This window comes from Bradyrhizobium sp. WSM3983, assembly GCF_000473045.1.
In the GTDB taxonomy this organism is placed as follows: Bacteria; Pseudomonadota; Alphaproteobacteria; order Rhizobiales; family Xanthobacteraceae; genus Bradyrhizobium.
This window is the reverse complement of sequence record NZ_AXAY01000045.1, coordinates 1-54,026: the sequence shown is the minus strand read 5'-3', so window position 1 is coordinate 54,026 and position 54,026 is coordinate 1. Positions and strand designations below refer to the sequence as shown.

The following is a 54,026-nucleotide window of genomic DNA, read 5'->3' as shown; positions in this document are numbered from 1 at the left end:
CCTATGGCTTTCTGATCGCCGAGCAGGCGACGATTCCCCCCTCAGGACCACGTTCCGCCCCGTCAGTCCCGGTACCTCGCTTACCCGACGATTATCGACCGAGAGGCTCCGCCCACGCGGCCTGAACGCCACGTCCCGAACTCGATCGCAACCATGCGCGCCCGATTGATCCGCATGCTCATTAAAACCTTGCCGCGATGTCCATGCTGTGGCATCGGCGCAGCATCCAATGGACGACGACGCCCATGACGCAGTAAGACTATCCTGAACAACAGCCCGTGGTTGAAACCCCGCCCAACGCCCGGAGATGAATCTTGGGATACAACACGTCCTGGATTTTGGTCGACGAGATCACCGAACAAGCTCTGTACGATTGTCTTGATCTCGCTCCAACCGGAGAAACGCCCGATCGATATGATCTAGGAACCAGCTATGTGCCGCTGGCAGGAGCTATCCTCAAGTCGGGATGGTGCGGTGTGTTCGCTAAGTATGCGCTGGTTATGGACGCGACCGTTGGCAAAAGTCCGATACGGCTCACCAGGCTTCCGGCGAAATCCCGATGTATCACCTGCGTCGTTCTCGAGCATGCGATGGTCTCATACGCAAGCCTTTGGCAAGATGGCCACCCAGCCTGGGAAATTCGGCACGACAGCAGCCACGGACGTTCACATCTAGAGGCGCGCGGAGATCTGCCTGCCGTGTTCAAGGAGTTGTGCGACACCGCGATGAAGAAGCAACGCGCAGAGGATGCGCACGACAAACCCAGTGATTGGGGCGTAGACTATGTTTTCGATGTCCCGATTAACACAGCCGCTTCGATCGCCGGGTACCGCCACGATCGCGTAGTCGAGGAGAACTTCTTCAAAGCTCTGCGCACTCTCGCACCGGCTAACGGGAATGTCCTCACAAAGCTCAACGAGCCGCCTGGATGGTGGCAGACCGTAGGTTCCATAAATTACGAATAGCGAGACGCAAATCGGCTCCCGAATCGGAGCTTACGGCTCCAGCCTCGAGCGATCTCCCGTCAGCAGCCGCTTGGCTATTTCCCCCGCTCCTTGCGCAGCTTGGCCCAGTAATCCAGCCGCTTCCTGATCTCGCGCTCGAAACCGCGCTCGGGCGGGTCGTAGAAGGTTTGGCGGCCCAGGGCTTCCGGAAAGTAGTCTTGCCCCGAGAAGGCGTCGGGGGTGTCGTGGTCGTATTCGTAAGCTGCGCCGTAGCCCTCCGACTTCATCAGCTTGGTCGGCGAATTCAGGATGTGCTTTGGCGGCAGCAGCGAGCCGGCCTGTTTTGCGACCTGCATCGCCGTGCCGAACGCCGTATAGACCGCGTTCGATTTCGGCGCGGTGGCGAGATAGACCACGGCCTGCGCGATCGCGAGCTCGCCCTCGGGATGACCGAGGAAGTCGAAGGCATCCTTCGCCGCATTGGCAATGACGAGCGCCTGCGGATCGGCAAGGCCGATGTCCTCGACCGCCATACGCACGACGCGACGCGCCAGGAACAGCGGATCCTCGCCGGCATCGAGCATGCGTGCGAGATAATACAGCGCGGCATCGGGGTCGGAGCCACGCACCGATTTATGCAGCGCCGAGATCAGATTGTAGTGGCCGTCGGCCGACTTGTCGTAGATCGGCGCGCGGCGTTGCAGGATGTCTTGCAACTGCGCGGCATTGAAAATCTCGTCCGCCCGCGCCGAACGCCAGACCTCTTCGGCAAGCGTTAACGCCGCGCGGCCATCACCATCGGCCATCCGTACCAGCACGGCGCGCGCCTCTTCATCGAGCGGCAGCTTGCGGCCCTCGACCTCCTCGGCATGCGCGAACAGTTTTTCGATCGCGGCGGCATCAAGCGAGCGAAACACCAGGACGCGCGCGCGGGACAGAAGCGCCGCGTTGAGCTCGAAAGACGGATTTTCGGTCGTGGCGCCGACCATGACGACGGTGCCGTCCTCCATCACCGGGAGAAACGAATCCTGCTGGGCGCGGTTGAAGCGATGCACCTCGTCGACAAACAGCAGCGTGCCCTTGCCCATCTCGCGGCGGGCCCGCGCGGCATCAAATGCCTTCTTCAGATCGGCAACGCCGGAGAACACCGCCGAGATCTGCTCGAAATGCAGATCGGTCGCATCCGCCAGCAGCCGCGCCACCGTGGTCTTGCCGGTGCCCGGCGGCCCCCAAAACACCAGCGAACCGAGCGTGCGCGTCTCCAGCATGCGGGTCAGCGCGCCGTCCGGGCCGAGGATGTGATCCTGGCCGACGACCTCCGACAGCGCACGCGGCCGCAACCGGTCCGGCAGCGGATGCGGGGCCTCGTGATCGAGCCCCGCCGCGGCAAAGAGAGTTGGCGTCTCCTGTGGTCGCTTCGGACTCATCCGCCCAGCGTAACGTTGATCTGCTGACCGCCGCGCACCAGCGTGATGCGCCAGAGCCGCGGGCGCTCGCCCGCCGCCTTCTCGAGGTCGGCGGTCTTGCCGATCTTCTGGTTGTTGACCGCCAGAATGATGTCGCCCTTCTGGAAGCCGACGCTCGCCGCCGCGCTGTCGCTGCCGAGATCGGTGATCACGACGCCTTCGGTGTCGGCGTCGAGATGCAGTTCGTCGGCAAGCGCCGGCGTGATGGTCGAGACCTTCGCGCCCTGGAACGGCGAGCGCGCGTTGAGGACGAGCTCATTGCGGCCGGTATCCGGCGCAGTCTCGAGCGCGATCGCCAGCTTGAGTGGCTTGCCGCCGCGCTGCACGTCGATCTGCGCACTGCCGCCGAGCGGACGGGTGGCGAAGCGGTAGTCGAACGCGTTGGGATCGTCCACGGCCTGGCCGTCGATGCCGGTGATGAGATCGGATGATTTCAACCCGGCCTTTGCCGCAGGACTGTTGGGAACGACGCTCGCGACCAACGCGCCGGTCGGCGAGCGCAAGCCGAGGCTCTCGGCGATCTCCGGCGTCACCGCCTGCAGCTTGGCACCGAGCCATGGCCGCTTCACCGCCGTGCCGCCGCTCTTGGCGGAGGCAACGACGACGCGCACCATATTGGCGGGGATCGCAAAGCCGATGCCTTGCGAGCCGCCGGAGCGCGAGTAGATCGCGGTGTTGATGCCGGCGAGCCGGCCGTTCATGTCGACCAGCGCACCGCCGGAATTGCCGGGATTGATCGCAGCGTCAGTCTGGATGAAGAACTGGTAGTCGGTGATGCCGACTTGCGTGCGCGCGAGCGCCGAGATGATGCCGTGGGTCACGGTCTGGCCGACGCCGAAGGGGTTGCCGATCGCCATGACGACGTCGCCAACCATCAGTTCATCCGAATTGGTGAAGTCGAGCGCCGGAAACTTCTCCCTGGTGTCCTTCAGGCGAAGCACAGCGAGATCGGTGCGGGAGTCCTTCAGCACGATCTCGGCCTCGAACTCGCGCTTGTCCGACAGCGACACCCTCACCTGGTCGGCGCCTTCGATGACGTGGACGTTGGTGACGACGAGCCCGGAGGAATCGACGATCACGCCCGAGCCCAGCGACCGTTGCACCTGCTCCTGCTGCTGGCCCGGCACGCCGAAGAAGCGGCGGAAGATCGGGTCGTCCAGCAGCGGATTGCGGTTCTGCACCACCTTGGCGGCGTAGACGTTGACGACCGCCGGCTGCACCCGCTGCACGATTGGCGCATATGAGAGCCGCAATTCCGCCGGCGACGACGGGACGCGACGGTCCTGCGCGGCAGTCGGATTGAAGTCGGCCGAAAAGGCTATGCACGATGCCGTGACGGCGGCAGTCAAGATCGATCGAAACATTCCTACCTCTTGGAAAAGACGACGGAATATAGGCGCCTTCGCCCCTCAATAGAAGGGCACCAGCGGCAATATTCGGTCCCTCCCCTGGTGTGGCCGGCGCGCAAGCGCTGCGTGCAAAACGACAATTTGAGAGGCGCCGCTCATTGGCATGACGCACGTCATCCTGCATGCTGGGCGGTGACGGATTCGGCTGCGGCGAAATTACATCAGTAGGAACCATCGCAGCCGTGGCGCGCTGTCGCGGGACGGTCATGGATCATTCTTAGGCTCTCTCGTGGCGACTTGGGGAAGTTGGTCAGCAACGGAGTGGACGACGTGACCAGGAAAACATTCATGGCTGCAACGCTGGGTATCGCCGGCGCGTTTGCGGCATCAGGGGTGCACGCACAATCGGCAAGCAACAGCGACCAGGAGATCGCTCTCCTCAAGCAGCAGCTGAAGATGCTGGAACAGAAGCTCGACAAGCTCCAGAATCAGACTGCCGCGAACACCGTCGCCACGGCGAAAGCCAAGGCCGAAGCGAAAGCCGAAGCCCGCTCCGAGGCGAAAGCGGTCGTCGCCAACGCCAACGCAGCGTATCCAGTCAAAGGCGCGCCGCCGATATCCGGCGTTATCGTGACGATGCCGAACAACCGGCCGACGATCTGCACCGCGGATCAGGCCAACTGCGTCGCCATCACCAGCCGCGTGCATTGGGATGTCGGCGGCTACGACTATCGCCCCAACTCGGCCTCTACCGTCCCGCAGAAGCTCGACAGCGGCGAAAACGTCCGGCGCGCGCGCATCGGCGTCGTCGGCAAATTCTTCAACGACTGGAATTTCGCGCTGGTCTACGATTTCGGCGGCTCCTCCGATGGGTTCGGTGGCGCGGCGGCTGGATCGGATCCGGGCGGCGGCGTCTCCGGGATCGAGAACGCCTATCTGAGCTACACCGGCCTGAAGCCATTCGGCGGCAAGATGGCGATCGAAGCCGGCATCATGGACCTGCCCTACACCCTCGACGAGGCCACGAGCTCCAACGACATCATGTTCATGGAGCGCGCCTCGTCGGGCGTCATCGCGACCAACATCGCAGCCGGCGACTTCCGCTCCGCGGTCGGCGCGCGCTGGTACAACGACGTGTTCTGGGCCGGCGCCTATGCCACCGGTCCGACCACGGGCGCGATCCACTCGGCAAACGCCGCCGTGGTGCCGGCCGCCACCGAGCAATACGGCGCCGTCGCCCGCGTCGCGGGCCAGATCGTCAGCGGCCAGGACTACTCGGTTCATCTCGGCGCCGATGCGCAATGGCTGATCCAGCCGTCGCGTAACCTCGTGACGAATGCGCAGACGGTCACGCTCAGCGACCGGCCCGAGCTGCGGATCGACCCGACCGTGCTGGCGACGACCAGCGCGATCGCCAACGCCGCCGGTGTTCAGGTCTACAGCGCCGAAGCGGCGGCGACCTACGGACCGCTGATCCTCCAGGGCGAATATTTCTGGTACAATGTCGATCGCAGTGCGAACACCGGCCTGCCGCCGATCGGGGCGCCGAGCGTGCAATTCCAAGGCGGCTACGCCCAAGCCGGCTACGTGCTGACGGGTGAAACCCACACCTACAATGCAGCCAACGCCGCCTATAACGGCGTCAAGCCGGCGCATCCGTTCTCGCTGGACGGCGGCGGTTGGGGTGCCTGGGAGATCGCGGGCCGGTTCTCCACGGTCGATCTCAACGACAAGCTTACGAGTGCCACTGGCATCGCTGGCGGACGGCAGACGGTCTACACGCTGGCGCTCAACTGGTACGTCAACGGCAACGTGCGCTTCATGCTCGACTACCTGCATGGCACGGTCTCCAAACAGACGCTGCCGCCGACGGCATTCGCGAATACGGGCTCGAACTTCGACGCCGTCGCGATGCGCACGCAGTTCGCGTTCTGAGGCGATCTCATCCGGGAGCGGCACGAGCTGCTCCCGGATACTCACGCCGCGCGCTTCGGCTTCCTGACCGACTCGGCTTCAGGCGCCGGCGCGCAGGATAGCCGCTGCTGATGGCCCTCGCCCCAGGCTTTCAGAATGTCGATCACCGGACGCAAGCTCTCGCCGAGTTCGGAGAGCGTGTATTCCACCCGCGGCGGCACTTCGGCATAGACCTTGCGGATGACAAGCTTGTCCTCCTCGAGCGCGCGGAGCTGCTTGGTCAGCATGCGCTGGGTGATGCCGGGCATCCGACGCCGCAACTCACCGAAGCGCTGGGTACCAGCCTGCAAATGGAACAGGATCACGCCCTTCCATTTGCCGTCGATCAGGTCCAGTGTCGCCTCGACCGAGCAGCCGGGACGACGGGCAAAATTGCGCCGTTTCATGCGTGTTTTCCCAATAGTATCCAAACAGGGACTATATCCCCGAATTTACAGTACTTGCCAAATGGGAGCCAGGGCGACAGTTAGAGCGGCAGGCGAGCACGCCATCTGATGGAGACAAGCCATGAAGGCCGTCGGCTACAGGAAGTCGCTTCCGATCGAGGATCAGGACGCGCTGATCGATTTCGAGACCGCCAAGCCAGATCCCAAAGGACGCGACATCCGCGTCGCTGTGAAGGCGATCTCGGCCAACCCGGTCGACTACAAGGTGCGCAAGCGCGCCGCCCCGCCCGACGGCGAGACGAAAATTCTGGGCTATGACGCGGCGGGCGTGGTCGATGCAGTCGGCACCGAGGTCACGCTGTTCAAGCCGGGCGACGAGGTGTTTTACGCGGGCTCGATCCTGCGCCAGGGCACCAATTCCGAATTCCATCTGGTCGACGAGCGCATCGTCGGCAACAAGCCGAAGAGCCTGTCGTTCGCGCAAGGAGCCGCCCTGCCCCTCACCTCCATCACCGCCTGGGAATTGCTGTTCGACCGTCTCGGCGCAGTCCCCGGCAAGAGCGTCGATCCGCGTACGCTTCTCATCACCGGCGGCGCCGGCGGTGTCGGCTCGATCCTGATCCAGCTCGCGCGCCGCCTCACCGGCCTCACCGTGGTTGCGACCGCGACGCGGCCGGAATCGCAAAAATGGTGCCTCGATCTCGGTGCGCATGCGGTGATCGATCACGGCAAGCCGATGAAGGAGCAGATCGAGAAGCTGAAGCTGCCGCCGGTCGCGCTGGTGGCGAGCCTCACCTTCACCGATCAGCACTACAAATCGATCGCCGAGTTCATGGCGCCGCAGGGCCGGTTCGGCCTGATCGACGATCCCCCGGAATTCACCATGAGCACGTTCAAGGGCAAGGCGATCTCGGTGCATTGGGAATCGATGTTCACGCGCTCCTCGTTCCAGACGCACGACATGATCGCGCAGCATCATCTGCTCAACGACGTCGCCGACCTCATCGACAAGGGCGTGCTGCGCACCACGCTCGACCAGACCTTCGGTACGATCAACGCAGCCAACCTCAAGCGCGCGCATGCGCTGCTCGAGAGCGGCAAGTCGCGCGGCAAGATCGTGCTGGAGGGGTGGTAGGCAAGGACTTCGTAGGGTGGGCAAAGGTGCACTTGCACCGTGCCCACCTCTCTCGAGCTTCCGCGGTCGCTATCTCTATCTCACTATCCCGGACAAGGCCGACAACAGCCGGTCGATCTGGTCATCCGTCCCGACGGTGATCCGCAGATAATCCGAGATACGAGCCGCGAAAAAGTGGCGGACGATCACCGCCTGCTCCCGCAGCGCCGCCGCAAGCGCGGCCCCCTCGTGCGCGGGATGGCGCGCGAAGACGAAGTTGGCCAGCGACGGCAGCACCTCGAAGCCAGCTTTCTTCAGTCCGCGGGTCAGCAGTTCCCTGCCCTCGATCACGCGAAGGCGGCTCTGCTGGAAATAGGCGTCGTCCTGCAGGGAGGCGATCGCACCGGCCTGGGCGGGCCGGCCGAGCGGATATGAGTTGAAGCTGTCCTTGACGCGCGTCAGCGCATCGATCAGATCGGCATCGCCGATCGCATATCCGACCCGAAGCCCGGCCAGCGCGCGCGACTTGGACATGGTCTGCACGACCAGGAGATTCCGATGGGACGCAACCAGCGGAATCGCGGTCTCGGCGCCGAAATCGACATAGGCCTCGTCGACGACCACGGGCACATCCGGATGCTCTTCCAGCAGCATCATGATCTCGGCGCGAGACAACGCGATCCCCGTCGGCGCGTTCGGATTTGGGACGATGATCGCGCCGGCCGGCCGGCGATAATCGGCGACGCGGATTTGCATGGCCTGATCGAGCGGCACGGTCTCGTAGGCGATACCGAACAGACGGCAATAGACCGGATAGAAGCTGTAGGTGATATCGGGAAACAGCAGCGGTGCATCATGCTTCAGCAGGGCGACGAAGGCATGCGCCAGCACCTCGTCCGAGCCATTGCCGACGAACACCTGCTCGGGTCTGACGCCGTGATGGGTGGCCAGCGCGGCCCGTAGCGCGGTCGCCTGCGGGTCCGGGTAAAGACGCAGCGCATCGGCTGCCGCGTCGCGGATCGCTTCCAGCGCACGCGGCGACGGGCCGAGTGGGTTCTCGTTGGTGTTCAGCTTGACCAGGTCCGCCATGCGGGGCTGCTCCCCCGGCACGTAGGGCTTCAAATCATGCGTCAAGTTGCTCCAGAAACGGCTCATTTCCCTGCCCGGATTTCCGCAATCTAAGTCGTCGCCGCTGCGCCCTCAACGAACAGCAGCCGCCGCTCCAGCGCGCCGGCGCGGATCCTCAATGCCTCGGCATATTCCGGCGAAGCGTACCATTCTTTCAGCCTCGCCATCGACGGAAATTCGACGATGACGATGGCCTTCGGCGGAAGATTGCCTTCTGCGAGCTCAGCCTTGCCGCCGCGGACGAGATAGCGGCCGCCATACTGCGCGATCGTCTTTGCGGCGAGCGCGCGATAGGCTTCAAAGCCTTCGGGATCGCGCATCTCGACTTCGGAGATCACATAAGCCGCCATGCGTTGCTCCTATGCAATGGTATTGATGATGCCGCCTTCCGCGCGCAGCGCCGCACCATTGGTTGCGGACGCCTCCTTTGAGGCGACGTAGACCACCATGTTGGCGATCTCGTCGACACTGGCAACGCGCTGGATCAGCGAGCTCGGGCGATGCTGCTTGACGAAATTGGCGGCGGCTTCATCGACCGACTGGCCGTTCTGCTTGGCGAGATCCTTTACAAAAGTCGCGACGCCCTCGGACATGGTCGGGCCGGGCAGCACCGAGTTCACCGTGACGCCGGTGCCGCGGGTAAGCTGCGCCAGCCCGCGCGCGACCGCGAGCTGGGCCGTCTTGGTCATGCCGTAGTGGATCATCTCGACGGGAATGTTGAGCCCGGACTCCGATGAGATGAAGACGATGCGGCCCCAGTTTCGCTTGAGCATGTCTTTCATATAGGCGCGCGACAACCGCACGCCGCTCATCACGTTGACCTCGAAGAGGCGGCTCCAGTCCTCGTCCGGAATCTCGAAAAAATCCTTCGGCTCGAAGATGCCGGCATTGTTGATGAGGATGTCGATTTCGGGCAGCGCCGCCACCAGCGCGTTGCAGCCTGCAGCGGTCGAGACGTCGGCGGCGATGCCGCGCACCTTGGCGCCCGTCCCTTCCAGCTTGCGCACGGCCGCACCGACCTTGTCCTGGCCGCGCCCGTTGATCACGACGCTCGCGCCCGAGCCCGCAAGGCCCCTGGCGATGGCATGGCCGATCCCGGCGGTCGAGCCGGTCACGAGGGCGGTCTTTCCGGAAAGGTCGATCTTCATGCGCTGTCTCCATGGATATTGATGGAGATAATAGGCGCCGCAGCAGGAGCTGCAATCGGCGCTCACTGACGCGTGAGCGAACACTCTCAATGGCGTCGTCCCGGCGAAGGCCGGGACCCATACCGCGTGATCGCTCCGTGATGCGCAGTAGTCGTACCGGCGAAGAGATCACTGCTAGTCTTCGCCAAACTTCTCCCTGTGGTTATGGGTCCCGGCCTTCGCCGGGACGACACCTTTTGGGGTGGGACACTGCGTCGACGACGGCAACAAAAAAGCGGCGCCCAAGGGCGCCGCTTTCTCGTAACTCTATACCGGCCGGCTTACGCCGCCTCGGCTTCCTTCGCCTGCACCGGACCGGAGTCCTGGCCCTTGGCATCGACGTCGCGGTCGACGAACTCGATCACGGCCATCGCCGCGTTGTCGCCATAGCGGAAGCCCGCCTTGATGATGCGGGTGTAGCCGCCCTGGCGGTCCTTGTAGCGGGGCGCCAGCACATCGAACAGCTTCCTGACCTGGTCCTTGTCGCGCATCTCGGAGATCGCCTGGCGGCGCATGGACAGCCCGCCCTTCTTGCCGAGGGTCACGAGCTTCTCGACGATCGGACGAAGCTCCTTGGCCTTGGGCAGCGTGGTGACGATCTGCTCGTGCTTGATCAGCGCGGCCGCCATGTTGGCGAACATCGCGCGGCGGTGCTCCGCCGTGCGGTTGAGCTTCCGATGAACCTTGCCGTGACGCATGTGTGTAGTCCTTACTTCAAAACTGCCGCGACGGTTCGTCGGACATGTTGCTCAGGTGGGCTGCCTGCGTTCGCCCAGATGGCGAGTAGCGAATGGCGAGTAGCGAGTTGTTATTCGCTATTCGCCACTCCCCATTCGCCTAACTCAGTAGTGATCCTCGAAGCGCTTGGCGAGCTCGTCGATATTCTCCGGCGGCCAGCCCGGCACTTCCATGCCGAGGTGCAGACCCATCTGGGCCAGCACTTCCTTGATCTCGTTCAGCGACTTGCGGCCGAAGTTCGGGGTGCGGAGCATTTCCGCTTCCGACTTCTGCACGAGGTCGCCGATGTAGACGATGTTGTCGTTCTTCAAGCAGTTGGCCGAACGCACCGACAGCTCGAGCTCGTCCACCTTCTTGAGGAAGGCCGGGTTGAAGGCGAGGTCCGGGATGATCTCCTGGGCGACTTCCTTGCGCGGCTCTTCGAAGTTGACGAACACGTTGAGCTGATCCTGCAGGATGCGGGCGGCGTAAGCCACCGAGTCATCCGGCGTCAGCGCGCCGTTGGTCTCAATCGTCATGGTCAGCTTGTCGTAGTCGAGGATCTGACCCTCACGGGTGTTCTCGACCTTGTAGGAGACCTTGCGGACCGGCGAGTACAGGCTGTCGACCGGGATCAGACCGATCGGCGCATCCTCGGGACGGTTGCGCTCGGCGGGCACGTAGCCCTTGCCGGTGGCGACCGTGAATTCCATGCGGATCTCGGCGCCCTCGTCGAGCGTGCAGATCTGCAAGTCGGGATTGAGCACCACGACGTCGCCGACCGTCTGGATGTCACCGGCGGTGACAGCGCCCGGGCCCTGCTTCTTCACGACCATGCGCTTGGGGCCTTCGCCCTGCATCTTGATCGCGATGTCCTTGATGTTCAGCACGATGTCGGTGACGTCCTCACGGACGCCAGCGATCGAGGAGAACTCGTGCAGCACGCCGTCGATGTGCACCGACTGCACCGCCGCGCCCTGGAGCGAGGAGAGCAGGATGCGGCGCAGCGCGTTGCCGAGCGTCTGGCCGAAGCCACGCTCGAGCGGCTCGGCGACGATCGTCGCAAAGCGGGTCGAATCGCTGCCGGGCTGAATCTGGAGCTTGTTCGGCCGAATCAGTTCTTGCCAATTTTTCTGGATCGTCACTGTTTCACCCATACAGGCCAGTCGATTTGAAAATTCAAATACTGGCGTTGGAGAAAGGCCGCAGATCAAACCCGCGGCTTCTAAGAAAAGCATCGCGGGCGATAAAGCGCCCGCAACTTCGTATCAGACGCGCCGACGCTTGCGCGGACGGCAGCCGTTGTGCGGGATCGTGGTCACGTCGCGGATCGAGGTGACGGTGAAGCCCGCGGCCTGCAGCGCGCGGAGCGCCGACTCACGGCCCGAACCGGGACCGGCGACTTCGACTTCCAGCGTACGCATGCCGTGTTCCTGCGCCTTCTTGGACACGTCTTCGGCTGCGACCTGCGCGGCATACGGGGTCGATTTGCGCGAGCCCTTGAAGCCCATCGTGCCGGCGGAGGACCAGGCAATGGTGTTGCCCTGCGCGTCGGTGATGGTGATGGTCGTGTTGTTGAACGACGAGTTCACGTGCGCGACGCCCGAGGCGATGTTCTTGCGCTCACGACGACGAACGCGGGTGGCTTCCTTGCCCATAGACTACCTTTCCTGAAGATCTCAAACGCCGCCGTAATGCCAGCGGCTACACCTGTGAAAATGCGAGTGGCGAATGGCGAGTAGCGAATGCATCCATTCGCCACTCCCTATTCGCCATTCGCGCCGAATTACTTCTTCTTGCCGGCGATGGCCTTGGCCGGGCCCTTGCGCGTACGCGCATTGGTGTGGGTACGCTGACCGCGCACCGGCAGACCGCGACGATGACGCAGGCCGCGATAGCAGCCGAGGTCCATCAGACGCTTGATGTTGATGCCGACTTCACGACGCAGATCGCCCTCGACGAGATAGTCGCGGTCGATCACTTCGCGGATCTGGAGCACCTCAGCGTCGCTGAGCTGATTGACGCGACGATCCTCGGGGATCTTCACCTTTTCGAGGATCTCACCAGCGATCTTCTGGCCGATGCCATGGATGTACTGGAGCGCGATAAGCACGCGCTTGTTGGTCGGAATGTTCACGCCGGCAATACGGGCCACGGCCTTCTCCTGTTGCCGACCCCTCGTCAGGAATCGGTCTTTAAGTGCTTGTGTTTCTCGGGCAGGTGTTCACAAACGCGAACACGACGCCCACCCCTGGTCTTCCTGGGGCCCGGCATCGTTTGAAACTATCCGACTTGGATGCGGGGCTTATTAAGGGATTCAGGGGGCTTTCGTCAACCGCTGCTAGCGCTTGGCTCGCTTTTTCGTGACCTTTTTTGGACCCTTCTTCGAACCTTTTTTGACGGCCTTCTTGGCGGTCTTTTTGACCATTTTCTTGGCGATCTTCCTGGCCGCTTTTTTGGCGCCCTTTACGGCCTTTTTGGCGGATTTAGCCGATTTAGCAGACTTTTTGGCCATTTTCGCTGGCCTTTTGGCCGCTTTCTTGGCTGCCTTGGTCTTCTTGGCCCCGGTCTTGGCGGGCACCGCCTTGGCTGCGCTGCGGGCATGGGACTTGCCATGGGTCTTGGCATGGGTCTTGGGCTCGACCGCGCCCAGCGCCAGCAACTGGCGGTGGATGGCGCGAGTGACCTCGTCGATGGCCATCATGCCGTCGATGGTCGAGAGCTTCCGGCGCTCGGAATAGTAGTGAATCAGCGGTTCCGTTTGGCTGCGGTAGCTGGCTAACCGCTTGGTCAGGACCTCCGGGGTGTCATCGACCCGGACCTCCTCCCCGCGCTCCCGCATCTGGGCGACGCGGGCCTCGACGCGGTTCAGCAGCGCGCTCTCGTTGACGCGGAGCTCGATCACGGCGTCGAGCTTGAGATGCTTGTGCCGGAGCAGGTCATCCAGCGCCTCTGCCTGCGGCACGGTGCGCGGGAAGCCATCAAGGATGAAACCGTTACGGGCGTCCGGCTGGTCGATGCGATCAGAGATGATCCCCACCACAACCTCGTCGGGTACGAGTCCGCCGCTGGCCATGATCTCCTTGGCCTTCAGCCCGACCGGCGTTCCCGCCGCGACCGCTGCACGCAACATCTCCCCGGTCGAGAGCTGGACGATGCCATAGCGCTGCACCAGCAGCTGCGCCTGGGTCCCCTTGCCCGATCCTGGCGGTCCCAGAAGTATAATTCTCATTGGCGTACGCCCCCCGATTGGTGAGCGATACGTCGCGCACCTGTGTTTGAAACTTCAGTAACAGTGCAAATCATAATCAGCGCCGCACCGCCACCCATATCATAGGGGAGCAAATAGCCGGTCGCCAAGAAGGCCTTTGAAATCAGTGATTGCGCTGCAGTGAGAGCAGCTCTGCCGATGCGACCGAATGACTGGCTGATCGCCTTCCGCGGGCGCCGCGCGTTGCTCGCGCGACGAATCGGCGGCGCAGGCGGCGCCGCCTCGAGAGGACGCCGCGTCTTAGCGGCGGCGGCCTCGCAGCTTCGACTTGCGGATCAGGCCTTCATACTGATGGGCGAGCAGATAGCCCTGCACCTGCGCCACCGTGTCCATGGTGACGCTGACCACGATCAGCAGCGAGGTGCCGCCGAAGTAGAACGGCACCGAGGCGTAGGAGATCAGGATTTCCGGGATCAAGCAGACGATCGCCAGATAGATCGCGCCGAGCACGGTGATGCGCGACAGCACGTAGTCGATGTACTCCGCGGTGCGCTCGCCCGGACGGATGCCCGGGACGAAGCCGCCATGCTTCTTCAGATTGTCCGCGGTCTCGGTCGGGTTGAACACGATCGCGGTGTAGAAGAAGGCGAAGAACACGATCAGCGCGAGATAGAGCACCAGGAACAGCGGACGTCCGTGGCCGAGCTGGGTCGTGATCCACTGGAACCATTCCGGCCCACGGCCCGCGTTGAAATTCGCCACCGTGGTCGGCAAGAGCAGCAGCGAGGACGCGAAGATCGGCGGAATCACGCCGGAGGTGTTGAGCTTGAGCGGCAGATGCGAGGACTGGCCCTCGAACATCTTGTTGCCGACCTGGCGCTTCGGATACTGGATGAGGAGCCGGCGCTGGGCGCGCTCCACGAACACGATGAAGGCGATCACGGCGACCGCCATCACGATCACGACCAGGATCAAGCCGGTCGACATCGCACCCTGACGGCCGAGCTCGAGCATGTTGGCGAGCGCTGCGGGCAGCTCGGCGACTATGCCGGAGAGAATGATCAGCGAGATGCCGTTGCCGATGCCGCGCGAGGTGATCTGCTCACCCAGCCACATCAGGAACATGGTGCCGCCGGTCAGCGTGATCGCGGTGGAAAGACGGAAGAACATGCCGGGGTCGCTGACGACATTGCCGGCGCCTTCGAGGCCGACCGCGATGCCGTAGGACTGGAACGCGGCCAGGATCACCGTGAGGTAGCGGGTGTACTGGTTCAGCGTCTTGCGGCCCGCCTCGCCTTCCTTCTTCAGCGCCTCGAGCTGCGGCGAGACGGTGGTGAGGAGCTGGATAATGATCGAGGCCGAAATGTACGGCATGATGTTCAGCGCGAAGATCGCCATGCGGTGGATGCCGCCGCCGGCGAACATGTTGAACATGCCGAGGATGCCGCCTGCCTGCGACTTGAACACCTGCTCCCAGATGTTGGGATCGATGCCGGGCAGCGGGATGTAGGTTCCGAGTCGATAAACGAGCAGCGCACCCAGGGTGAACCAGATGCGTTTCTTCAGTTCGTCGGCCTTGGCAAACGCGCCGAAATTGAGGTTGGCTGCCAGTTGTTCCGCTGCTGAGGCCATATTGGACTTTCTCCCGCCGCCTTTTGCGCCGTCATACCCGCGGCCGGGCTATTGGGCGGACGCCGGACATTATCTGGTGCTCGGCTTCGATAAGTCCATCGTCCCGCATGCGTAAAGGCCCGCGAGGCGCGGGCCAATGACGCAGTTGTTACGCCGCCTCGCCTTCTTCCTTGACAGGGGCGAGGATCTTCACCGAACCGCCGGCCTTCTCGACCGCTTCGATCGCGGACTTCGTGGCGCCGTGCACTTCGATGTTCAGCTTGGCCTTGAGCTCACCGCGGCCGAGCAGCCGCAGGCCGGCCTTGGCGCGGCGCAGCACGCCGGCCTTCACCAGGGCCTCGACGTTCACGACGCTGCCGGCCTCGAGCTTCTTGGCATCGATCGCATCCTGGAGCCGGTCGAGATTGATCTCGGCGTACTCGACGCGGAAGATGTTGTTGAAGCCGCGCTTGGGCAGACGGCGATGCATCGGCATCTGGCCGCCTTCGAACCCCTTGATGCGCACGCCCGAACGCGCGGTCTGGCCCTTGCCGCCGCGGCCGGACTGCTTGCCCTTGCCCGAACCAATGCCACGACCGACGCGCATACGCTTCTTGCGCGAGCCGGCGTTGTCGGCGATATCGCTGAGCTTCATCGCCCTGCTCCTTGTTTCTTGCGGATGATCTCGGCCGAAAACCGGTACCCGGTTTGCGGGATCACGCGCCGTTTCTTACTTCTCGTCGACGATGCGGACGAGATGGTGAACTTTCTCGATCATGCCGCGCACCGCCGGGGTGTCCGGCAGTTCGCTGGTGCGGCCGATCTTGTTGAGCTTGAGCCCGATCAGCGTCGAACGTTGCGAGTGATGGCGGCGGATCGCGCTGCCGGTCTGCTCGAGCTTGATCGTCTTTGCGGACATTGCGGCGTCCTTGGCCATCGTGGTCTACTCCGAAAAGCGTTCGTTAGTCCGCAGCCGCCTCGGCATCGCCGCCGACGCGACGACCCTGAAGGGTGGACACCTTGATGTTGCGGCGCGCCGCGACCGAACGCGGGCTGTCCTGATGCTTCAGCGCATCGAAGGTCGCACGAACCATGTTGTAGGGGTTCGACGAGCCGATCGACTTCGCCACCACGTCCTGGACGCCGAGCGTCTCGAACACGGCGCGCATAGGGCCGCCGGCGATGATGCCGGTACCGGCGGGAGCTGCACGCAGATAGACACGGCCCGCGCCATGACGGCCAGCGATGTCGTGATGGAGCGTGCGGCCCTCGCGCAGCGACACGCGGGTCAGGTTGCGCTTGGCGGATTCGGTGGCCTTGCGGATCGCCTCAGGCACTTCGCGCGCCTTGCCGTGACCGAAGCCGGCGCGGCCCTTCTGATCGCCGATCACGACCAGAGCTGCGAATCCGAAGCGCTTGCCGCCCTTGACGACCTTGGCCACGCGGTTGATGTGGACGAGCTTGTCGACGAACTCACTGTCGCGCTCCTCGCGCTGCTGGCGGTCACGTCCGCCGCCGCGTTGATCGCGTCCACCACGTTGTTCGCGTTCTGCCATTTTTCCAATCCTTCAGAGGCTTACGCCTCAATCCTCAAATTCTGTTAGAAGCTCAGCCCGCTCTCGCGCGCAGCGTCGGCAAGAGCCTTGACGCGCCCGTGGTAGAGGTAGCTGCCGCGATCAAACACGACTTCCTTGACGCCCTTCTCGGCGGCGCGCTCGGCCAGCAACTTGCCGACCGCCTTCGCCGCATCGATGTCGGCGCCGGTCTTGCCGCCGTCGCGCATCGACTTCTCGAGCGACGAGGCAGAGGCCAGCGTCTCGCCCTTCAGGTCGTCGATGACCTGGGCGTAGATGTGCTTGGACGAGCGGAACACCGACAGACGCGGGCGGCCAGCACCGGAGCGGCGCAGCTTCAGCCGCACACTCCGCTTGCGCCGGGCATTTGTAACCTTGGCTTTGGACATGACCGGCTCCGTTACTTCTTCTTGCCTTCCTTGCGGAAGATGAATTCGCCAACATACTTCACGCCCTTGCCCTTGTAGGGCTCCGGCGGGCGGTAAGAGCGGATCTCAGCGGCGACCTGGCCGACGCGTTGGATGTCGCTGCCCGTCACCGTGATCTCGGTCGGCTTCGGCACGGTGATCGTGATCCCTTCCGGGATCGTGTAGACCACGTCGTGGCTGTAACCGAGCGCGAGCTGCAGGTTCTTGCCCTGCATCGCGGCGCGGTAACCGACGCCGGTAATTTCGAGCTTCTTCTCGAAGCCCTTGGTGACGCCTTCGACCAGATTCGCGACCTGGGCGCGAGCGGTGCCATACAGCGCCCGCGCGCGATTGGTCTCGACCCGCGGGTTCACCTTGACCTGGCCGTTCTCGAGCTTCACCTCGACGTCGTCATGGACGACGAACTGAAGCTGGCCCTTCGGCCCCTTCATCTTGACGGTCTGTCCGTCAACGGTCGCGGTCACACCGGACGGCACCGCAACAGGCCTTTTGCCAACACGTGACATGGATCAAAAATCCTTCTCAGAACACCGTGAAGAGGACTTCACCGCCCACGTTCGCTTCACGCGCACTGTGGTCAGCCATGATCCCCTTCGGCGTCGACAACACCGAAATACCGAGTCCGTTATTGACCCGCGGCAGGTTCTTCACCGAGGCGTACACGCGACGCCCGGGCTTGGAGACACGTTCGATCTCGCGGATGACGGGCTCGCCATCGAAATACTTCAGCTCGATCTCGATCTCGCTGCGGCCCGAGGAATGCTCGAGCGTGGCGTAACCGCGGATGTAGCCCTCGCTCTTGAGCACTTCGAGGACGTTCTCGCGCATCTTCGAGCCAGGCGTGGAGACCTTGCTCTTGGCGCGCATCTGCGCGTTGCGGATACGGGTGATCAGATCGCTGATTGGATCGTGCGTAGACATCTAAACGACCCTCCTTACCAGCTCGACTTCACGAGGCCCGGGACCATGCCCTTGGAGCCAAGGTCGCGCAGCGCGATACGGGACAGTTTGTTCTTGCGGTAGTTCGAGCGCGGGCGACCCGACAGCTCGCAACGCAGACGGATGCGGGTGGCCGACGAATTACGCGGCATTTCGGCGAGCTTCAGGGTGGCGGCGAACCGCTCCTCCATCGGCAGCGTCTTGTCGGCGATGATCGCCTTCAACCGCTCGCGCTTCGGGGCGGCGTTCTTCACCATCCGCTTGCGCCGGTTGTTCTTCTCGATTGAACTCTTCTTTGCCATGCTTGGCTCCTGGGTATCCGCGTTTGAGAGGCTTTAGGTCAGCGTCTCACTGCCGGAACGGGAAATTGAAAGCGGTCAACAAGGCCCTCGCCTCTTCGTCGGTCTTGGCCGTGGTGCAGACGGTGATGTCCATACCGCGGGCTTCCGTGACCTTGTCGAAGTCGATCTCGGGGAAAATGATGTGCTCCTTGATGCCGAGCGAGTAGTTGCCGCGGCCGTCAAAGCTCTTCGGGTTCAGGCCGCGGAAGTCGCGGACGCGCGGCAGCGCGACCGTCACGAGGCGATCGATGAACTCGTACATGCGGGCCTTGCGCAGCGTGACCTTGCAGCCGATCGGCTGGTTTTCACGCAGCTTGAAGGTCGCGATCGCGATGCGCGAATAGGTCACGATCGCCTTCTGGCCGGCGATCTGGGTCAGCTCGGCGGCGGCGGTCTCGGCCTTCTTGCGGTCATTGACGCTGTCGCCAACGCCCATGTTCAGCACGATCTTGTCCAGACGCGGAACCTGCATGACGTTCTCATAACCGAACTTCTCGGTCATGGCCGTGCGGATATTCGCATCGTATTCCGCGCGCAGGCGCGGCGTGTAAGCGGCCTCAGCCATCGATCTCAGCTCCCGAGCGCTTGGCAATGCGGACTTTCTTGCCGTCCGCCAGAATCTTGAATCCGACGCGGGTCGGCTTTCCGTCCTTGCCGACATACGCGATGTTGGACAGTTGGACCGGCGCCTCTTTCGAGATGATGCCGCCCTCCTGGGCCTGCGTCTGCTTCTGGTGACGCTTGACCATGTTGATGCCGCGCACCAGCGCGGTACCGGCGTCGGGACGCACTTCGAACACTTCGCCGGTGCGGCCCTTGTCGCGGCCGGTCAGCATGACGACCTTGTCGCCCTTGCGGATCTTCGCAGCCATCACAGCACCTCCGGCGCGAGCGAGATGATCTTCATGTGGTTCTTGCCACGCAGTTCGCGCGGCACGGGCCCGAAGATACGGGTGCCGATCGGCTCGGACTGGTTGTTGATCAGAACGGCGGCGTTGCGATCGAAGCGAATGACCGAACCGTCGGCGCGGCGGATGTCCTTGCGGACACGGACCACGACGGCCTTCATCACGTCGCCCTTCTTCACCTTGCCACGCGGAATCGCTTCCTTGATCGAGACGACAATGATGTCGCCGATCGTGGCGTAGCGGCGCTTGGAGCCCCCGAGCACCTTGATACACATGACACGGCGTGCGCCAGAATTATCGGCCACGTCGAGGTTGGTCTGCATCTGAATCATTGATGCACCTCGTCCTCTTCTCTTTGCGCCAGCCTAGCCGGCGCTCAACATTTTCCTGAAGTCAGTCGGCCAAAGCCAACAGATCAGGCGCTTTTCTTGTGTTCGCCCCGGATCACGATCCAGGACTTCAACTTCGAAATCGGCTTCGATTCCTCGATCCACACCATGTCGCCCGGCTTGAACTCGTTGTTCTCGTCGTGCGCGTGGTAGTTCTTCGAACGGCGGATCGTCTTCTTGTAGATCGGGTGCGTGAAGCGACGGTCAACGCGAACCACGACGGTCTTGGCAGTCTTGTCGCTGACGACCACGCCTTGCAAAGTACGTTTCGGCATATCCGTTAGCCCCTTACTTCTTCTTCGCGCGCGCTTGGGCGGCGACGGTCTTGATCCGGGCGATGTCACGGCGAGCCTCGCGCAGGCGCGAGGTGTTCTCGAGCTGCCCGGTGGCGCGCTGGAAGCGCAGGTTGAAGCGCTCCTTCTTCAGGTTCAGGACAGCGTCGTCCTGCTGGTCGGGGCTCATCGCGCGGATGTCTTCGATCTTCATCTGGGCCATGGCCATTACTCCGCAATGCGCTCGACGAAGCGCGTCTTGATCGGCAGCTTGGCGGCCGCCAGGGTCAGCGCCTCACGCGCCGTCTGGGTGTTGACGCCGTCGATCTCGAACAACACCCGGCCCGGCTTGACGCGGGCGACCCACAATTCCGGCGAACCCTTGCCGGAGCCCATGCGGACTTCGGCCGGCTTCTTCGACACCGGAACGTCGGGGAACACGCGGATCCAGACGCGGCCGGCGCGCTTCATGTGGCGGGTCAGCGCGCGGCGGGCGGCTTCGATCTGGCGCGCGGTGACGCGCTCAGGCTCGGTCGCCTTCAGGCCGAACTGGCCGAACGCCAACGTCGCGCCCGAAGTCGCAACGCCGTGAATGCGGCCCTTATGCGCCTTCCGGAACTTCGTTTTCTTAGGTTGCATCATGGCTTTAAGCCCTCAAATTCTCTGTGCTGGCTCAGGCCGCGTCACGGCGCTGTCGGCCGCCGCGATCACCACCGCCACCCGTTTCGCCCTCGGCCATTCTCTTGTCCTGGGCCATCGGATCGTGCTCAAGGATCTCGCCCTTGAAGATCCAGACCTTGACGCCGCAGGTGCCGAAGGTCGTGAACGCGGTCGCAACGCCGTAGTCGATGTCGGCGCGCAGCGTGTGCAGCGGCACGCGACCTTCGCGGTACCACTCCATGCGCGCGATTTCCGCGCCGCCCAGACGACCCGAGCAGTTGATGCGGATGCCTTCCGCGCCGAGACGCATCGCCGACTGAACGGCGCGCTTCATGGCGCGGCGGAACGCAACGCGGCGCTCGAGCTGCTGCGCGATCGACTCGGCCACCAGCGTCGCATCGAGCTCCGGCTTGCGGATTTCGACGATGTTGATGACGACGTCGGACGACGTGATGTCCGCGACCTTCTTGCGAAGCTTGTCGATGTCGGCGCCCTTCTTGCCGATCACCACGCCCGGACGGGCCGAGTGGATGGTGACGCGGCACTTCTTGTGCGGACGCTCGATCACGATGCGGGCGACGGCGGCCTGCTTGAGCTCCTTGTGCAGGATCTCACGGATCTTGACGTCCTCATGCAGCAGCTTGCCGTATTCCTGCTTGCCGGCGAACCAGCGGGAATCCCAGGTCCGGTTGATGCCGAGGCGCAGACCGATCGGATTGATCTTTTGACCCATCGTGTTCTCCTGCGACCCTTAAGCCGCTGCTTCGGCTTCGACCTGACGAACGATAATCGTCAGCTGCGAAAATGGTTTGTAGACACGGCCCGAGCGGCCACGGCCGCGGGCGGCAAAGCGCTTCATCACGAGACCGTTGCCGACGAAGGCCTGCGCCACGACGAGATCGTCGACGTCGAGGTCGTGGTTGTTCTCGGCATTGGCGATAGCCGATTCCAGGCACTTCTTCACGTCGACCGCGATCCGCTTGCGCGAAAACTGCAGATCAGCGAGCGCAGAAGACGCCTTCCGGCCGCGAATGAGCTGGGCGACCAGGTTGAGCTTCTGCGGACTCACCCGAAGCATCCGGGCGACCGCCTTGGCCTCGTTCTCGGCGAGGCTCCGTTCGCGCTTAGGTTTGCTCATCGTTTAATCCTCAAGCCTTCTTGGCTTTCTTGTCGCCGGAGTGGCCATGGAAGGTCCGGGTTGGCGAGAACTCGCCGAACTTGTGACCGACCATTTCCTCGTTGACGGCCACCGGCACGTGCTTCTGACCGTTGTAGACGCCGAAGGTCAGGCCGACGAACTGCGGCAGGATCGTCGAGCGACGGCTCCAGATCTTGATGACGTCGTGACGGCCGGACGAGCGCGCGGCATCTGCCTTCTTGAGCAGAGAACCCTCGACGAACGGGCCTTTCCAGACTGAACGAACCATGTCCGGCGTTCCTTACTTCTTCCGCTTGTGGCGGCTTAGGAGAATGAATTTGTTGGTCGACTTGTTGGTGCGGGTCTTCTTGCCCTTGGTCGGCTTGCCCCACGGAGTAACCGGGTGGCGACCGCCCGAGGTACGACCTTCACCACCGCCATGCGGATGGTCGATCGGGTTCATCGTGACACCGCGGTTGTGGGGGCGACGGCCCATCCAACGCTTGCGACCGGCCTTGCCGATCGAGGTGTTCATGTGGTCCGGGTTGGAGACCGCGCCGATCGTGCCGCGGCAACGGCCGTGCACCAGGCGCTGCTCGCCCGAGTTCAGGCGGATGATGACATAATCCTGGTCGCGACCGACGAGCTGGGCGTAGGTGCCGGCGGAACGGGCGAGCTGGCCGCCCTTCCCGATCTTGACCTCGATGTTGTGGATGATCGTGCCGACTGGCATGTTGCCGAGCGGCATGACGTTGCCCGGCTTCACGTCGACGTAGTTGCCGGCGACGATGGTGTCACCCACGGCCAGGCGCTGCGGCGCCAGGATGTAGGCCTGCTCGCCGTCCTGATACTTGATCAGTGCGATGAAGCCGGTGCGGTTCGGATCGTATTCCAGCCGCTCGACAGTCGCGGGAACGTCGATCTTCTCACGCTTGAAGTCGACGGTACGCAGCGTCCTCTTGTGACCGCCGCCGCGGAAGCGCACGGTGATGCGGCCGGTGTTGTTGCGGCCGCCGGAGGAATGCTTGCCTTCGGTGAGCGCCTTGACCGGCTTGCCCTTGTACAGCGCCGAACGATCGACCATGACCAACTGGCGCTGGCCCGGCGTCGTGGGATTGAATGTCTTCAGTGCCATCGTCGTACGACCTTACAGACCGGTGGTGACGTCGATCCGGTGGCCCTCTTCGAGGGTCACGATCGCGCGCTTGGTGTTCGACTGCGAGCCGAGATTGCCGCGGAAGACCTTGGTCTTGCCCTTGCGGACCAGCGTGTTGACGCTCTTGACCTTGACGTCAAAAAGCTTCTCGATCGCTTCCTTGATCTGCGGCTTGGTCGCCTTCGCGGCCACCTTGAACAGAACCTTGTTGTGCTCGGACGCCAGCGTCGCCTTTTCGGTGACGACCGGGGCGACGATCACGTCGTAATGGCGGGCCTCGATGTTCTTCGTCATTTGAAGCGCGCCTCCAGCGCATCGATGGCGGCCTTGGTCAGAACGAGCTTCTGACGGCGCAGGATGTCATAGACGTTGATGCCCTGGATCGGCAGCACATCCATGTTCGGGATGTTGCGGGCCGCGGCAGCAAAGCCGTTGTTGAGCTCGGCGCCGTCAATGATCAGCGCGTTGGTGAGCCCCAGGCCCGAGAAGTGACCCAGCAGCGCCTTGGTCTTGGCGGCTTCCAGCGCAGCCTTGTCGATCACCAGCAGGTCGCCGTCCTTGGCCTTCGCCGACAGCGCATGCTTGAGAGCAAGCGCGCGCACCTTCTTCGGCAGATCGGTGGCGTGCGAACGCACCACCGGGCCGAAGGCACGGCCACCGCCGCGGAACTGCGGCACGCGGGCCGAGCCGTGACGAGCACCGCCGGTGCCCTTCTGCTTGTACATCTTCTTGCCGGTGCGCCAGATCTCGGCGCGGCCCTTGGCCTTGTGGGTACCGGCCTGGCGCTTGTTAAGCTGCCACTGCACGCAACGCGCAATGATGTCCTGGCGCGGCTCGAGGCCGAAAATGGTATCGGAAAGCTGGACTGAGCCGGCTTCCTTACCTTCGAGGGTCGTGACCTTCAGTTCCATCTCACGCTCCCTCTTGCTGGGCCGCAGCCTCGGCTTCGCTGCCCGCAACCTTGAACTTGCCGGGCTTCGGAGCGTCCTTCGGCAGCGGCTTCTTGACGGCATCGCGCACGCGGATCCAGCCGCCCTTGGAGCCCGGAACGGCGCCTTCGACGAGGATCAGGCCACGCTCGACGTCGAGCTGAACGACGCGCAGGTTGAGCGTGGTGATGCGGTCAACACCCATGTGGCCGGGCATCTTCTTGTTCTTCCAGGTCTTGCCGGGGTCCTGACGGCCACCGGTCGAACCGATCGAACGATGCGAGACCGACACGCCGTGCGTGGCGCGCAGACCGCCGAAGTTCCAGCGCTTCATACCGCCGGCAAAGCCTTTACCGACCGAGGTGCCGGTAACGTCGACGAACTGGCCGACGACGAAATGATCGGCAAGAATCTCGGCGCCGACGGGGATCATCGCGTCTTGGGAGACGCGGAATTCCTCGACCTGCCGCTTCGGCTCGACCTTGGCGACCGCGAACTGGCCGCGCTCCGCCTTGGGCATGTAGACGGTCTTGCGGCTGCCAGAACCAAGCTGGAGCGCGACGTAACCGTTCTTCTCTTCAGTGCGGTGGCCTACGACCTGGCAATTGCCGAGCTTCAGCACGGTCACGGGGATATGTTCGCCGGCCTCTGTAAAGACCCGCGTCATCCCGACCTTTTGTGCGATCACTCCGGAGCGCATCGGCGTGCTTCCTGTTCTTTCTGTCCGCAAGGTGCGAACGTGATCCAAAAATCTTAGAGCTTGATCTCGACGTCGACACCGGCGGCCAGGTCGAGCTTCATCAAAGCATCGACGGTCTGCGGGGTCGGATCGACGATGTCGAGCAGGCGCTTGTGAGTGCGCATCTCGAACTGCTCGCGGCTCTTCTTGTCCACGTGCGGCGAACGGTTGACGGTGAACTTCTCGATGCGGGTGGGCAGCGGAATGGGTCCGCGGACCTGCGCACCGGTGCGCTTCGCCGTGTTCACGATCTCGCGGGTCGACGTATCGAGGATACGATGGTCGAACGCCTTGAGACGGATACGAATATTTTGGCCGTTCATTGCCGTACTTTCTCTAGTGAGTGGCGAGTAGCGAGTAGCGAATAGATTTCCCTATTCGCCACCCACCATTCCCTATTTGCTTCGTTACTCGATGATCGAGGCGACGACGCCGGCGCCGACGGTACGGCCGCCTTCGCGGATCGCGAAGCGGAGCTTCTCTTCCATCGCGATCGGCACGATCAGGTGCACTTCCATCGCGATGTTGTCGCCCGGCATCACCATCTCGGTACCTTCCGGCAGATGCACGACACCAGTCACGTCGGTGGTGCGGAAATAGAACTGCGGACGGTAGTTGGTGAAGAACGGGGTGTGGCGACCGCCCTCTTCCTTGGTGAGGATGTAAGCCTCAGCCTTGAACTTGGTGTGGGGCTTGACCGAACCCGGCTTGCACAGCACCTGGCCGCGCTCGACGTCTTCACGCTTGGTGCCGCGGAGCAGCGCACCGATGTTGTCGCCGGCCTGGCCCTGATCGAGCAGCTTGCGGAACATTTCGACGCCGGTGACGGTGGTCTTCTGGGTGGCACGGAGACCGACGATCTCGATTTCCTCGCCGACCTTGACGATGCCGCGCTCGACACGGCCGGTCACGACGGTGCCGCGGCCCGAGATCGAGAACACGTCTTCAACCGGCATCAGGAACGGCTGGTCGATCGGACGCTCCGGCTGCGGGATGTACTCGTCGACATTCTGCATCAGCTCGAGGATGGCGTCGTGGCCGAGCTTCTTGTCGGAATCTTCGAGAGCGGCGAGCGCCGAACCCTTGATGATCGGAATCTTGTCGCCCGGGAAGTCGTACTTCGAGAGCAGCTCGCGGACTTCGAGCTCGACGAGCTCGAGCAGTTCCGGATCGTCGACCATGTCGCACTTGTTGAGGAACACGACGAGCGCGGGCACGCCGACCTGGCGGGCGAGCAGGATGTGCTCGCGGGTCTGCGGCATCGGGCCGTCAGCGGCCGACACGACCAGGATCGCACCGTCCATCTGGGCGGCGCCGGTGATCATGTTCTTCACGTAGTCGGCGTGGCCGGGGCAATCGACGTGGGCGTAGTGGCGGTTCTTGGTTTCGTACTCGACGTGCGCGGTCGAGATGGTGATGCCGCGCGCCTTCTCTTCCGGCGCCTTGTCGATCTGGTCGTACGCGGTGAACGTCGCACCGCCGGCTTCGGCGAGAACCTTGGTGATCGCCGCGGTCAGCGACGTCTTGCCATGGTCGACGTGACCGATGGTACCGATGTTGCAGTGCGGCTTGTTACGTTCAAACTTAGCTTTGGCCATTTGACTCTCCGTTCAATCGTCAGTTCGTGACCGACGACAATCAGGCAAACTTCTTCTGGACTTCTGCCGACACGTTGGCCGGCGCTTCTGCGTAGTGATCGAACTGCATGGTGAAGGTTGCGCGCCCCTGGCTCATCGAGCGCAGGTTATTCACGTAACCGAACATGTTCATGAGCGGCACCATCGCGTTGATGACGTTGGCGTTGCCGCGCATGTCCTGCCCCTGGATCTGACCGCGCCGGGAATTCAGGTCGCCGATGACCGAACCGGTATAATCTTCCGGGGTCACCACTTCGACCTTCATGATCGGCTCGAGCAGGACGGACTTGCCCTTCTGCAAGGCTTCGCGGAATGCAGCGCGCGATGCGATTTCGAAGGCGAGCGCCGACGAGTCGACATCGTGATACTTGCCGTCGACAAGCTGCACCTTGACGTCGACCACGGGGAAGCCCGCGACCACGCCAGCGCCCATCACGCTGTTCAGGCCCTTTTCGACGCCGGGGATGTATTCCTTCGGCACCGCACCGCCCACGATCTTCGACTCGAACTCGTAGCCCTTGCCGGGCTCGTTCGGCTCGACGACGATCGACACTTCGGCGAACTGACCGGTACCGCCGGTCTGCTTCTTGTGGGTGTACTTGACTTCGGCCTTCTTGGTGACGCGCTCACGGAACGCAACCTGCGGCGCGCCGATGTTGGCGTCGACCTTGTAGGTGCGGCGGAGAATGTCGACCTTGATGTCGAGATGGAGTTCGCCCATGCCCTTGAGGATGGTCTGGCCGGACTCCTGGTCCGTCGACACGCGGAAGGACGGATCCTCAGCGGCGAGCTTCGCCAGCGCCACGCCCAGCTTTTCCTGGTCGGCCTTGGACTTCGGCTCGATCGCGATCTCGATGACCGGCTCGGGGAACTCCATCTTTTCCAGGATCACCTGCTTGTCGGGATCGCACAGCGTGTCACCGGTGCGCGCTTCCTTCAGGCCCGCCAGCGCGACGATGTCGCCGGCATAGGCTTCCTTGATGTCTTCGCGGTTGTTCGCATGCATCAAGAGCATGCGCCCGATGCGCTCCTTCTTCTCGCGGGTCGAGTTCACGACGCCGGTGCCGCTCTGCAGAACGCCGGAGTAGATGCGGCAGAAGGTGATGGTGCCGACGAACGGGTCGTCCATGATCTTGAATGCGAGCAGCGCGAGCGGCTCCTTGTCGTCCGCCTTGCGCACGACCTCGTTGCCGCGATCGTCGGTGCCCTTGATCGCGGGCACATCGATCGGCGACGGCAGATAGTCGACGACGGCGTCGAGCAGCGGCTGAACGCCCTTGTTCTTGAAGGCCGAGCCGCACAGCACGGGGTAGAACGCGCCGGTCAGCACCGCCTTGCGGATCAGCCGCTTCAGCGTGTCTTCGTCCGGCTCCTTGCCGTCGAGATAGGCGGCCATGGCGTCGTCATCGAGCTCGACGGCGGCTTCCACCATCTTCTCGCGGTATTCCTTGGCCTGCACGACCAGATCTTCCGGGATATCGACATAGTCGAACTTCGCGCCGAGCGATTCATCGTTCCAGATGATGCCCTGCATCTTCACGAGGTCGACGAGACCCTTGAAGTTGTTCTCGGCACCGATCGGAAGCTGGATCGCGATCGGCTTGGCGCCGAGGCGGTCGACGATGTCGGCCAGGCACTTGAAGAAGTCGGCGCCGGTCTTGTCCATCTTGTTGGCGAAGACGATGCGCGGAACCTTGTACTTGTCGCCCTGACGCCAGACGGTCTCGGTCTGGGGCTCGACACCCTGGTTCGAGTCGAGCACGCAGACGGCGCCGTCGAGCACGCGCAGCGAACGCTCGACTTCAATGGTGAAGTCGACGTGGCCGGGGGTGTCGATGATGTTCAGGCGCTTGCCGGCCCAGAACGCAGTGGTCGCAGCCGAGGTGATCGTGATGCCACGCTCCTGCTCCTGCTCCATCCAGTCCATCGTCGCGGCACCTTCGTGCACTTCGCCGATCTTGTGGCTCTTGCCGGTGTAATAGAGGATGCGCTCGGTGGTCGTGGTCTTGCCGGCATCGATATGCGCCATGATACCGAAGTTGCGGTAATTCTCTATGGCATGAACGCGAGGCATGGGCTGTTCCTTAGATTCCGTGTGTCGCCGTTACCAGCGATAGTGCGAGAAGGCGCGGTTGGCTTCCGCCATCCGGTGCACGTCTTCGCGCTTCTTGACGGCGTTGCCGCGATTGTTCGATGCATCCAGCAACTCAGCCGAGAGCCGCTCGGTCATCGTCTTCTCGTTACGATCGCGCGCAGCCGAGATCAGCCAGCGAATACCCAGCGCCTGACGGCGCACCGAACGAACTTCGACCGGGACCTGGTAGGTCGCGCCACCGACGCGGCGGGAGCGCACCTCGATCGTCGGCATGACGTTCTCGAGTGCCTGCTCGAACACGCCGAGCGGGTTCTGCTTGGTCTTGCTTTCGATGAGACCGAACGCACCGTAGACGATGCCTTCGGCGACCGACTTCTTGCCGGCGTACATCACCGAATTCATGAACTTCGTGACGATGATATTCCCGAACTTCGGATCGGGAAGAACTTCGCGCTTTTCCGCTGAGTGGCGACGAGACATTGAGCTGGTTCCCGCTTACTTCGGACGCTTCGCGCCGTACTTCGAACGACGCTGCTTACGGTTCTTGACGCCCTGGGTATCCAGAACGCCGCGGAGGATGTGGTAGCGCACGCCGGGCAAGTCCTTGACGCGGCCACCGCGGATCATGACCACCGAGTGCTCCTGAAGGTTATGACCCTCACCCGGGATGTAGCCGATCACCTCGAAGCCGTTGGTCAGGCGCACCTTGGCGACCTTACGAAGCGCCGAGTTCGGCTTCTTCGGGGTCGTGGTGTACACGCGGGTGCAAACACCACGCTTCTGCGGCGACTGCTGCAGCGCCGGCACCTTCTTGCGCGACTTCTGCACTTCACGCGGTTGAGCGATCAGCTGGTTGATCGTCGGCATCCTGGCCTTACCCTTTGTTATCGCAGCCCCTTGCGAGCCCGCTGTCTTGCCGCGGCCCGTTGCCGGGACCGCAAATTCTTTCGAGCTACCCGCCCGACGGGGCCCGCCTCACACGGAACAATCCGCACAAAGCGAAATCGCGCCAACCGCTCATCGCTGAGTGGAAAGCGCTTCGACGCCACAGAGGACCGCAGTAGTCAGGCCGGTCAGCATAAAGCCGCGGCCCGCGCACTGAGGTCATGCATCCGAATTCGGTCTCGGGAGAACGTGCTCCAGAGGCCTAAAATCGCACTGGCATTGCCTAGCTATAATCGACAGCGTTTGAGCGGCATTCGTCGAGGTTGGTGCCCGCCTCTGCGACCCTAAAAGGATCAAAGCGGGTGGCCCGTTCCGACGTTGGCGATGCTCACCGCCTGTCGTTAAGTGAGGCGCTTTCTATAAGTGAGAATCGTTCAAGTCAAGGTGAAATGACTGTCAGAAAGCGCTTATCGCGCCTGAAGAAAAAGCCTGCTCGCTCTCTTACCGCGCCTTCTCGATATGGGATCGAAGCGCCGGTTCCGCTAGCCCGAAGGCTAATTATATCCGGGAGAAATATACTTTTATAACCCGCACTAAGGGTTTTTTTCCTCTTGATGCGTCAATCTGCCCTCTTCGGCAGAGATTGGCGCCATGCGGTACAGCGATATTGCCATCATCGGCGGGGGACTTGCCGGCTCGACCGTCGCCGCGATGCTCGGGCGCGCCGGCATTTCGGCGGTGCTGATCGACCCGCATGAGACCTATCCGGCCGATTTTCGCGTCGAAAAACTCAGCGGTCAGGGGCAAGTCGAGCGATTCCAACGGACGGGAATCGCCGACTCAGTGCTGCGCCGCACGACTTACACCGGCGAAAACTGGATCGCACGCTTCGGGCATCTCCTCGACAGGGCACCGAGTCGGCAGTTCAACATCCTTTACGATTCCCTGGTTAACGCCATCCGCGACGAGATTCCCGACACCGTCGAGCGGATCTGGACCAAGGCGGTGTCGGTCGAGACCAGCCCGGAGCGGCAGCGAATCGGGCTCGCCAATGACGAGACGATCTCGGCCCGCCTGGTCGTGCTCGCCAACGGCCTGAATGTCGGCCTGCGCCACCAGCTCGGCATCACGCGAAACATCATCAGCGCCTGCCATTCGATCTCGATCGGATTCGACGTGGTCCCGGCCGGGCGGAATTCGTTCGACTTCCCGGCCCTGACCTATTTCTCGGAGCGGCCGAGCGACCGCATCCCCTACATCTCGCTGTTTCCGATCGGCACGCGGATGCGCGCCAATCTGTTCGTGTATCGCGGCTTCGACGATCCCTGGCTGCACGAACTGCGCCGCGCGCCGGCCGCAACCTTGGACGCCACCCTGCCGCGGCTGAAGCGCATCACCGGCGCCTTCGACATTCCCGGCGAGTTGAAGATCCGCCCGGTCGATCTCTATGTGAACGACGCCAGCCACCAGCCCGGCGTGGTGCTGGCGGGCGATGCCTTCGCCACCTCCTGCCCGGTCGCCGGCACCGGCTGCGACAAGGTCTTCACCGACGTCGAGCGGCTCTGCAACGTCCATATCCCGCAATGGCTGGCGTCCGACGGGATGGATGCGGACAAGATCGCCGCCTTCTACGCCGACCCGGTCAAGCGGGCCTGCGATGAATGGTCGGCGGCGAAAGCCTTCGACTTCCGCTCGGTGTCGATTGCGACGAGCCCGTACTGGACCGCGCAGCGCTGGGCGCGCTTCTTGGCGTGGTCGAGCCAGGGCTTATTGCGGCGACTGGGAGCGGCGTTCCATCTGGAGCCGAATTTCCTCGGTCACTCCTCCTCGTCGTCCTCGTCCTCATCATCCTCGTCGAGGTCGTCGTCATCATCGCTGTCATCATCGGCCTGAGCTGCCGCGCCGTGCGGCTGGTGGATCTGGTCGTTCCACAGCTTGCGATAGGTGCCGTTCTTGGCGAGCAGCTCGGCATGCGAGCCGCGCTCGATCGCCCTGCCCCCTGAAATCACGATGATCTCGTCCATCTCGACCACCGAGGTCAGACGGTGGGTCGACCAGATCATGGTGCGGCCCTTGGCGACCTTCAGCAACGTGCGGTTGATCGCAGCCTCCGTGGTCTGATCGAGCGCCGAGGTGGCTTCGTCGAGCAGCAGCACGGACGGATTGCGGATGATCGCGCGCGCGATTGCGATGCGCTGGCGCTGGCCGCCCGAGAGCGTATCGCCGCGCTCGCCGACCGGCGTGTCGTAGCGCTGCCGCAGGCTCATGATGTAGCGGTGGATCTCGGCCTTCTTGGCGGCCTCCTCCACCTCCTCGTCGGTCGCGCCTTCCTTGCCGAGCCGGATGTTCTCGCGGATCGACATGTTGAACAGCATGTTCTCCTGGAACACCACGGCCATGCTCCGGCGCAGCGAATCCAGCGTCACCTTGCGCACGTCGACACCGTCGATGGTGACACGGCCCTCGTCCGGCACATAGAGCCGCAGAATCAAATTGAGCAGCGTGCTCTTGCCGGAGCCCGAAGGACCGACGATGGCGATGCGCTTGCCGACATTGAGCTTGAGGCTGAGATTGTCCAGCACCGGCGTCTGGCCGCCCTCGTACTGGAACGTGACGTGGTCGAAGGTGATGTTGTTGGTGATGCGCGGCAAATCGGGCGCTCCGGGGCGATCGGCGCCCCGGGTGGGCTCGTCCAGCAACTCCTGGATGTGGCGGATCGCGGCGGCCGAGGAGATCGACACCGGGATGAAGTGCATCACGTGGGCGATGTTGTAGGAGACCTCCCAGAACGCGCTCTCGAAGGTGACGAAGGTGCCGATCGTGATCTGGCCCTTGGTTGCGAGATAAGCACCGATCGCGAGCACGGCGAGGTGCAACAGCAACACCGAGATGGTGACGGTCCGCTCCACCATAGTCGAAAGGAACCCAGCCGCGGCGATCCTGTTGCGGGTCTCGTCGTTGCGGAAATTGAAGAAGCCGAACATCTTGCGTTGCAGGCTGAACGCCTTGATCACGGCCTGCGCCGCCACGTTCTCCTGCACCATGCCGAGCAGCGCGCTTTCGTTGAGCTTCTGCTCGTAATTGGCCTGCACCGCCTTCGGCGTCAGGATGCGCGGGCCGATCAGCGTGATCGGAAACACCAGCAGCGCAACCAGCGCGAGCTGCCAGTTCAGAAAAAACATCAGGATGATGCCTGCGACCAACTCCAGGAACGGCAGCATGGCGCTGTTGGCAAAGGTCTTGACCGAGCCTTCGAAGGCCGAGAGATCGACCGAGAAGCGCGACAGGATCTCGCCGCGTTTGGTGCGGCCGAAATAGGCCGTCGGCAGGCCCTGGACGTGCTCGAACAGGCGCTTGCGGACGTCGGAGATGATGCAGGCGGCCAGCCGGGCGTCCCAGCGCTCGTACCAGACCGCGACGATCGAAGTGAAGATGCCGGCGGCCGCGAGCACGCCGAGGATCTTGTACAGCGCCTGGAAATCCTCCTCGCCGAGCGCGTCGTCGATCAGGAACTTCAGACTGAGCGGCATGATGACGTTGAACAGCGTCTCGACCGTAACGCCGAACGCCACATAGCCCAGGATGCGCTTGTAGTTGGACAGGAACGGCTTGACGAAGCCCAGGATGGTCGCGAGCGCGCCGGCGGCTTCGCGGGCGGTAAAGACGACGAGGTCCTCGTCATCATCGTCGTCGAGCTCAAGCTCGTCGTCGTCCTCATCTTCGTCGTCCTCGATGTCTTCGAGGTCCGGCTTGGCGCCGGAGGCGAGCTTGTCGTCGAACTCGGCCGCGTCTTCCGCGGCGAGCTTCTGTTTGTCGGGAGAGAGAGGCTTGGACGCCATGAAACCAACCGATGCTGACGGCCGGCATGACCGCAGAGAAAGCAGGGACACAGCGGAATGCCGCTACTTCCCCCGATTCTATGCGATCAGGATGAATTCGGCAAAACAATTGGCGAATTCATCCGTCCTGTGATGCTAGTCGTCGTTGTCCTCGACCTTGTCGAAGAAGGAATAGCGCAGGCTGTCGGCGTCCGCATACCACTGGCCCGGGCCCTTGTTGGCGGCGAGCGTCGCCGTCCAGAGCGCATCGGTGCAGTCCTTGCGGTGCATCGACAGATCGAAGCCGTTACCGAAGAACAGTTCGGACCATTCCCACCAGGTGCCGAGCTTCCTGACCCCGCGCAGCAGGTCATAGCGGTCGATCACGACTGATGCCATGTCCGAGGTGATCGAGCCGAACACGAGGCCGGCCTTGACCACGCGGTTCAACTCGCGGATCGCACGGACCACCTGCTTCGGGGCAACGTGGCAGAGACTGGTCTCGAACACGTAGTCGAACGCACCGTCCTTGAACGGCATGTCGGTGATCGAGCCAAGCTTGTTGTACTTCTTCAGCGCCTTCGGCGTCCTGGCGTGGATCGCGCGATTGTTCTCGATGCCCCAGGCATCGATGCCGCGAGCGCGCAGCGCGCCGACCAACTCGCCGCTTGCGGAGCCCGCGACCAGGAGCTTGGCGCCCCTCGCCTTGCCCCAGACGATGCCGATCAGCTTCGTCAGATAATCGGGATCAGTGAAGTGGCTCCACGCCTCGCTGTAGGGACCGAGGCCGCGATAGTTCTCGAAATAGTCGCTGTCGATCTTGTCGGAGATCGGTTCGCCATCCTCCTGCGCACGCTCGCGGCGCAGCCGCATCATCTCGGTCAGGATGATGTCGGTCGCGGCGTCCGAGGAATCGAGCAGGCCGTTCAGCGTGGAGTCGAACAGATAGTCGCCGACAACGACGATGCCGGGATGTTCCTTCGGCTCGGGCCGGTGATTGGTCATGACGTCGCGCACGGGCAAGCCGCCCGGAATCGCGTTCACCGACGACAGCCAGCGGTGGGTCTTGCCTTCCATGAAATGCGCTCGCGCATCGCCGAGCGAGGCCGGGAGCGATTTCAGCGCGGCGTCGATCAGCTCCTGGTCCGACAGATTGGCGAAGGCCAGCGCATCGGAGCCGGGAATCAGCCAGTTCAGGACACCGTGCTTGCCGACGTCGTGGCGCGCGCCCTCATTGTAGACGCAGCAACCGCCGAACGCTTCCGACATGAACCAGGCACCGGAAATCTTGTCGCCCCAGAACGGGGAATCGAACAGGATCGAGACGCGCAAATAGTGCGCCGGACGGTCGAAATACGAGACGTGCTTGACCATCGACTTGCGCAGCTGCTCGCCTTCCCAGCCGACAGTAGAGAGCCATGAGTGTGGCAGGCACATCAGCACGAGATCAAAGTCGCGCGTCTCCGGTCCCTTGCCGTTCATCATCTTGAGCTGATAGCGGCCGGTCGGCGCCTTGCCGACGGTGAGCACGCGGTGATTGAGCTGGATGTCGGCGCTGACCTCCGACTGGAGGCATTCGATCAGCTGCTCGTTGCCGTTCTGGATGGAGTAGAGCCCGATGTAGCCGTCGACATCCATCAGGTAGTTCTTGAGCGCGTTGAGGCCGTTGGTGTTGTGGCTTTCGGTCGCGAGATCCGAGCGCGCCATCACCTTGAAGAAGCGCTTTGCGGTCTCGTCCTCGACCTCCTCGTCGAGCACCTGCTCGGCCGTCTTGTAGGCCCAGGGGTTCTCGTTGTCGTGGGCGCCGACGCCCTCGTAATATTCGATCGGCGACATTTCGTCGGCGCAGCGCTTGCGGAACGACTCGATCGCAGCCGCAGTCTTGGCGCCGTATTTGCGGCGCATGCCGGCGACGTCATCGAGCAGCTCGCCGCCGAACTGCACCTGCTCGGCGTCCATCGGAATCGTCTGCAAGCCGAAATGCTGGATCAGCTCGCGCAGCGGATCGGGACCGGTCATCGAGTAATCGTAGATCTCGGCGACGCCGGCCTCGTACATCGCCGGCGCGGAATCGAATTTGCGCGTGACGATCTTGCCGCCGAGCCGATCGGAGGCTTCGTAGATGGTGATGCGGCAGAGGTCGCCGAGCTTACGCTTCAGGTACCAGGCGCTCATCAGCCCGCCGGGGCCGCCGCCTACGATTGCGAGATCAAGCATGTAAGGTCCGTGGTCTCCGGCCCTGCCCCCGTCACGGGACCACCGGTCTAAGTTGCCTTAGCAGAAGCGCTTTTCTGACTGAAGGAAAGATGAACAAAGGTTGATCCCGCATCGCAACAGCCAAACAAAGCAGCAAAAAGGCCGGCTTTCGCCGGCCTTTTCATTGTCCTCGGTATTCCTACGGATGAACCATCATTCCGCGGGCGGGAGCGCAGGAAGCTCCGCTTCCGGTGCGGGCGACACGACGGCCGCCTGCTTCTCGCGCTCGTCGAGGATCATCTTGTCGCGCTTCACAGCGACTTCGCGGATCTTGGCCATGGAGGCGCCGGTGCCCGCCGGGATCAGCCGGCCGACGATAACGTTCTCCTTGAGGCCTTCGAGCGGATCGACCTTGCCGTTGACCGCCGCTTCCGTGAGGACGCGGGTGGTCTCCTGGAACGAGGCCGCCGAGAAGAAGGAGCGGGTCTGGAGGCTCGCCTTGGTGATGCCGAGCAGAACCGGCGTACCCGTGGCGATCTTCTTGCCCTCTTCCTTGGCCTTCTCGTTCAGCGCGTCGAACTCGATCTTGTCGACCTGCTCGCCGGAGATCATGTCCGTGTCGCCCTGGTCGGTGACTTCCACCTTCTGGAGCATCTGACGGACAATCACCTCGATGTGCTTGTCGTTGATGAGCACGCCCTGGAGCCGGTAGACCTCCTGGATTTCGTTGACCAGGTAGGCCGCGAGCTCTTCGATGCCCTTGACCGCAAGGATGTCGTGCGGCGCCGGGTTGCCTTCCACGATGAAGTCGCCCTTTTCGACGACGTCGCCGTCCTGAAGGTGGATGTGCTTGCCCTTCGGGATCAGGTACTCGCGCGCCTCGTCGGTCTTGTCCATCGGCTCGATCGAGATGCGACGCTTGTTCTTGTAGTCGCGTCCGAACCGGATGGTGCCCGAGATTTCGGCGATGATCGCCGCATCCTTCGGACGCCGTGCCTCGAACAGTTCCGCCACCCGCGGCAGACCGCCGGTGATGTCACGCGTCTTGGCGCTTTCGGTCGAGACACGGGCGAGGATGTCGCCCGGATTGACCTTGGCTCCGACGTCGACCGACAGAATGCCGTCGACCGACAGCATGTAGCGGGCATCGCCGCCACGGGCGAGCTTGAGCACCTTGCCATCCTTGCCCTTGACCACGATGGCCGGACGCAGGTCCGCGCCACCGCGGGTCGAACGCCAGTCGATGACCACGCGCTTGGCGATACCGGTGGCCTCGTCCAGCGTTTCCGAGATCGACTGCCCTTCGACCAGATCCTCGAAGCCGATGGTGCCTTCCACTTCGGTGAGAAGCGGACGGGTGTACGGATCCCACTCGACGATGCGCTGGCCGCGCTTGACGGTGTCGCCCTCGTCCACGTGCAGACGCGCGCCGTACTGAATACGGTGCGTCGCACGCTCGGTGCCGTCGGCATCGACGATCGCGATCACCATGTTGCGGACCATCGCGACCAGGTGACCTTCGCTGTTGCGGGCGATGGCCTTGTTCCGGATCACGATCTTGCCGTCGAAATTGGCTTCGACGAAAGACTGCTCGTTGAGCTGCGCCGCACCACCGATGTGGAAGGTGCGCATGGTGAGCTGGGTGCCCGGCTCGCCGATGGACTGCGCCGCGATGACGCCGACCGCTTCGCCGTGGTTGACCGGCGTGCCGCGGGCGAGGTCGCGGCCGTAGCACATGCCGCAGATGCCGTTGACGAGTTCGCAGGTCAGCGCCGAACGGATCTTCACCTCCTGCACACCACCCTGCTGGATGGCGTCCAGATGGCTTTCTTCCATCAGCGTATCGCGCTTGATGATCACCTTGCCCGAGCTGTCACGGATGTCTTCGCAGGCCGTGCGTCCGAGGATGCGCGAGCCGAGCGAAGCGACCACGGTGCCGGCATCGACGATGGCGCGCATCTTGATGCCGAGCTTGGTGCCGCAATCGGACTGCGTGATGATGCAGTCCTGCGCGACGTCGACCAGACGACGGGTCAGGTAACCGGAGTTCGCGGTCTTCAACGCGGTGTCCGCGAGGCCCTTGCGGGCGCCGTGGGTCGAGTTGAAGTATTCGAGAACCGAGAGGCCCTCCTTGAAGTTCGAGATGATCGGCGTCTCGATGATCTCACCCGACGGCTTGGCCATCAGGCCGCGCATGCCGGCAAGCTGGCGCATCTGGGCCGGCGAACCGCGGGCACCAGAGTGAGCCATCATGTAGATCGAGTTGATGTCGGCATCGGCTCCGCCCGCCGTCTTCTTGGTGGAGGAGATCTCCTTCATCATCGCCTTGGCGATTTCTTCCGTGGCCTTCGACCAGGCGTCGACGACCTTGTTGTACTTCTCGCCATGGGTGATCAGACCGTCGTTGTACTGCTGCTCGAAATCCTTCGCCAGCGTACGGGTCGTATCGACGATCTTCCACTTGGAGTGCGGCACGACCATGTCGTCCTTGCCGAACGAGATGCCGGCCTTGAACGCATTGTAGAAGCCGAGCGCCATGATGCGGTCGCAGAAGATCACCGTCTCCTTCTGACCGCAGTGACGGTAGACCTGGTCGATGACGCCCGAGATCTCGCGCTTGGTCATCAGCTTGTTGATGATCTCGTACGAAATCCGCGGGTTCCGCGGCAGCAGGTTGCCGAGCATGACGCGGCCGGCAGTGGTCTCGATCCAGCGCTTGGAGATCTTGCCGGTCTCGTCCATGCCTTCCCACCGGTACTTGATCTTGGTGTGGAGGTGGATGACCTTCGCGTGCAGGGCGTGCTCGAGCTCGGCCATGTCGCCGAACAGCTTGCCCTCGCCAGGCAGGCCTTCGCGCATGATCGAGACGTAGTAGAGACCGAGCACGATGTCCTGCGACGGCACGATGATCGGCTGGCCGTTCGCCGGATGCAGGATGTTGTTGGTCGACATCATCAGCACACGCGCTTCCAGCTGCGCTTCGAGCGACAGCGGAACGTGCACGGCCATCTGGTCGCCGTCGAAGTCGGCGTTGAACGCGGAGCAGACCAGCGGGTGAAGCTGGATCGCCTTGCCCTCGATCAGCACCGGCTCGAACGCCTGGATGCCCAGGCGATGCAGCGTCGGCGCGCGGTTGAGCAGCACCGGATGCTCGCGGATCACCTCATCCAGGATGTCCCAGACCTCGGGCCGCTCCTTCTCGACCAGCTTCTTCGCCTGCTTGACGGTGGTGGACAGGCCCTTGGCGTCAAGCCGCGAATAGATGAACGGCTTGAACAGCTCGAGCGCCATCTTCTTCGGCAGGCCGCACTGATGCAGGCGCAGCTCGGGACCGACCACGATCACCGAACGGCCCGAATAGTCGACGCGCTTGCCGAGCAGGTTCTGGCGGAAACGGCCCTGCTTGCCCTTCAGCATGTCGGCGAGCGACTTCAGCGGGCGCTTGTTGGCACCCGTGATGACGCGGCCGCGGCGGCCGTTGTCGAACAGCGCATCGACCGCTTCCTGAAGCATGCGCTTCTCGTTGCGGATGATGATGTCAGGCGCGCGCAGCTCCATCAGCCGCTTCAAGCGGTTGTTGCGGTTGATGACGCGGCGGTAGAGGTCGTTGAGGTCCGAGGTCGCGAACCGGCCGCCGTCCAGCGGCACCAGCGGACGCAAGTCCGGCGGGATCACGGGAACGACAGTCAGGATCATCCATTCCGGCTTGTTGCCGGAGTGGCGGAACGCTTCCACGATCTTCAGGCGCTTGGCGAGCTTCTTGTGCTTGATGTCGGAGTCGGTCTCCTGCATCTCGGCGCGCAAGGTCACCTCGAGCTTCTCGAGGTCCATGCCCTTGAGCAGCTCACGGATCGCTTCGGCGCCGATCATGGCGGTGAAGGAATCCTGGCCGTACTCGTCCTGCGCCTTCAGATACTCGTCTTCCGACAGCAGCTGACGGTCCTTCAGCGCGGTGAGGCCGGGCTCCAGCACGACGTAATATTCGAAGTAGAGGATCCGCTCGAGATCCTTCAGCGTCATGTCCAGCAGCAGGCCGATGCGCGACGGCAGCGACTTCAGAAACCAGATGTGGGCGACGGGAGCCGCGAGCTCGATATGGCCCATGCGCTCGCGCCGGACGCGCGACAGCGTGACCTCGACCGAGCACTTCTCGCAGATGATGCCCTTGTACTTCATGCGCTTGTACTTGCCGCACAAGCACTCGTAGTCCTTGATCGGCCCGAAGATGCGCGCGCAGAACAGGCCGTCGCGCTCGGGCTTGAAGGTACGGTAGTTGATGGTCTCCGGCTTCTTGATCTCGCCGTAGGACCAGGACAGAATCTTCTCCGGGGACGCGATCGAGATGCGGATCTGGTCGAAGACCTGAGCCGGCGTCGTCGGGTTAAAGAGATTCATAATTTCTTGGTTCATCGTCTTCTCCTCGCGTGCCGGTCGCCTCCGGCCGCAAATTCGAAAATCACTCAAGCGGGGCGCCCTGCCCTCAAGGCATCGGGAGGGGCGCCAATGCCCGGCCGCGAAGGCCGGGCATGAAAGGTCGAATTACTCGGCCGCTTCCGACGTCGGCGCCGGTCCCACCTTGGAATTGTGCAGATCGACGTTGAGGCCGAGCGAGCGCATTTCCTTGACCAGCACGTTGAACGATTCCGGGATACCGGCCTCGAAGGTGTCGTCGCCACGCACGATCGCCTCGTACACCTTGGTACGGCCGGCGACGTCGTCCGACTTCACGGTCAGCATTTCCTGGAGCGTGTAGGCCGCGCCGTAAGCTTCGAGCGCCCACACCTCCATTTCGCCGAAACGCTGGCCGCCGAACTGCGCCTTGCCGCCCAGCGGCTGCTGGGTGACGAGCGAGTACGGACCGATCGAACGCGCATGGATCTTGTCGTCGACGAGATGGTGCAGCTTGAGCATGTAGATGTAGCCCACCGTCACCTTGCGGTCGAAGGCATCGCCGGTGCGGCCGTCATAGACGGTCGACTGACCCGAAGCGTCGAGACCCGCAAGCTTCAGCATCTCCTCGATATCGGCTTCCTTGGCGCCGTCGAACACCGGCGTCGCGATCGGCACGCCGCGGCTCAGATTGTGGCCGAGTTCAAGCAGCTCGTTGTCGTTGAGCGTCTTGATCGTCTCGTCCTCGCCGTAGACCTTCTTCAAGGTTTCCTTCAGCGGCTTGATGTCCTGCTTCGACAGGTAGGCATCGACCGTCTGGCCGATACGCTTGCCGAGGCCGGCGCAGGCCCAGCCGAGATGGGTCTCGAGGATCTGTCCGACGTTCATGCGCGAAGGCACGCCGAGCGGATTGAGCACGATGTCGGCATGCGTACCGTCTTCGAGGAACGGCATGTCCTCGATCGGCACGATCTTCGACACCACGCCCTTGTTGCCGTGGCGGCCGGCCATCTTGTCGCCGGGCTGGATCTTGCGCTTCACCGCGACGAAGACCTTGACCATCTTCATCACGCCGGGCGGCAATTCGTCACCGCGCTGAAGCTTCTCGACCTTGTCGAGGAAGCGCTGTTCAAGCCCCTTCTTCGACTCGTCGTACTGCTTCCGCATGGCCTCGATCTCGGCCATCAGCTTGTCGTTCGGCGAAGCGAACAGCCACCACTGCGACTTCGGATACTCCTCGAGCACCGCACGGGTGATCTTGGTGTCCTTCTTGAAGCCCTTCGGGCCCGCAATGCCCTGCCGTCCCTCGAGGAGCTCGGCAAGACGGTTGTAGACGTTGCGGTCCAGGATCGCCTGCTCGTCGTCGCGGTCCTTGGCCAGACGCTCGATCTCTTCCCGCTCGATCGCCAGCGCACGCTCGTCCTTGTCGACGCCGTGACGGTTGAACACGCGGACTTCCACGATCGTGCCCTGCACGCCCGGGGGAACGCGCAGCGAGGTGTCGCGAACGTCGGAGGCCTTCTCGCCGAAGATGGCGCGCAGAAGCTTTTCTTCCGGCGTCATCGGGCTTTCGCCCTTCGGGGTGATCTTGCCGACCAGGATGTCGCCGGCGCGCACTTCCGCACCGATGTAGACAATACCGGCTTCGTCGAGGTTCTTCAGCGCTTCTTCCGAAACGTTCGGAATGTCGCGGGTGATTTCCTCAGGCCCGAGCTTGGTGTCGCGGGCCATCACTTCGAACTCCTCGATGTGGATCGAGGTGAAGACGTCTTCCTTCACGATCCGCTCGGAGAGCAGGATCGAGTCTTCGAAGTTGTAGCCGTTCCACGGCATGAACGCGACGAGCACGTTGCGGCCGAGCGCAAGTTCGCCGAGATCGGTCGACGGACCGTCAGCGATGATGTCGCCCTTCTTGACGATGTCGCCGACCTTCACCAGCGGACGCTGATTGATGCAGGTCGACTGGTTCGAGCGCTGGTACTTCATCAGCCGGTAGATATCGACGCCCGACTTGGTCGGATCGAGATCTTCGGTGGCGCGGATCACGACGCGGGTCGCGTCGATCTGGTCGATCACGCCCGAACGGCGCGCCGCGATCGCAGCACCCGAGTCACGCGCAACCACGCCTTCCATGCCGGTGCCGACGAATGGCGCCTCGGCGCGAACCAGCGGCACCGCCTGGCGTTGCATGTTCGAGCCCATCAGCGCGCGGTTGGCGTCGTCGTTCTCGAGGAACGGGATCAGCGCCGCGGCGACCGAAACGAGCTGCTTCGGCGACACGTCCATGTAGTCGACCTTGTCCGGCGTCACCGGCAAGACTTCGCCGGCGTGACGGCAGACCACGAGGTCTTCGGTGAAGCGGCCCTTCGGGTCGAGCGGCACGTTGGCCTGCGCGACCGTGTAGCGACCCTCTTCCATCGCCGAGAGGTACACGACCTCGTCGGTGACGCGGCCGTCCTTCACCTTGCGATAAGGCGTCTCGACGAAGCCGTACTTGTTCACGCGCGCGAAGGTGGCGAGCGAGTTGATCAGACCGATGTTCGGACCTTCCGGCGTCTCGATCGGGCAGATCCGGCCGTAATGCGTCGGATGCACGTCGCGCACCTCGAAGCCGGCGCGCTCGCGGGTCAGACCGCCCGGTCCAAGTGCCGACAGGCGCCGCTTGTGGGTGATCTCGGACAGCGGGTTGGTCTGGTCCATGAACTGCGAGAGCTGCGAGGAGCCGAAGAATTCTCGCACGGCAGCTGCGGCCGGTTTTGCGTTGATCAGGTCCTGCGGCATGACCGTGTCGATGTCGACCGAGGACATGCGCTCCTTGATCGCGCGCTCCATGCGCAGGAGGCCGATGCGGTACTGGTTCTCCATGAGCTCGCCGACCGAGCGCACACGGCGGTTGCCGAGATGGTCGATGTCGTCGATCTCGCCCTTGCCGTCGCGCAAATCCACCAGCGTCTTGATGACGGAGAGGATGTCTTCCTTGCGCAGCGTACGCTGGGTGTCGGGCGCATCGAGGTCGAGGCGCATGTTCATCTTGACGCGGCCGACCGCCGAGAGGTCGTAACGCTCGGCGTCGAAGAACAGCGACTGGAACATCGCCTGCGCCGAATCCAGCGTCGGCGGCTCGCCCGGGCGCATCACGCGGTAGATGTCGAACAGCGCGTCTTCACGCGTCATGTTCTTGTCGGCCGAGAGCGTGTTGCGGATGTAGGCGCCGACATTGACGTGGTCGATGTCGAGCAGCGGCAGTTCCTTGTAGCCGTGCTCGTTGAGGGCCTTCATCGACTTGTCAGTGATTTCCTCGCCGGCTTCGGCGTGGATCTCACCCGTCTTCGGGTTGACGAGGTCCTCGGCGAGATAGTTGCCGACGAGTTCCTCATCCGACAGGCGCAGAGCCTTGAGGCCCTTCTCCTGCATCTGACGCGCACCGCGCACGGTGAGCTTTTTGCCGGCCTCGAGCACGACCTTGCCGGTGTCGGCATCGATCAGGTCGTTGATGGTCGAGTAACCGCGGAAACGATTGGCGTCGAACGGAACGCGCCAGCCTTCCTTGGTCCGCTTGTAGAGGATCTTCTTGTAGAACGTGGACAGGATCGCCTCGCCGTCGAGGCCGAGGGCGAACATCAGCGAGGTCACCGGAATCTTGCGGCGACGGTCGATACGCGCATAGACGATGTCCTTGGCGTCGAACTCGATGTCGAGCCAGGAGCCGCGATACGGGATCACGCGTGCGGCGAACAGCAGCTTGCCCGAGGAATGGGTCTTGCCCTTGTCGTGGTCGAAGAACACGCCCGGCGAACGGTGCATCTGCGAGACGATGACGCGCTCGGTGCCGTTCACGATGAAGGTGCCGTTCATCGTCATGAGCGGAATGTCGCCCATGTAGACGTCCTGCTCCTTGATGTCCTTGACCGACTTCGCACCGGTTTCCTCGTCGATATCGAACACGATGAGGCGCAGCGTCACCTTGAGGGGAGCCGCGAAGGTCATGCCGCGCTGGCGGCACTCGTCGACGTCGTACTTCGGCTGCTCGAACTCGTAGCGCACGAATTCCAGCATCGAGGTGCCCGAAAAGTCCGAGATCGGGAACACCGAACGGAACACGGCCTGCAGGCCCTCGTCGAGGCGTCCGCCCGCGGGTTCGTCGACCATCAGGAACTGGTCGTAGGACGCCTTCTGAACCTCGATGAGGTTCGGCATCTCGGCGACTTCCTTGATGTGTCCGAAGAATTTGCGAACGCGTTTGCGACCGGTGAATGTCTGCTGCGCCATCGTGGCCTCTCATTTCGTCGCCCGCTCTGGGCGCGCCGTCCAGGACGCGGCTGCCGCCGCTCCCCGGGTTGAATTTTTCGAACCCGTTTTGGGGAACCGAAAATCCAGTTTCAGGCCGTCATGTCCTGAATCTGTTCTTCAGACCTTCAAAACGCAAAACGACGCGCGGGGCGCATAGGCACGCCCGCCCGTCACAACGATCGTCTTCACGGACTGCAAAAGCCCGAAATAGCCTGCTCTCCCAACGGCTTACAGGGAAATCCCGCATCCCTGCCCACCGCGCTTTCGTGCTGCCGACCCGATATGGGGCGACAATAGTGGAGATTCGAGGGGTATACCCTCAAATCCCCACACATTTTCGTGTTCGGCCTGCGTCGGGACGATCCGTCGCACGCCTTTTGCATCCGGCCCACCCTTTTGAAGGATGGACCAAGGCCCCGAGCTCGGCCCGGGACCCCGCCAGTAAGCGTTGCTTACTTGAGCTCGACCTTCGCGCCAGCCTTCTCGAGCTGGACCTTGATCTTCTCGGCTTCGTCCTTGTTCACGCCTTCCTTGACAGGCTTCGGCGCGCCCTCGACGAGGTCCTTTGCTTCCTTCAGGCCCAGGCCGGTGATGGCGCGGACTTCCTTGATGACCTCGATCTTCTTTTCGCCGGCGGCGGCCAGAACGACCGTGAACTCGGTCTTCTCTTCCGCCGGAGCGGCAGCAGCGCCACCACCAGCCGGGCCGGCCACGGCGACAGCCGCGGCAGCCGAAACGCCCCACTTCTCTTCGAGGAGCTTTGCGAGTTCGGCAGCTTCGAGCACGGTGAGGCTCGAGAGGTCGTCAACGATCTTCTGCAAGTCAGCCATTGTTCAGTTTCCTTAGGTGTAAGTCTGGTTCGGGTTTGAGTTTTGCGAAGGGCGTCAGGCCGCTTCGCCCTTTGAGGCATGAGCCTGGATGACGCGCGCGAGCTTGCCCGCGGGCGCGTTGGCGAGCTGAGCGAGCTTGGTCGCCGGGGCCACAAGCAGGCCGACGATCTTGGCGCGCAGTTCGTCAAGCGACGGCAGCGAGGCAAGGGCCTTCACGCCGTCGACATTCAGGACGGTCGTTCCCATCGAACCGCCAACGATGACGAACTTTTCGTTCACCTTGGCGAATTCGACGGCGACCTTTGGCGCCGCTACCGGATCGTTCGAAGTGGCGATCACGGTCGGTCCCTTCAGCATGGGGCCGATGGCAACGACGTCAGTGCCTTCAAGAGCAATTTTGGCGAGACGGTTCTTCGAGACCTTCACCGAGGCACCAGCCTGCTTCATCTGCATGCGCAGCTTCTGCATCTGGGCAACGGTCAGGCCGGAATATTGGGCAACGACCGCGACGCTCGTGGTCTTGAAGACCCCATTGAGCTGTTCGACCGCTTCCTTTTTTGCCGCTCGTTCCACAGCAAGCTCTTTCCGGTTGGCGGTCATCGCAAAAGCGGGACCGCCGGGTTGCACCCACCGTCCCACCCAAAACCTGAACCTCAGGGTCAAAACCCATCGGACACGCGCCGGGCGAGACGACAATTCAAAGCCTGCCCTCCGGGAGCTCGTTGGAGCCCACGGCGTGTCGAGGTCCGAACCAAACTCCTTCGCGACCACCCTAAAGTGAGAAGCGAAGTGAAATCCGGTCTTCACCCGTCTATGCAGGCCATGCGATTAAGCCGTTGAGAAATCGAAATTTCCCGCAGGCGCCTGCAGTCTTGGACAGGACAAGGCCAGCCGGCGAACCGCCTGACCTCTGCCCGCATCCCACCAACCGATGGATTTTCCTTCCTTTTCGGGCAAATCCTTACGGACGTCCTGAAAAGGAATGATCTCCTGCGTGTCGGGTTTTCGGAATGCGTGCACGGACGCGCCAGCCAAGGCCGGCACGTCCGGAAGCGGTTCTTTAACCGCTCTCTGCCTGCTTGCCAAGAGCAAAATTCACACCAGTTCCAATCCGTTGCCTTCAGGGCTTGAGGCGGCCTGACAAGGGCCGATTCAGGCCGATTTGACCCCATAGGGCAGCGGCTTGCCCTCGAAGAACGCGCTCAGGTTGGCCAGCACGCAGTTCTGCATGGCGACGTGCGATTCGAGGGTGTGGCCGCCGATATGGGGGGCGAACACGACGTTCGGGAGCGCGGTCAGGGCGTCGGGAGCGTGCGGTTCCTTCTCGAAGACGTCGAGGCCGGCGCCGGCGATGGTCTGGTCAGTCAAGGCCGCGACCAGGGCCTTCTCGTCGACGACCGAGCCGCGGGAGATGTTGACGACATACCCGTTCGCGCCGAGGCGCTTGAGGATGTCGGCGTTGACCACATGCTGGGTCCCGGCCCCTGCCCGGACCGCGATCATCAGCACGCTGCTCCAGTCGGCCAACGCCTCCAGGGTCGGGAAATATTGATAGGGCAAATCGTATTTGCTGCGGCTGAAATAGCCGACCTCGCTCTCGAACGCGGCGCAGCGCGCGGCGATCTTGCGGCCGATCTCGCCCATGCCGTAGACGCCGATGCGGCGGCCGGGCATGCCGGCCTGCGGCCGCATCATCGGCGACTGCTTCGAGGCCGCCCAATCGCCGCTGCGGACATATTGGTCGGCGACCGGGATCCGCCGCGTGGTCGCCAACATCAGGGTCATCGCGATGTCGGCGACCGAGGCCGCGTTGGCGCCGGGGCTGTGGCCGACCGCGATCTTGCGCGCAGCGGCAGCCTTTAGGTCGACGCCGTCATAGCCGGTGCCGTAGCAGACGATCGCGCCGAGCTTTGGAAACAGGTCCATCGCCTCGGCGCCGAGCGGCGAGCCGCCGGCGGTCAGCATGGTTCGGATGCCGCCGAGCTCGGCGGCCGAAAACACCTCGTGCGCGGGCTTGCCACCGGTGTCGAGCAGCTCGAACCGCTCGGCGAAGCGCGCCATCATCGTCTTGGGAAAGCGCGAATAGATCAGGACCTTGTCAGCCATTGTTCTTGTTTCCGGTCAGTGACGCCACAAACGACGAGGGGCGGAATCGGTTGCCCAATTCCGCCCATCGCCTCATGCAATTTCCAAACCTCTAGCCGAGGCAGACCTTAGCCAAGAATGGTGCCCGGTTCGACCTTCACGCCGGGGCCCATCGTCGAGGACACCGCAACGCGCTGGATGTACGTACCCTTGGAGCCAGCCGGCTTCGCCTTCGAGACAGCATCGGCGAGCGCCTTGATGTTCTCGACCAGCTTCTCCTCGGAGAACGAGGCCTTGCCGACGCCGGCCTGCAGGATGCCGGCCTTCTCGACACGGAACTCGACCGAGCCGCCCTTGGCACCCTTCACCGCACCGGTGACGTCCATGGTCACGGTGCCGATCTTCGGGTTCGGCATCAGGCCGCGCGGGCCGAGCACCTTACCGAGACGACCGACCAGCGGCATCATGTCGGGAGTGGCGATGCAGCGGTCGAAATCGATCGAGCCGTTCTGCACCTTCTCGACCAGGTCTTCGGCGCCGACGACGTCGGCACCTGCGGCCTTGGCTTCGTCAGCCTTGGCGCCGCGGGCGAACACGCCGACGCGGAGCGTACGGCCGGTGCCGTTCGGCAGGGTCACGACGCCGCGAACCATCTGGTCGGCGTGACGCGGATCGACGCCGAGATTGATCGCGACCTCGATGGTCTCGTCGAACTTCGCTTTCGCGCGTTCCTTGACCATTTTGATGGCGTCCGCGAGCGGGTAAAGCTTTTCGCGGTCAACACCTTCGCGGGCTTTGTTCAAACGCTTTCCGATTGTCATGAGCCCTTACCCCGCCACTTCCAGACCCATCGAACGGGCAGAGCCCTCGACCATCTTCATGGCCGATTCGATGGTGTCGCAATTGAGATCCTTCATCTTCTTCTCGGCGATCTCACGCACTTGCGCCTTGGTCACCTTGCCGGCCTTGTCACGGCCCGGCGCCTTCGAGCCAGACTGGATCTTGGCAGCCCGCTTGAGGAAGAAGGACATCGGGGGGGTCTTCATCTCGAACGTGAACGAACGATCGGCGTAGATCGTGATCACGACGGGAATCGGGGTGTTCTTCTCTTCCTTCTGGGTCTGGGCGTTGAACGCCTTGCAGAACTCCATGATGTTGAGACCGCGCTGACCGAGCGCGGGACCGATCGGGGGCGAGGGATTCGCCGCACCGGCCGGGACCTGAAGCTTCAGGTATCCGGTCACTTTCTTTGCCATGTATCACTCCTGTTGTGCCGGCCTGGACCGGCGGTTTCAGGTTCGTGGTCTGGGTCGGATGCGGCTGGCAACCGCCCTCTCCCTCCCACGGCCTCTCTTTGCGCGAAGCCTGATCGGCTTCCCGCGTGACCCGATCAGACCTTCTCGACCTGACCGAATTCCAGTTCGACCGGCGTGGCGCGGCCGAAGATCGACACCGCGACCTTCACGCGCGAGCGCGCCTCGTCGATTTCCTCGACAACACCCGAGAACGAGGCGAAGGGGCCATCGGCCACGCGCACGTTCTCGCCGATCTCGAACGACACCGACGCCTTCGGCCGTTCCACGCCCTCCTGCACCTGGTGCAGGATGCGCATCGCCTCGTTCTCCGAGATCGGCATCGGCTTGTTCTCGGCGCCGAGGAAGCCCGTGACCTTCGGCGTGTTCTTGATCAGATGAAACGCCTCGTCGGTCAGCTTCATCTTCACCAGCACGTAGCCGGGGAAGAACTTGCGCTCGGCGTCGATCTTGCGGCCGCGGCGCACTTCCGTGACCTTCTCGGTCGGAACCAGCACCAGCTCGAACAGCTCCTCGAGCCCGCGCTGCTTGGCCTGCTCGCGGATCGATTCGGCGACCTTCTTCTCAAAGTTCGAATAGGCGTGGACGATGTACCAGCGCTTGTCGGTCGATTGGGTTGCAGCGGCTGCTGTTGCCATCAGTGAATGCCCAAAAGGAAGGTGATGAGGTAACGGATGATCTGGTCGGCGGCGAAGAAGAAGATCGAGGCCACGGCGACCATCACGAACACCATGATGGTGGTGATCGTGGTCTCACGACGGGTCGGCCAGGTGACCTTGGCGGTCTCCGAGCGCACTTCCTGCAAGAACTTGAACGGGCTGACTGCCATCGTTTGAGGTCCAACGTCCGTTGCCAGACGCGATTAAAGATTTCAGGGATCCGAACAGCCGCCTGTGGCCCAGCCCTCTGTCTCGAAGGATGAGCCGGAAAACCGGGCTCGATTGTTCGGGGATTTCAAAGCCGCGCCGGATATCCGCATCTCAACGGGCCGGCTGCGAGTGCCGGGTATCTACTGCGGATAGGGCCAAAGGTCAAGGTGTGGGCGAGGCGGAATGCCCGCGGGCCCGGCTCGCGGACGCGATGCGGATCAAGGGCTTATGGACCCCGCATGATCCACGGTCCGAGCTCTTCGGCCCGCCGCCGTCCTGCCCTGTCGATCCTGATTGTCGGGATGGGTTGGCAGGAGTGGCAGGGCTCGAACCTGCGACCCCCGGTTTTGGAGACCGGTGCTCTACCAATTGAGCTACACTCCTACGGACCCTCGCGTCGCCGCACGGATCAGGGCCGCTTTCAAGCACAGGGGACGGCTCGATTGCAAGGACGGATTGCAAGGGTGAAGCGCGCTGGCTTCGCTTGTTTGTACCGCGACTTCTGGGCCAGAGTTCGTTCCCGATAATCAAGAACAACCGGGAGTGCCCATGACCGCGACAGCCGCCCCTCACGCCGCGACCGCGCCAAAAACCCCGCCTTTGCCCGAGGCCAAGCCGGAGACGGTCGGCCTGTCGCGCCTCCGCCTCCAGGCGATGTCGGACGCGTTCAAGCGCGAGATCGACAAGGGAACCGTGCCCGGCGCGACTGTGCTGGTAGCCCGGCGCGGCCAGGTCGGCTGGTTCGAGGCGCTCGGCAAGCAGAGCCCAACCGGGTCCGCGCCCATGGCGCTTGATTCGATCTTCCGGATCTTCTCGATGACCAAGCCGATCGTGTCGGTCGGCATCATGGCGCTGGTTGAGGACGGCCACCTCCTGCTCGGCGATCCCGTCGCAAAATTCATTCCGGAGTTCGCCGACCAGAAGGTCGGCGTGGTCAGCGGCGGCAAGCTGGAACTGGTTCCACCGAAGCGGCCGATGACGGTGCAGGACCTGCTTCGCCACACCTCGGGCCTCACCTACGAGCACCAGGGCGACGGCCCCGTGCACAAGCTCTACCAGGAGTCTCGGGTCCGCAGCCGCAAGATCACCAATGCCGAGCACGCTGCGCTGGTGGCGAGCTTCCCGCTCGTCTGCCACCCCGGCGAGGAGTTCAACTACAGCCGCTCCACCGACATTCTCGGCCGCATCATCGAAATTGTCAGCGGCAAATCGCTCGGAACGTTCCTGACCGAACGCATCCTCGCGCCGCTGCAGATGACCGAGACCGGCTTCTCCACCAGCGAAGCCAATGCCGGCCGCCTCGCCCAGCCGTTCGCAGCCGATCCCTGGACCGGCGACAAGGTCGCGCTGTTCAACATGCTGGAGCAGCCGGTCATGGAGTCCGGCGGCGGCGGTCTGGTCTCGACCACGATGGATTACGCCCGCTTCGCGCTGATGCTGCGCAATGGCGGCACGCTCGACGGCAACAGGATCATCGGCCGCAAGACGCTGGAGCTGATGGCGTCCGATCACCTCGGGCCTGATGTCGTGACCAACGGCACGCTGCTGTCGCCCGGCCACGGTTTCGGCCTCGGCTTCGCCGTGCGCCGCGAGGCCGGCATCGCGCCCTTCCCGGGCAGCGTCGGCCAGTATTTCTGGAGCGGCATTGCGGGGACGTTCTTCTGGATCGACCCGAAGGAGGACCTGTTCGCGGTGTTCATGAGCCAGGGCCCGGGCCAGCGCGATTTTACGCGGACGCTGGTGCGGGATCTGGTTTACGCGGCGGTGGATTAAGGGCAGACCCGCTTCCACATTCTCGCTGTCATGCCCCGCGAAGGCGGGGCATCCAGTACGCCGCGGCAGATGTGGTGAGAGCGAACTCCCTAACGCTGGCCTCTGGGATACTGGATCGCCCGCCTTCGCGGGCGATGACACCTGTGTGTGGGTGAGCTGCGCGCCACTCCTGCGCAATCGCCTCAGCTAATCGTCGCGCCGCCGTCGATCACCATGGTCTGGCCAGTCATGAAGTCGCCGGCCGCGGATCCCAGGAACACCGCGGCGCCCGCGATCTCGTCGGGAATGCCGATGCGGAGCAGCGGCGAGCGCGCGGTCGAGGCTTTCAGGTTCTCCGGATTGTCCCACAGCGCTTTCGCAAAGTCGGTCTTGATCAGACCCGGCGCGATGCAGTTCACGCGGATGTTGTGCTTGCCGTATTCGCAAGCCAGGTTGCGCGCGAGCTGCATGTCGGCAGCCTTCGAGATCGCGTAGGCGCCCAGGATGGTCGAGCCCTTGAGGCCGCCGATCGAGGATACGATGATGACCGAGCCGTCCTTGCGCTCGATCATCTGCGGCACCACCATCGAGATCAGCCAGTTGTTGGCGACGATGTTGTTGTCGAGAATCTTGCGGAACTGATCGTCGGAGATTCCGGCGAGCGGGCCGTAATACGGGTTCGATGCGGCGTTGCAGACCAGCACGTCGATCTTGCCGAAGGCGCGGTTGCTCTCGTCGACGAGATTTTGCAGATTCTCCTTGGACGAGATGTTCGCCGCGATCGCGACCGCGGTGCCCTTGCCAAATTTGTCGTTGATGCCCTTGGCAACCTCGTCGCAGACATCGGCCTTGCGCGAGGAGATCACGACCTTGGCGCCGTGCTCGGCCATGCGCTCGGCGATCGCAAGCCCGATGCCGCGCGTCGAGCCGGTGATGACGGCAACTTTGCCCTTCATGTCGAACAAGGTCATGTTTCTCTCCCGGAGTGTGATTTGATTGGTGTGAAGCTTACGCCGTGTCCCCGCGAACGGACAATGGCTTTAGGCGAGCTTGGGCCTCAGGCGAGCTTCTTCACTTCCGGTCCCGCCGGCTGATGCATTTCCGCATGCGCATCATCGGCAATCCACGGCTGCTGGTTCACCATCGGCAGCCGCCAGACCGAACGCTCGGGGCTTGCGAAACAATCGAGCCGCGTGATCGAGACATTGTCGATGTCGAACGACAGCGCCCGCTCCACCTGGCCGTCGAGCGCGAGCCCGATCGCCGCCTTGATGGTGCCGCCATGCGCGACCGCGATCACGTCCTGCCCGGCCGCCTCATTGTTGATCCGCTCGACGGTGCGGCGGGTGCGGTTGTAGAGATCCATAAAACTTTCGCCGCCCGGCGCGGGCTCGTTGATGTCGGCAAACCAGCTCGAACCGACGGGACGGCTTGCGACGAAAGCGGCGCGGTTCATGCCCTGCCATGTCCCGAGATTTTGCTCGGCGAGATCCGCCTCCCATTTCATTGACGCGGGCTTCGGGTAGCCCGCCGCCCAGATCGCTTCCGCGGTCTGGTGGGTGCGCATCAGATTGCTCGAATACCAGACCGCCTTGCGTGGCAGCACCTTGGCAACCGCATTGAACACGTAGGTGTCGCTGGTGTCGCAGGCGAGATCGCCCTGTCCGTAGATATTGCCGCCGTCATTGCGCACCGGCGCATGACGAACCCACCACCAGCGTGTCGTGACCACATTCGGCTTGTCTGCGGTTGCCATCGAAGCTCTTCCATCCCGTGTGATGTCGCTGTACGTCAGTAGCGAACGTGTCTCAAGACACTTTACCGTTTGAAATTCTGTTTGAAATTCCGTCGCGCGGCAAGCGTCGCGCGATTACCAAAGGGAGAAACGCATGGGCCGTCTGCAAGGCAAATCCGTCATCATCACCGGCGCCGGCAGCGGCATCGGCCGCGCGGCTGCGCTGCTGTTCACCAGGGAAGGCGCCAAGCTGATCGCGGTCGATCGCACCGAGGCGGTGAAGGAGACCGTCGATGAGGTGAAGAAGGCCGGCGGCGTTGCGGAAGCGATGATCGCCGATGCCGGCTCCGAGACGGACGTCATCGCCGTCATCGACATGGCTGTGAAGACGCACGGCCGGCTCGACGTGATCTGGGCCAATGCCGGCGTCTCCGGCGGGCTCGTTCCGCTCGGCGAGCAGACCGTGGAACAATGGCAGGAAGTGCTACGCATCAATCTGATCGGTCCGTTCCTCGCGGTGAAGCATGCGATGCCGCACATGGTGAAACAGCAATCCGGCGCAATCGTGCTCACCGCGTCCGTCGCAGGCCTCAAGGCCGGCGCGAGTGGTCATCCCTACGCCGCGAGCAAGGCGGGCGTGATCTCCCTGGTGCAAACCACCGCCTATTCGCTCACCGGCACCGGCGTGCGCATCAACGCGGTGTGCCCGGGCCTGATCGAAACAGGCATGACCAAGCCGATCTTCGACCGCGCCAAGGAACGCGGTACCGCCGACAAGATCGGCCAGCTCAACCCCTTGAAGCGCCCCGGCCAGCCGCACGAGCTCGCAGCGATGGGATTGTTCCTGGCCAGCGACGAGGCGTCGTATGTGAACGGCCAGGCGTTCCCGGTGGATGGCGGTTTGACGGCATCGATGCCGTATACGGGGAAGCCGGTTTGACTGGCTGGTCTCCAGCTTCGGTTTGCGAGGTGCCGCCACACTCTCGGTGTCGTCCCGGCGAAGGCCGGGACCCATACCGCGAGGTCTATCGGCTTGCGCATGGTGCCGATCCCGAACGACATATCTTCGCAAAACTCCACCCTGGGGTTATGGGTCCCGGCCTTCGCCGGGACGACGGTGGGGAAGTAGTGTGCGCGCAACGGCATCAACACCGTCATTGCAGACACACCTTCGCATCCTCGCGGCTTGTTTCGCCCGAGCTTTGCTTGGTCGCCTCACCCTCATTTGAAAGAGGGCGCAGGGAAGGCCGGGAGCCGGCTGGCTCCCATTGACCGCTATGCCATGAGTAGATTGCGCTACACTGCACAGCGGGTAACAGGGCAGCCGGAGGCATCCCGGCCTTCCCTGCGCAGTGGTTGGAACGGCTTATGGCGTGCTCTTGTGTCCGGAAAATCTGCCAGAATGTGCGAACGGGCGGTTCTGACCAACCGCCCGTCGCTGGATCTGAGCCCGTTCGTGCTCGAAGGCCTTGAGCCTGTCGGGGAGCGAGGGACAGATCCGGTGTCTTCCTCAACCCGAACAGTTGCATGGGCTTTGAGCCCGAACCGAGCAAGGAAGGGAGTGGATGATGG

56 protein-coding genes and 1 tRNA gene are annotated in these 54,026 nt (G+C 63.1%); 6 read left to right on the top strand and 51 right to left on the bottom strand.

Annotated elements, in window-relative coordinates:
- The first annotated feature begins 314 nt into the window (after positions 1 to 314).
- Complete coding sequence (locus YUA_RS47335) at positions 315 to 965, top strand: hypothetical protein (RefSeq protein ID WP_156947566.1); 651 nt, start codon at positions 315 to 317, stop codon at positions 963 to 965.
- Between the two features lie 74 nt (positions 966 to 1,039).
- On the opposite strand, the gene YUA_RS0137930 is transcribed toward YUA_RS47335, so the two are convergent.
- Together YUA_RS0137930 and YUA_RS0137925 are read right to left on the bottom strand one after the other, a co-directional pair.
- Entirely contained in the window at positions 1,040 to 2,371 is a 1,332-nt protein-coding gene (locus YUA_RS0137930) for a replication-associated recombination protein A (RefSeq protein ID WP_027535320.1), read from the bottom strand.
- Positions 2,368 to 3,774 carry a DegQ family serine endoprotease gene (locus YUA_RS0137925; RefSeq protein WP_027535319.1) on the bottom strand — a complete coding sequence of 469 codons (1,407 nt, stop codon included), beginning with the start codon at positions 3,772 to 3,774 and terminating at the stop codon, positions 2,368 to 2,370. The genes YUA_RS0137930 and YUA_RS0137925 overlap by 4 nt, the downstream gene beginning before the upstream one ends.
- A 333-nt stretch (positions 3,775 to 4,107) precedes the next feature.
- On the opposite strand from YUA_RS0137925, the gene YUA_RS0137920 reads away from it, so the two are divergent.
- A complete protein-coding gene (locus YUA_RS0137920; RefSeq protein ID WP_156947564.1) occupies positions 4,108 to 5,694 on the top strand; it encodes an OprO/OprP family phosphate-selective porin in 1,587 nt (528 codons plus the stop codon).
- Between the two features lie 41 nt (positions 5,695 to 5,735).
- Here the strand turns inward: YUA_RS0137920 and YUA_RS0137915 are convergent, their stop codons facing one another.
- Positions 5,736 to 6,119 carry a helix-turn-helix domain-containing protein gene (locus YUA_RS0137915; RefSeq protein ID WP_027535317.1) on the bottom strand — a complete coding sequence of 128 codons (384 nt, stop codon included), beginning with the start codon at positions 6,117 to 6,119 and terminating at the stop codon, positions 5,736 to 5,738.
- Positions 6,120 to 6,240: 121 nt separating this feature from the next.
- Here YUA_RS0137915 and YUA_RS0137910 point away from each other — a divergent pair, with 121 nt between their 5' ends.
- A complete protein-coding gene (locus YUA_RS0137910) occupies positions 6,241 to 7,254 on the top strand; it encodes a zinc-binding alcohol dehydrogenase family protein (RefSeq protein WP_027535316.1) in 1,014 nt (337 codons plus the stop codon).
- 75 nt (positions 7,255 to 7,329) lie between these two features.
- Here the strand turns inward: YUA_RS0137910 and hisC are convergent, their stop codons facing one another.
- From hisC to rpsL, 34 genes are all read right to left on the bottom strand, one after another.
- On the bottom strand, positions 7,330 to 8,388 hold the full coding sequence (gene hisC, locus YUA_RS0137905; RefSeq protein WP_027535315.1) for a histidinol-phosphate transaminase: 1,059 nt from the start codon (positions 8,386 to 8,388) through the stop codon (positions 7,330 to 7,332).
- Positions 8,389 to 8,411: 23 nt separating this feature from the next.
- Positions 8,412 to 8,711, bottom strand: a complete 300-nt coding sequence (locus YUA_RS0137900) for a DUF1330 domain-containing protein (protein WP_027535314.1) — start codon at positions 8,709 to 8,711, stop codon at positions 8,412 to 8,414.
- Positions 8,712 to 8,720: 9 nt separating this feature from the next.
- Positions 8,721 to 9,509: an SDR family NAD(P)-dependent oxidoreductase gene (locus tag YUA_RS0137895; protein WP_027535313.1), complete on the bottom strand. Its 789-nt coding sequence runs from the start codon at positions 9,507 to 9,509 to the stop codon at positions 8,721 to 8,723.
- Positions 9,510 to 9,829: 320 nt separating this feature from the next.
- Positions 9,830 to 10,246, bottom strand: coding sequence for a 50S ribosomal protein L17 (gene rplQ, locus YUA_RS0137890; RefSeq protein ID WP_027535312.1), 417 nt, complete (start codon positions 10,244 to 10,246; stop codon positions 9,830 to 9,832).
- A 144-nt stretch (positions 10,247 to 10,390) separates the two neighbouring features.
- A complete protein-coding gene (locus YUA_RS0137885) occupies positions 10,391 to 11,422 on the bottom strand; it encodes a DNA-directed RNA polymerase subunit alpha (RefSeq protein WP_035972803.1) in 1,032 nt (343 codons plus the stop codon).
- Positions 11,423 to 11,533: 111 nt separating this feature from the next.
- Positions 11,534 to 11,923, bottom strand: a complete 390-nt coding sequence (rpsK, locus tag YUA_RS0137880; protein ID WP_007603045.1) for a 30S ribosomal protein S11 — start codon at positions 11,921 to 11,923, stop codon at positions 11,534 to 11,536.
- A 128-nt stretch (positions 11,924 to 12,051) separates the two neighbouring features.
- Complete coding sequence (gene rpsM, locus YUA_RS0137875) at positions 12,052 to 12,420, bottom strand: 30S ribosomal protein S13 (RefSeq protein WP_014494511.1); 369 nt, start codon at positions 12,418 to 12,420, stop codon at positions 12,052 to 12,054.
- 186 nt (positions 12,421 to 12,606) lie between these two features.
- Positions 12,607 to 13,497 (bottom strand): adenylate kinase, encoded by an 891-nt coding sequence (locus YUA_RS0137870; protein ID WP_027535310.1) that lies wholly within the window; start codon positions 13,495 to 13,497, stop codon positions 12,607 to 12,609.
- A 279-nt stretch (positions 13,498 to 13,776) separates the two neighbouring features.
- A complete protein-coding gene (secY, locus tag YUA_RS0137865) occupies positions 13,777 to 15,108 on the bottom strand; it encodes a preprotein translocase subunit SecY (protein ID WP_027535309.1) in 1,332 nt (443 codons plus the stop codon).
- A gap of 148 nt (positions 15,109 to 15,256) precedes the next feature.
- Positions 15,257 to 15,742 carry a 50S ribosomal protein L15 gene (gene rplO, locus YUA_RS0137855; RefSeq protein ID WP_027535308.1) on the bottom strand — a complete coding sequence of 162 codons (486 nt, stop codon included), beginning with the start codon at positions 15,740 to 15,742 and terminating at the stop codon, positions 15,257 to 15,259.
- A 75-nt stretch (positions 15,743 to 15,817) separates the two neighbouring features.
- The gene (rpmD, locus tag YUA_RS0137850) at positions 15,818 to 16,024 is read right to left on the bottom strand and encodes a 50S ribosomal protein L30 (protein ID WP_027535307.1); all 207 of its coding nucleotides are present in this window, start codon (positions 16,022 to 16,024) and stop codon (positions 15,818 to 15,820) included.
- Positions 16,025 to 16,049: 25 nt separating this feature from the next.
- On the bottom strand, positions 16,050 to 16,643 hold the full coding sequence (gene rpsE, locus YUA_RS0137845) for a 30S ribosomal protein S5 (protein WP_027535306.1): 594 nt from the start codon (positions 16,641 to 16,643) through the stop codon (positions 16,050 to 16,052).
- Between the two features lie 44 nt (positions 16,644 to 16,687).
- A complete protein-coding gene (rplR, locus tag YUA_RS0137840; protein ID WP_027535305.1) occupies positions 16,688 to 17,050 on the bottom strand; it encodes a 50S ribosomal protein L18 in 363 nt (120 codons plus the stop codon).
- 11 nt (positions 17,051 to 17,061) lie between these two features.
- Positions 17,062 to 17,595, bottom strand: a complete 534-nt coding sequence (rplF, locus tag YUA_RS0137835; RefSeq protein ID WP_027535304.1) for a 50S ribosomal protein L6 — start codon at positions 17,593 to 17,595, stop codon at positions 17,062 to 17,064.
- A 16-nt stretch (positions 17,596 to 17,611) separates the two neighbouring features.
- Positions 17,612 to 18,010 carry a 30S ribosomal protein S8 gene (gene rpsH, locus YUA_RS0137830; protein ID WP_027535303.1) on the bottom strand — a complete coding sequence of 133 codons (399 nt, stop codon included), beginning with the start codon at positions 18,008 to 18,010 and terminating at the stop codon, positions 17,612 to 17,614.
- A gap of 14 nt (positions 18,011 to 18,024) precedes the next feature.
- On the bottom strand, positions 18,025 to 18,330 hold the full coding sequence (gene rpsN, locus YUA_RS0137825; RefSeq protein WP_027535302.1) for a 30S ribosomal protein S14: 306 nt from the start codon (positions 18,328 to 18,330) through the stop codon (positions 18,025 to 18,027).
- A 46-nt stretch (positions 18,331 to 18,376) separates the two neighbouring features.
- Positions 18,377 to 18,934 (bottom strand): 50S ribosomal protein L5, encoded by a 558-nt coding sequence (gene rplE, locus YUA_RS0137820; RefSeq protein ID WP_035972801.1) that lies wholly within the window; start codon positions 18,932 to 18,934, stop codon positions 18,377 to 18,379.
- Positions 18,927 to 19,241: a 50S ribosomal protein L24 gene (gene rplX / locus YUA_RS0137815; RefSeq protein ID WP_027535300.1), complete on the bottom strand. Its 315-nt coding sequence runs from the start codon at positions 19,239 to 19,241 to the stop codon at positions 18,927 to 18,929. The genes rplE and rplX overlap by 8 nt, the downstream gene beginning before the upstream one ends.
- Positions 19,241 to 19,609, bottom strand: coding sequence for a 50S ribosomal protein L14 (gene rplN / locus YUA_RS0137810; RefSeq protein ID WP_027535299.1), 369 nt, complete (start codon positions 19,607 to 19,609; stop codon positions 19,241 to 19,243). Before rplN ends, rplX begins: the two co-directional genes overlap by 1 nt.
- 83 nt (positions 19,610 to 19,692) lie before the next feature.
- Positions 19,693 to 19,941: a 30S ribosomal protein S17 gene (gene rpsQ, locus YUA_RS0137805; RefSeq protein WP_027535298.1), complete on the bottom strand. Its 249-nt coding sequence runs from the start codon at positions 19,939 to 19,941 to the stop codon at positions 19,693 to 19,695.
- Between the two features lie 13 nt (positions 19,942 to 19,954).
- Positions 19,955 to 20,161 (bottom strand): 50S ribosomal protein L29, encoded by a 207-nt coding sequence (gene rpmC, locus YUA_RS0137800; protein ID WP_027535297.1) that lies wholly within the window; start codon positions 20,159 to 20,161, stop codon positions 19,955 to 19,957.
- Positions 20,162 to 20,166: 5 nt separating this feature from the next.
- Positions 20,167 to 20,580 carry a 50S ribosomal protein L16 gene (gene rplP / locus YUA_RS0137795; RefSeq protein ID WP_027535296.1) on the bottom strand — a complete coding sequence of 138 codons (414 nt, stop codon included), beginning with the start codon at positions 20,578 to 20,580 and terminating at the stop codon, positions 20,167 to 20,169.
- A 31-nt stretch (positions 20,581 to 20,611) separates the two neighbouring features.
- Complete coding sequence (gene rpsC / locus YUA_RS0137790; protein WP_027535295.1) at positions 20,612 to 21,331, bottom strand: 30S ribosomal protein S3; 720 nt, start codon at positions 21,329 to 21,331, stop codon at positions 20,612 to 20,614.
- Positions 21,332 to 21,349: 18 nt separating this feature from the next.
- The gene (gene rplV / locus YUA_RS0137785; protein ID WP_035972800.1) at positions 21,350 to 21,736 is read right to left on the bottom strand and encodes a 50S ribosomal protein L22; all 387 of its coding nucleotides are present in this window, start codon (positions 21,734 to 21,736) and stop codon (positions 21,350 to 21,352) included.
- Positions 21,737 to 21,746: 10 nt separating this feature from the next.
- Entirely contained in the window at positions 21,747 to 22,025 is a 279-nt protein-coding gene (gene rpsS / locus YUA_RS0137780; protein WP_007603021.1) for a 30S ribosomal protein S19, read from the bottom strand.
- A gap of 12 nt (positions 22,026 to 22,037) precedes the next feature.
- Positions 22,038 to 22,871, bottom strand: a complete 834-nt coding sequence (gene rplB / locus YUA_RS0137775; RefSeq protein ID WP_027535293.1) for a 50S ribosomal protein L2 — start codon at positions 22,869 to 22,871, stop codon at positions 22,038 to 22,040.
- Positions 22,872 to 22,883: 12 nt separating this feature from the next.
- On the bottom strand, positions 22,884 to 23,186 hold the full coding sequence (locus tag YUA_RS0137770; protein WP_027535292.1) for a 50S ribosomal protein L23: 303 nt from the start codon (positions 23,184 to 23,186) through the stop codon (positions 22,884 to 22,886).
- A complete protein-coding gene (rplD, locus tag YUA_RS0137765; protein ID WP_027535291.1) occupies positions 23,183 to 23,803 on the bottom strand; it encodes a 50S ribosomal protein L4 in 621 nt (206 codons plus the stop codon). Before rplD ends, YUA_RS0137770 begins: the two co-directional genes overlap by 4 nt.
- Position 23,804: 1 nt before the next feature.
- On the bottom strand, positions 23,805 to 24,521 hold the full coding sequence (rplC, locus tag YUA_RS0137760; protein ID WP_027535290.1) for a 50S ribosomal protein L3: 717 nt from the start codon (positions 24,519 to 24,521) through the stop codon (positions 23,805 to 23,807).
- Between the two features lie 53 nt (positions 24,522 to 24,574).
- A complete protein-coding gene (rpsJ, locus tag YUA_RS0137755) occupies positions 24,575 to 24,883 on the bottom strand; it encodes a 30S ribosomal protein S10 (RefSeq protein WP_002712302.1) in 309 nt (102 codons plus the stop codon).
- Positions 24,884 to 24,967: 84 nt separating this feature from the next.
- Complete coding sequence (tuf, locus tag YUA_RS0137750) at positions 24,968 to 26,158, bottom strand: elongation factor Tu (RefSeq protein ID WP_027535289.1); 1,191 nt, start codon at positions 26,156 to 26,158, stop codon at positions 24,968 to 24,970.
- A gap of 40 nt (positions 26,159 to 26,198) precedes the next feature.
- Positions 26,199 to 28,271, bottom strand: coding sequence for an elongation factor G (gene fusA / locus YUA_RS0137745; protein WP_027535288.1), 2,073 nt, complete (start codon positions 28,269 to 28,271; stop codon positions 26,199 to 26,201).
- A gap of 30 nt (positions 28,272 to 28,301) precedes the next feature.
- The gene (gene rpsG, locus YUA_RS0137740) at positions 28,302 to 28,772 is read right to left on the bottom strand and encodes a 30S ribosomal protein S7 (protein ID WP_007603009.1); all 471 of its coding nucleotides are present in this window, start codon (positions 28,770 to 28,772) and stop codon (positions 28,302 to 28,304) included.
- Positions 28,773 to 28,787: 15 nt separating this feature from the next.
- Positions 28,788 to 29,159: a 30S ribosomal protein S12 gene (rpsL, locus tag YUA_RS0137735; protein WP_007603006.1), complete on the bottom strand. Its 372-nt coding sequence runs from the start codon at positions 29,157 to 29,159 to the stop codon at positions 28,788 to 28,790.
- A 669-nt stretch (positions 29,160 to 29,828) separates the two neighbouring features.
- Between rpsL and YUA_RS0137730 the strand changes: the two genes are divergently transcribed.
- The gene (locus tag YUA_RS0137730) at positions 29,829 to 31,070 is read left to right on the top strand and encodes an NAD(P)/FAD-dependent oxidoreductase (RefSeq protein WP_027535287.1); all 1,242 of its coding nucleotides are present in this window, start codon (positions 29,829 to 29,831) and stop codon (positions 31,068 to 31,070) included.
- Here the strand turns inward: YUA_RS0137730 and YUA_RS0137725 are convergent.
- The 12 genes from YUA_RS0137725 to YUA_RS0137670 all read right to left on the bottom strand — a co-directional run bounded on the left by YUA_RS0137725 (position 30,995) and on the right by YUA_RS0137670 (position 49,351).
- Positions 30,995 to 33,016, bottom strand: a complete 2,022-nt coding sequence (locus YUA_RS0137725; RefSeq protein ID WP_027535286.1) for an ABC transporter ATP-binding protein — start codon at positions 33,014 to 33,016, stop codon at positions 30,995 to 30,997. The two genes, YUA_RS0137730 and YUA_RS0137725, sit on opposite strands and share 76 nt — an antisense overlap.
- Before the next feature lie 135 nt (positions 33,017 to 33,151).
- Positions 33,152 to 35,212, bottom strand: coding sequence for an FAD-dependent oxidoreductase (locus tag YUA_RS0137720; RefSeq protein ID WP_027535285.1), 2,061 nt, complete (start codon positions 35,210 to 35,212; stop codon positions 33,152 to 33,154).
- A gap of 192 nt (positions 35,213 to 35,404) precedes the next feature.
- A complete protein-coding gene (gene rpoC / locus YUA_RS0137715; RefSeq protein WP_027535284.1) occupies positions 35,405 to 39,601 on the bottom strand; it encodes a DNA-directed RNA polymerase subunit beta' in 4,197 nt (1,398 codons plus the stop codon).
- Between the two features lie 129 nt (positions 39,602 to 39,730).
- On the bottom strand, positions 39,731 to 43,849 hold the full coding sequence (rpoB, locus tag YUA_RS0137710; RefSeq protein ID WP_027535283.1) for a DNA-directed RNA polymerase subunit beta: 4,119 nt from the start codon (positions 43,847 to 43,849) through the stop codon (positions 39,731 to 39,733).
- Between the two features lie 473 nt (positions 43,850 to 44,322).
- Positions 44,323 to 44,700, bottom strand: a complete 378-nt coding sequence (rplL, locus tag YUA_RS0137705; protein WP_027535282.1) for a 50S ribosomal protein L7/L12 — start codon at positions 44,698 to 44,700, stop codon at positions 44,323 to 44,325.
- A gap of 54 nt (positions 44,701 to 44,754) precedes the next feature.
- A complete protein-coding gene (gene rplJ / locus YUA_RS0137700) occupies positions 44,755 to 45,273 on the bottom strand; it encodes a 50S ribosomal protein L10 (protein ID WP_027535281.1) in 519 nt (172 codons plus the stop codon).
- 579 nt (positions 45,274 to 45,852) lie between these two features.
- Complete coding sequence (locus YUA_RS0137695) at positions 45,853 to 46,806, bottom strand: 2-hydroxyacid dehydrogenase (RefSeq protein WP_027535280.1); 954 nt, start codon at positions 46,804 to 46,806, stop codon at positions 45,853 to 45,855.
- Between the two features lie 107 nt (positions 46,807 to 46,913).
- Positions 46,914 to 47,606, bottom strand: coding sequence for a 50S ribosomal protein L1 (rplA, locus tag YUA_RS0137690; protein ID WP_035972797.1), 693 nt, complete (start codon positions 47,604 to 47,606; stop codon positions 46,914 to 46,916).
- A gap of 6 nt (positions 47,607 to 47,612) precedes the next feature.
- On the bottom strand, positions 47,613 to 48,041 hold the full coding sequence (gene rplK / locus YUA_RS0137685) for a 50S ribosomal protein L11 (protein WP_027535278.1): 429 nt from the start codon (positions 48,039 to 48,041) through the stop codon (positions 47,613 to 47,615).
- Positions 48,042 to 48,175: 134 nt separating this feature from the next.
- Positions 48,176 to 48,736 carry a transcription termination/antitermination protein NusG gene (gene nusG, locus YUA_RS0137680; protein ID WP_051383611.1) on the bottom strand — a complete coding sequence of 187 codons (561 nt, stop codon included), beginning with the start codon at positions 48,734 to 48,736 and terminating at the stop codon, positions 48,176 to 48,178.
- Complete coding sequence (gene secE, locus YUA_RS0137675) at positions 48,736 to 48,927, bottom strand: preprotein translocase subunit SecE (protein ID WP_007611620.1); 192 nt, start codon at positions 48,925 to 48,927, stop codon at positions 48,736 to 48,738. Before secE ends, nusG begins: the two co-directional genes overlap by 1 nt.
- A gap of 348 nt (positions 48,928 to 49,275) precedes the next feature.
- Positions 49,276 to 49,351: transfer RNA gene (locus tag YUA_RS0137670), tRNA-Trp, on the bottom strand.
- Positions 49,352 to 49,516: 165 nt separating this feature from the next.
- Here YUA_RS0137670 and YUA_RS0137665 point away from each other — a divergent pair.
- Positions 49,517 to 50,740 (top strand): serine hydrolase, encoded by a 1,224-nt coding sequence (locus YUA_RS0137665; RefSeq protein WP_027535276.1) that lies wholly within the window; start codon positions 49,517 to 49,519, stop codon positions 50,738 to 50,740.
- Positions 50,741 to 50,922: 182 nt separating this feature from the next.
- On the opposite strand, the gene YUA_RS0137660 is transcribed toward YUA_RS0137665, so the two are convergent.
- On the bottom strand, positions 50,923 to 51,690 hold the full coding sequence (locus YUA_RS0137660) for an SDR family NAD(P)-dependent oxidoreductase (protein WP_027535275.1): 768 nt from the start codon (positions 51,688 to 51,690) through the stop codon (positions 50,923 to 50,925).
- A gap of 86 nt (positions 51,691 to 51,776) precedes the next feature.
- A complete protein-coding gene (locus YUA_RS0137655; protein WP_027535274.1) occupies positions 51,777 to 52,475 on the bottom strand; it encodes a histidine phosphatase family protein in 699 nt (232 codons plus the stop codon).
- Positions 52,476 to 52,608: 133 nt separating this feature from the next.
- On the opposite strand from YUA_RS0137655, the gene YUA_RS0137650 reads away from it, so the two are divergent.
- On the top strand, positions 52,609 to 53,394 hold the full coding sequence (locus YUA_RS0137650) for an SDR family NAD(P)-dependent oxidoreductase (protein ID WP_027535273.1): 786 nt from the start codon (positions 52,609 to 52,611) through the stop codon (positions 53,392 to 53,394).
- Positions 53,395 to 54,026 lie beyond the last annotated feature (632 nt).

Excerpts from the sequence above, each read along its gene's own strand:
- YUA_RS0137930 (WP_027535320.1), bottom strand. The coding sequence starts at position 2,371 with ATGAGTCCGAAGCGACCACAGGAGACGCCAACTCTCTTTGCCGCGGCG.
- YUA_RS0137925 (WP_027535319.1), bottom strand. The coding sequence starts at position 3,774 with ATGTTTCGATCGATCTTGACTGCCGCCGTCACGGCATCGTGCATAGCC.
- YUA_RS0137920 (WP_156947564.1), top strand. The coding sequence starts at position 4,108 with ATGGCTGCAACGCTGGGTATCGCCGGCGCGTTTGCGGCATCAGGGGTG.
- YUA_RS0137915 (WP_027535317.1), bottom strand. The coding sequence starts at position 6,119 with ATGAAACGGCGCAATTTTGCCCGTCGTCCCGGCTGCTCGGTCGAGGCG.
- YUA_RS0137910 (WP_027535316.1), top strand. The coding sequence starts at position 6,241 with ATGAAGGCCGTCGGCTACAGGAAGTCGCTTCCGATCGAGGATCAGGAC.
- hisC (WP_027535315.1), bottom strand. The coding sequence starts at position 8,388 with ATGAGCCGTTTCTGGAGCAACTTGACGCATGATTTGAAGCCCTACGTG.
- YUA_RS0137900 (WP_027535314.1), bottom strand. The coding sequence starts at position 8,711 with ATGGCGGCTTATGTGATCTCCGAAGTCGAGATGCGCGATCCCGAAGGC.
- YUA_RS0137895 (WP_027535313.1), bottom strand. The coding sequence starts at position 9,509 with ATGAAGATCGACCTTTCCGGAAAGACCGCCCTCGTGACCGGCTCGACC.
- rplQ (WP_027535312.1), bottom strand. The coding sequence starts at position 10,246 with ATGCGTCACGGCAAGGTTCATCGGAAGCTCAACCGCACGGCGGAGCAC.
- YUA_RS0137885 (WP_035972803.1), bottom strand. The coding sequence starts at position 11,422 with ATGGGTGAAACAGTGACGATCCAGAAAAATTGGCAAGAACTGATTCGG.
- rpsK (WP_007603045.1), bottom strand. The coding sequence starts at position 11,923 with ATGGGCAAGGAAGCCACCCGCGTTCGTCGTCGTGAGCGCAAGAACATC.
- YUA_RS0137870 (WP_027535310.1), bottom strand. The coding sequence starts at position 13,497 with ATGAGAATTATACTTCTGGGACCGCCAGGATCGGGCAAGGGGACCCAG.
- secY (WP_027535309.1), bottom strand. The coding sequence starts at position 15,108 with ATGGCCTCAGCAGCGGAACAACTGGCAGCCAACCTCAATTTCGGCGCG.
- rplO (WP_027535308.1), bottom strand. The coding sequence starts at position 15,742 with ATGAAGCTCAGCGATATCGCCGACAACGCCGGCTCGCGCAAGAAGCGT.
- rpmD (WP_027535307.1), bottom strand. The coding sequence starts at position 16,024 with ATGGCCAAGGACGCCGCAATGTCCGCAAAGACGATCAAGCTCGAGCAG.
- rpsE (WP_027535306.1), bottom strand. The coding sequence starts at position 16,643 with ATGGCAGAACGCGAACAACGTGGTGGACGCGATCAACGCGGCGGCGGA.
- rplR (WP_027535305.1), bottom strand. The coding sequence starts at position 17,050 with ATGTCCAAAGCCAAGGTTACAAATGCCCGGCGCAAGCGGAGTGTGCGG.
- rplF (WP_027535304.1), bottom strand. The coding sequence starts at position 17,595 with ATGTCACGTGTTGGCAAAAGGCCTGTTGCGGTGCCGTCCGGTGTGACC.
- rpsH (WP_027535303.1), bottom strand. The coding sequence starts at position 18,010 with ATGTCTACGCACGATCCAATCAGCGATCTGATCACCCGTATCCGCAAC.
- rpsN (WP_027535302.1), bottom strand. The coding sequence starts at position 18,330 with ATGGCAAAGAAGAGTTCAATCGAGAAGAACAACCGGCGCAAGCGGATG.
- rplE (WP_035972801.1), bottom strand. The coding sequence starts at position 18,934 with ATGGCTGAGGCCGCTTACACGCCGCGCCTGCGCGCGGAATACGATGCG.
- rplX (WP_027535300.1), bottom strand. The coding sequence starts at position 19,241 with ATGGCTGCGAAGATCCGCAAGGGCGACAAGGTCGTCATGCTGACCGGC.
- rplN (WP_027535299.1), bottom strand. The coding sequence starts at position 19,609 with ATGATTCAGATGCAGACCAACCTCGACGTGGCCGATAATTCTGGCGCA.
- rpsQ (WP_027535298.1), bottom strand. The coding sequence starts at position 19,941 with ATGCCGAAACGTACTTTGCAAGGCGTGGTCGTCAGCGACAAGACTGCC.
- rpmC (WP_027535297.1), bottom strand. The coding sequence starts at position 20,161 with ATGGCCCAGATGAAGATCGAAGACATCCGCGCGATGAGCCCCGACCAG.
- rplP (WP_027535296.1), bottom strand. The coding sequence starts at position 20,580 with ATGATGCAACCTAAGAAAACGAAGTTCCGGAAGGCGCATAAGGGCCGC.
- rpsC (WP_027535295.1), bottom strand. The coding sequence starts at position 21,331 with ATGGGTCAAAAGATCAATCCGATCGGTCTGCGCCTCGGCATCAACCGG.
- rplV (WP_035972800.1), bottom strand. The coding sequence starts at position 21,736 with ATGAGCAAACCTAAGCGCGAACGGAGCCTCGCCGAGAACGAGGCCAAG.
- rpsS (WP_007603021.1), bottom strand. The coding sequence starts at position 22,025 with ATGGTTCGTTCAGTCTGGAAAGGCCCGTTCGTCGAGGGTTCTCTGCTC.
- rplB (WP_027535293.1), bottom strand. The coding sequence starts at position 22,871 with ATGGCACTGAAGACATTCAATCCCACGACGCCGGGCCAGCGCCAGTTG.
- YUA_RS0137770 (WP_027535292.1), bottom strand. The coding sequence starts at position 23,186 with ATGACGAAGAACATCGAGGCCCGCCATTACGACGTGATCGTCGCCCCG.
- rplD (WP_027535291.1), bottom strand. The coding sequence starts at position 23,803 with ATGGAACTGAAGGTCACGACCCTCGAAGGTAAGGAAGCCGGCTCAGTC.
- rplC (WP_027535290.1), bottom strand. The coding sequence starts at position 24,521 with ATGCGCTCCGGAGTGATCGCACAAAAGGTCGGGATGACGCGGGTCTTT.
- rpsJ (WP_002712302.1), bottom strand. The coding sequence starts at position 24,883 with ATGAACGGCCAAAATATTCGTATCCGTCTCAAGGCGTTCGACCATCGT.
- tuf (WP_027535289.1), bottom strand. The coding sequence starts at position 26,158 with ATGGCCAAAGCTAAGTTTGAACGTAACAAGCCGCACTGCAACATCGGT.
- fusA (WP_027535288.1), bottom strand. The coding sequence starts at position 28,271 with ATGCCTCGCGTTCATGCCATAGAGAATTACCGCAACTTCGGTATCATG.
- rpsG (WP_007603009.1), bottom strand. The coding sequence starts at position 28,772 with ATGTCTCGTCGCCACTCAGCGGAAAAGCGCGAAGTTCTTCCCGATCCG.
- rpsL (WP_007603006.1), bottom strand. The coding sequence starts at position 29,159 with ATGCCGACGATCAACCAGCTGATCGCTCAACCGCGTGAAGTGCAGAAG.
- YUA_RS0137730 (WP_027535287.1), top strand. The coding sequence starts at position 29,829 with ATGCGGTACAGCGATATTGCCATCATCGGCGGGGGACTTGCCGGCTCG.
- YUA_RS0137725 (WP_027535286.1), bottom strand. The coding sequence starts at position 33,016 with ATGGCGTCCAAGCCTCTCTCTCCCGACAAACAGAAGCTCGCCGCGGAA.
- YUA_RS0137720 (WP_027535285.1), bottom strand. The coding sequence starts at position 35,212 with ATGCTTGATCTCGCAATCGTAGGCGGCGGCCCCGGCGGGCTGATGAGC.
- rpoC (WP_027535284.1), bottom strand. The coding sequence starts at position 39,601 with ATGAACCAAGAAATTATGAATCTCTTTAACCCGACGACGCCGGCTCAG.
- rpoB (WP_027535283.1), bottom strand. The coding sequence starts at position 43,849 with ATGGCGCAGCAGACATTCACCGGTCGCAAACGCGTTCGCAAATTCTTC.
- rplL (WP_027535282.1), bottom strand. The coding sequence starts at position 44,700 with ATGGCTGACTTGCAGAAGATCGTTGACGACCTCTCGAGCCTCACCGTG.
- YUA_RS0137695 (WP_027535280.1), bottom strand. The coding sequence starts at position 46,806 with ATGGCTGACAAGGTCCTGATCTATTCGCGCTTTCCCAAGACGATGATG.
- rplA (WP_035972797.1), bottom strand. The coding sequence starts at position 47,606 with ATGACAATCGGAAAGCGTTTGAACAAAGCCCGCGAAGGTGTTGACCGC.
- rplK (WP_027535278.1), bottom strand. The coding sequence starts at position 48,041 with ATGGCAAAGAAAGTGACCGGATACCTGAAGCTTCAGGTCCCGGCCGGT.
- nusG (WP_051383611.1), bottom strand. The coding sequence starts at position 48,736 with ATGGCAACAGCAGCCGCTGCAACCCAATCGACCGACAAGCGCTGGTAC.
- secE (WP_007611620.1), bottom strand. The coding sequence starts at position 48,927 with ATGGCAGTCAGCCCGTTCAAGTTCTTGCAGGAAGTGCGCTCGGAGACC.
- YUA_RS0137665 (WP_027535276.1), top strand. The coding sequence starts at position 49,517 with ATGACCGCGACAGCCGCCCCTCACGCCGCGACCGCGCCAAAAACCCCG.
- YUA_RS0137660 (WP_027535275.1), bottom strand. The coding sequence starts at position 51,690 with ATGACCTTGTTCGACATGAAGGGCAAAGTTGCCGTCATCACCGGCTCG.
- YUA_RS0137655 (WP_027535274.1), bottom strand. The coding sequence starts at position 52,475 with ATGGCAACCGCAGACAAGCCGAATGTGGTCACGACACGCTGGTGGTGG.
- YUA_RS0137650 (WP_027535273.1), top strand. The coding sequence starts at position 52,609 with ATGGGCCGTCTGCAAGGCAAATCCGTCATCATCACCGGCGCCGGCAGC.